Source organism: Arthrobacter sp. ES3-54 (assembly GCF_029504395.1).
Lineage (GTDB): Bacteria > Actinomycetota > Actinomycetes > Actinomycetales > Micrococcaceae > Arthrobacter.
Genome location: NZ_JAQFIF010000018.1, coordinates 1 through 55,846, shown reverse-complemented (window position 1 = coordinate 55,846; position 55,846 = coordinate 1). Strand labels below are relative to the sequence as shown.

Genomic DNA, 55,846 nt, shown 5'->3' with positions numbered 1-55,846 from the left:
CCGTTAGTTTGGATGAGGATGGTGTCGAAGGCCCGGGCGGCGTCGATCCCGCGGACCACAAGAGCCACGGCGATCACGGGCCTCAGCAGCGGCAGGATGATCCGGAACAGCAGCGACGGTGCCTTGGCGCCGTCGAGCCGCGCCGCCTCGATCAGGTCCCCGGGGATGTTCTGGAGGCCGGCGAAGAGCACCAGGCACATGAACGACGTCGTGAGCCAGATATCGGGAATCGCGACGGAGAAGAGGACGATCGAGGGATCTGACAGCCAGCCGATCTGGTTCGGGTCGGACAGGATTCCTGCCTGGTGCAGCAGGGTTCCCACGAGCCCGAAGTTATCGATCATGAGGAACTTCCACAGCAGGCCGGCCACAATCGGGGCGATCATGAGCGGATAGAGGAAGAAGGTCCGCCAGACCTGCGACTGCTTGCCCAGCATCGTGAACAGCAGGGCCATGCCCAGGCCGAGGGCGAATTCAAGGCTGACGACGATCAGTGTGTAGGCAAGGGTCCGCCATCCGGCGGACGTGAATGCCTCGGAGGAGAACGCCTCGGCATAGTTCGCGAGGCCGATGAATTCCCGGGAACCGCCCACGACAGGGGAAATCTTGAAGAAGCTGTCGGTGATGAGCCGGACCAGTGGGTAGGCGACAAACACGGCGAGGAACACGGCTGCCGGGGCCATCAGGAAAAGCGCGAAGCGGCGATCAGGGATACGCACGGGAGTCTCTTTTGTTCGGTGACACTTTGGTGGATCTTCGTGGCCGGCACCGCTCCAGGCGGGCGCCGGCCACGAAGGGCTTACTTGATCAGGTCCTGGACCTTTTTCTTGGCCTCGGCGAGCAGGGCGGCGGTGTCCCCACCGGCAACTGCCTTCTGCAGCGTCGGCACCAGTACGGTGTCAACGATCTGCTGCCACTTCGCGGTGGAGGGGCGCGTGGCCGTGGCGTCGGCGCTCAGGGTCTGGATCAGGGGCTTGAAGCTTTCGTAGCCGGGCTTGTCCTGGTACTTCTCGAAGGCCGACATGCGCGCCGCCAGGCCCAGGGTGGACTCGATCCCGAGGTCGTTGTGGTCGTAGGCGCACTTGATGAACTTCTTGGCATTCTCGGCGTTCTTGGTGGCCTTCGGGACGGAGAGATACCACGGACCGGGGACGCCGGCGACCCCGGCGGATCCGCCGATCATGGCCGCGGTGCCCACCTTCCCGAAGACAGGAGCATCCTTGGGGATCTGGCGGTAGGCATGGGCCCAGAACCGGGTCATGGCCGTCTTGCCCTGGTTGAACAGGTTCTGTGCCGCTGCCCAGTCCACCTGGGCCGCGCCTGTCGGGGCGGACTTGACCAGGCTGGTGTAGAAGTCGAGGGCTTCCTTGTGGGCGGCGTTATCGATGATGACGTTGTTGTTGGCATCGATAACCATCGGCGAGCCCGCCTGGAGCACGTGCGCCATCCATTCGGTCTCCACGGCGCCCTTGACGTCGGTGCCGTACATTCCGTCCTTCGTGAAGAATTCGGATATCTCTTGGTACTGCTTCCACGTGGTGGGCGCAGCGAGGTCGTACCCGTACTTGGCCTTGAAGTCCGCCTTGTTCTTGGCGTCCTCAAACAGGTCCTTGCGGTAGAGGATGATTTCGGAGTTGGTCCAGGCCGGCATGCCGATGAAGTGCCCGTCCACCTGGGCTTCCTTCACGAGGGCGGGAAAGATGTCTTTCTTGGCCTCGGCGGTGAACAGCTCGTCGATCGGCTGGACAGCATCTTTGAAGTTCGGCAGCCAGACGGAGTCCAGCGCTGCGACGTCAAAGGAGACTGTTCCGGACGAGAATTCGCTGGAAAGCCGGTTGAAGAGCCCGTCGTAGGGCAGTTCAACGAAGGTTGTTTCAAGGCCGGTTTCCGCCTTGCATTTGTCTGCCACTCCGGCGAGTTCGGCGTGGCCGCCGGCCTCGACGAGGACGGTGACGGCCGACGTGGCGTTGCCTGGGGCGGCTGCTGGACCCCCAGCCCCGCAACCGGTGGCGGCCAGCAGGACAGCCGCGGAAAGGCTGCCAATGCCGGCAAGCCTGGAGATCGTTTTTCGAGAGGACATCGCTGTCGGCTCCCTTTCTCTTGAACGGAAACTCAGAGATCGAATGGGGTTGAAAAATCGTTTTGCTAAAACGACTTGGCACACAGCGTAAGGAGTTCCGATTCAGTGTGTCAAGAGTCACGCCGAACAAGTCTTCCCTCCTGACGCCCCCGCTGGCAGCGGCCGCAATGTGAGGCCCAGCTGTTTGAAGAAAGGTTTTGGCATATTGTGGCGGATTTGAGAGGTTTTGGCGGCGATATTTCACGTCGTGGCCAGGACGCCCGCCGCTTGTCGGCGCCAGGGCCGGGGGAACACGGTCACGTCTGGGGCCGCGGCACTGCCGCGGCATACGCCTTGGTCCACAGCCCTAAAACGGGCCTCGTAATTTAGGATCTTTTCCATACTTTTGGCGATGGTGGCTGGATAGCATGAGGTGTCCGGACAAAGCAGTCCGGGCGGGTGCCGATGTCAGAAGGAAGCCCATGGCCGCAGCTACAGTGGACGACATCCTCGCGGATCTCCCCCTCGGTTTCGCCAGCCTGATGCTTCGGCCGTCCCGCACGGACGCGGCGATCGAACGCTTTCTAATAGTTGACGCCGACGACGAGACCGCGGACGGCGGGTCTGCGTTTGTCCTGCTGATCGGCGTGCGCGGACGCTCCGCCTTGCCGGCGGTGCGGCGCCTCTTGAAAAGCCCTCCCCTGGTCCTGGCGGTCAAGGGCAGCCACGAGGAACTGGCGGAAGCGGAAGAGCTGCTGCGCGCCGCCGGAACCGGGCTGCTGCTGGTGGACCCGGCGGCAGACTGGGACCGCTTGCTGTCCATCGCCAAGGACAGGATCCAACCGCCCAGCTACCAGAGCGAAGTACTGACCCTGCTCGAAGAAGACCTCTTCGCCATCGCCCAGACCACGGCCCGCCTGACCTCCAGCCACGTGGTGATCGAGGACGCCGCCAACAAGGTCCTGGCGTACTCCACGGTCACCAACGCCATTGACGAGCTGCGCAAAGCCTCGATTCTGGCCCGGCGCGGCCCGCGCAAGTACGAACTTCTGCTCAAGGACCTCGGGGCCTACCGTGAGCTGCACCGGACGCGCCTGCCGGTCCGGGTGCCCGCCCGGCCTCAGGACGGCCTGCGGGAGCGCGTCGCCGTCAGCCTGTTCGCCGGCGACCGCATCATGGGCTATATCTGGCTTCAGGAAACCGGCGGCGGCTTCGGCGACGACGTCGACTACGTGCTCACCGGCTCAGCCGCGCGGGCCTCCGCCGAGCTGATCCGGTACCGCAACCAGCAGTCCGTGCACATGCGCGAGGACCGGATCGTGCGCCTCCTCTCGGGTCCCGCCGAGGCTGCGGCGAGCGCACACAGCGAGAAAATCCCTGCGGACCGTCCCGCGGCCCTGATCCTGATTGGCCTCTCGGCGTCCGAAGCCCAGGAGAACGACGCCGCACTCAAACACGGCGAGCTGGCCAACCTCGCTTCAATCCATGCGGCCGCCTACAAGCCCTCAGCCATCGTGGGACAGTTTCGTGGCGACACCGCTGTGATCCTTCCCGGACTCCAGTCCGCCAACGCCGGCGCCGGGCTGCGGAGCCTGGCCGAGGCAATCGTCAAGGACGCCAACAAGCACCTCGGCATCAGCACCTTTGCCGCCGTCGGACCCACGGCCGCCGACCTGCTCTCCCTCCATTCCGTGACCGGAATATCCGAGGCCCTGCTGGGCTGCATGCGCCGGTCCGGCGAAGCCCCGGTGGCCGAGGTGGACGACTTCGAAGCCGAGATCCTCTTCCACGACGCCGTGGAGAACTTTACGACGGCGGCCTTTCGGCACCGCAGCCTCTGGGCCCTGCTCCGCGACGACGCGGAACTGGCCGTAACCCTGCGTGCATTCTTCGACGCGTCACTCGACGTGGCCGAGTGCGCCAAGCGGATGCAGCTGCATAAGAACACCGTCTACTACCGGATCGGCAAGGTCAGCCGGATCACCGACCTGGACTTCGGCAATCCCCGCCATTCGCTGGTCGCGCTGCTGCATGTGCAGGAATGGGCCGGCACGCAGAAGGAGCACTCGGGCCAGAAATGATGACAACACTTGATTCGCCGCCGCTTGGCTTGTTGCTGGCTGACATTGTCCGCGGCCACCGGCCCCGGACGGAAGCGGGGTCAGTTCCCGCAAACATTCCCCACCTGCAGTCCCCACCGTTCGACCGTTTCGGCATCGCGGTTGCCACGACGTCCGGGGAAGTATTCAGGTCCGGCGACGCCGATCTTCCGTTCTCCATCCAGAGCATCTCCAAGGTCTTCACCCTGGCGATGGCCCTCAGCGCCGATGACTCCGGCTCGTTGTGGTCCAGGGTCCTGCGCGAGCCGTCAGGGACCTCCTTCAACTCCCTGGTCCAGCTTGAAGTCGAGCACGGGATCCCGCGGAACCCCTTCATCAACTCCGGCGCCCTGGTGGTCACCGACCACCTGATGGAAAGATCTCCGGACGCCGCCGCTCAGGTCCTGCGTTTCCTCACCGGCCAGGTCGGTCAGCCGGGTCCTTTCATCGACGAGATCGCCGCAAGGAGCGAACTCTCCAGCAGCAGCCGCAACCTGGCCCTCGCCCACTTCCTGAAGGAATTCGGCAACCTGCGGCGGCCCGCGCAGGCAGTGGTCGAGAACTACGTCAGGCAGTGCTCAATCATGATGACCTGCGTGGAAGTCGCCAAGGCGGGCCTTTTCCTCGCACAGGATGGCCGCGGAGCGCAGGGCGCGGTGATCTCCAGGAGCGAGGCCAAGCGCATCGGCTCCATCATGCTGACCTGCGGCATGTATGACGCCGCCGGCGAGTTTGCCTACCGCGTGGGACTTCCGGGGAAAAGCGGTGTGGGCGGCGGCATCCTGGCGATCGTCCCCGGCGAGTGCGCCATCTGCGTCTGGAGCCCGCGGCTGGATTCCAAGGGAAATTCCCTGGCAGGCACGGCGGCTCTCGCTGACCTGTCCGACCGCACCGGGTGGTCGATCTTCTGATCTGACGCCTGGCTGTACCCCACAATCTCCCTCCAGAACCCATTTAGATCTCTGACAGATCGAAAGGAACACCCATGCCCAACAACCCCAACGACGAGGTTGGCTTGTACCAGGCTGATGGTGGCCACGCCCACGCTTCGGATGCCTTGATCCACGCGGAGGACTCGGGATACCACAAGAGCCTGAAGCCCCGGCAGATCCAGATGATCGCGATCGGCGGCGCCATCGGAACCGGCCTGTTCCTGGGCGCCGGCGGCCGGCTCAACGCGGCCGGCCCGTCACTGGTCATCGCCTACGCCGTCTGCGGCTTCTTCGCGTTCCTGATCCTGCGCGCCCTGGGAGAACTGGTGCTGCACCGGCCCTCGTCAGGATCGTTCGTGTCCTACGCCCGCGAATTCTACGGAGAGAAAGCCGCGTTCATCTCCGGCTGGTTCTATTGGATCAACTGGGCCACCACCACCATCGTGGACATCACCGCCGCGGCCCTCTACATGAACTTCTTCGGCAAATATATCCCCTGGATGGGGGCCGTACCGCAGTGGGCGTGGGCGCTGATCGCCCTCGTCGTGGTCCTCTGCCTCAACCTCGTCTCCGTCAAGGTGTTCGGCGAGCTCGAGTTCTGGTTCGCCCTGATCAAGGTCGCGGCCCTCGTCGCGTTCCTGTTGGTCGGCACCTACTTCGTCATGTTCGGCACCCCCGTGGAAGGCCAGGAAGTCGGATTCAGTCTCATCACCGACAATGGCGGCCTCTTCCCCAACGGCCTGCTGCCCATGATCATCCTCATGCAGGGCGTGCTGTTCGCCTACGCCTCGATCGAACTGATCGGTACCGCCGCCGGTGAAACCGAAAACCCCGAAAGGATCATGCCCAAGGCCATCAACTCCGTGGTCTTCCGGATCGCCGTCTTCTACGTCGGCTCGGTCATTCTGCTCGCCCTGCTGCTGCCCTACACCTCGTATGAAAAAGGCGTCAGCCCGTTTGTGACGTTCTTCGGATCCATCGGTATCCAGGGCGTGGACGTCATCATGAACCTCGTGGTCCTCACGGCCGCCCTGTCCTCGCTGAACGCCGGTCTATACTCCACCGGCCGCATCCTGCGTTCCATGTCAGTGGCCGGATCGGCCCCGAAGTTCGCCCAGCGGATGAACAAGGCCGGCGTCCCCTACGGCGGCATCGCCATCACCGCCGGCGTCTCCCTCCTTGGGGTCCCTCTGAACTACCTGGTCCCCGGCCAGGCGTTCGAGATCGTCCTGAACGTCGCCTCTGTAGGCATCGTCGTCACCTGGGCCACTATCGTGCTCTGCCAGATCCAGCTCCAACGGTGGGCGGCCAAGGGCTGGCTTGAGCGCCCCTCTTTCCGGATGTTCGGCGCCCCCTACACCGGGTACCTCTCCCTGGCATTCCTGCTCGGCGTGCTCGTCATGGTCTTCATCGACTCCCCGATCACGCTGCTGGTGACCCTGGTGGCCTGCGCGCTGATGGTAGCCGGCTGGTACGCCTGCCGGAAACAGATCCACGACATCGCCGAAACCCGCGACGGCTTCACGGGCGCCGCGCCCGTGCTGGCCAACCGGACTTCAATTCGCTAATCGAACATCCCGGTGCCGACTAGTCCCACAACCCGACACACAACGTGAAAGCCTCCATGAGGCCACGAAACCCGCTCAGTCCCGGCCGAACTAGCACTCTGCAGGAACTCGACCCGCCAGCCGCAAACACAGGCAAGCCGCCGGCGTCGAACGACAGTTGCGAAGACGGCTGCTTCTTCTGTACCGGACCGGAAACAGACTAGGCACCACCAACCGTTCCGCTGGATTCAGTGGACATGCCATGCCCGCAAACCCAACCCAAGAAGACAAGTAATGATGAAAACGGAGTCTGCATCCACCATGACCGCAACCGACACGCACCCAGTTGAAGGCGACACCACCAAACCCCTGCAGACGGCCCCAGCGGCCATCTTGGACAACTTTAACGGCAGCAGCGCCCTCAAGTCCGCCGGCCACGTGATTGTTGATTCGCTCATGGCGCACGGGGTGGAACGCACCTTTGTTGTTCCGGGGGAAAGCTTCCTGGACGTCCTCGACGGGCTGCACGGCTCGGACATCGAGACCGTGGTCTGCCGGCACGAGGGCGGCGCCGCGTACATGGCCGAGGCCGACGGCAAGCTGAACCAGCGTCCCGGCGTCGCCATGGTCACGCGGGGACCCGGGGCAGCGAACGCCCACGTGGGCCTGCACACCGCCTGGCAGGACTCCACTCCGATGCTGCTCTTTGTTGGACTGATTCCGTTTGCGCACCGGGACCGCGAGGCGTTCCAGGAGTTCGACATCAAGGCGTGGTTCGACACGGGCGCCAAACGTGTGATGGTCCTCGACCACCCAGAGCGGGCCTCCGAGATTGTCGCGGAGGCAATGTTCGCGGCCATGAGTGGCCGTCCCGGCCCAGTGGTAGTGGGCCTGCCGGAGGACATCATCCGCGCACAGATTGATCCGGCCCTGCACCCGCCCATCCCGGTGGCCGGGGGCGGGATGAGCAGGACGGACGCTGGCGCTCTCGCCGAAGCCCTGGCACAGGCCAGGAAGCCGCTCTTTGTCACCGGCGGGAACGACTGGACCCAGGAAGCAGCCGTGGAGCTCACCCGGTGGCTCGAGAAGCACCATATTCCGGCCGCGGCGGAATGGCGCACGCAGGGGACCGTCTCCTTCGACTCCCCCAGCTATGTGGGACCGATCGGCTACGGCCGGCCCCGCCCCACCTACGATCTCCTGGAGGAAACCGATCTGCTCGTTTTCGTCGGGACGTTCCCAGGGGACGTGATCACTGACGGCTTTGTCTGCCGGCAAGACTGGAACAAGAAGAACTTCCTGGTCAGCATCGATCCCTCGCTGCGTGGCCGCTCCGGCCCGGTCTCCCGCCAGATTCTGGCCAAACCGGAGGCTTTCGTCCGGGATCTGGTCGACATCGACTTGCCGATCAAGGAGGAATGGAAGGCGTGGACGGCCCGGATGCGCGCCGAGCAACAGTCCTTCGCCAGCCTGCCGCCGTCGACACCCGGCGACGGGCCCGCGAAGATGGACACCCTGATGGCGAACCTCGTCCCGCTGCTGCCCGAGGATGCCCTGGTGACGTTCGGGGCGGGCGAGCACACTAACTGGGCGCACCGGTACTTCCCCACCCGGCGCTACGCCTCGATGATCAGCGCCCGGAACGGCTCCATGGGGTACTCGGTGCCCTCGGCGATCGCCGCCTCGCTGGCCAGTCCGGAGCGGCGGGTGGTCACCATCGCCGGCGACGGGGAATTCTTGATGAACGGGCAGGAGCTCGCCACGGCCGCCCAGTACGGAGCCACGCCGCTCATCATCGTGATGGACAACCAGGAGTACGGCACCATCCGCACCCACCAGGAACGCCACTACCCGTCCCGGGTGTCGGGGACCCAGCTGAAGAACCCCGACTTCGGCATGATGGCCCGGGCGTTCGGCGGATTCGGCATCAAGGTCACCGAGGACAAGGACGTGCCGGCCGCCCTGGAGGATGCCCTGGCCGCCATTGACCAGGACGGTGTGTTCGCCCTCGTCCACCTCGTCGTCGAACAGCGGGTCAGGGCCTACTAGATTGCGCCTGACTAGATCGCGGCCGGGACCTAGTAATACCGGGTTGCGCTATCAGTCCTAGTCGCCATTCGGCGCCCAAAGTCAACTGGTGGGAGCAACGGGTGGTTGGCGGGGTGCTTAGACGGGCGACCACACGCCGTCGGACGTGAGGACCGCACCGGCAGCCGCAAGCGTCGACCCGTCCCGCGGCTACTCCCCCGTCTCGCCGCCTATTCCCCCGTCTCGCCGTCTAGGGCTTCGCGGAGGAGGTCGGCGTGGCCGTTGTGCCGGGCATACTCCTCGATCATGTGGCACAGGATCCAGCGCAGGCTCGGTGCCGAACCGTCTTGCCACGGGCGCCTGGCCAACTGGTCCAGGCCGCCGCCGGCCAGGGCTTCCGCGACGCGGATCTGGGACCGATCCACCGCGTCCTGCCACAGGGTGCGCAGCTGGTCCGGAGTGTCCCCGGCGGCGGAATGCCATTCCCAGTCCGGGTTGGCCTTCCAATCCACGGTGTCGAACGGGGCCTCCCGGTCCCTCGCGTGCAGGGAATGGGAAAACCAAGCGCTCTCCACGTAAGCCATGTGCTTCAGCAGCCCGCCCAGCGTCATCGATGAGGCAGCGGTAGTGGCCCCGAAGCCGGCGGCGTCCAGTCCGGCGCACTTCCACGCCAGCGTGGCCCGCTGAAAGTCCAGGAAGCCCAGGAGGGTCGCGGCTTCGTCGCCTGCAAGGGGAGGTTCCGGGCGGCCCTGCTCGTCAACAATTGTCATGCGCGTGAGTCTAGCGGCGCGGCATCCGGCGGCCTTGTGCCGCGCCGGTGCAGTCCGCCGGCCCCGCCGGCCCCCCAGCCTCGAACTCGCCGGAAACTCTCCGCTTCGCCGGAACATTACGGCGAGCCGGCACCCTTCCGGCGACTTCGACGGCGGGCGTGGGCGACGGCGGGCGTGCGTGGGCGACGGCCGGCGTGGGCGACTTCGACGGCGGCATCCTAGCCCGGCGTGACAGCACCCGTCGCGGCCGTCCGCCCGGAAGACCGCGGCACCCGCACCGACCACATGGCGCGACGGCGGATGACGTACTCGGCCACCGCAACGTTGATCGCCCAGGCCGCCCCCAGGAGCACTGCCCGGGTCGGCTCGTCGGGCGGCCCCACCAGCAGTATCCACGGCAGACCCGTCAGCGCCTGCGTTCCCGCGGCGACGCCGATCGCGTAGCCCCGTGTCATCCACGCGCCGTGCTGCACAAAGTCCCGGCGCACAATCGCGGCGACTCCCAGGACGATGCTCGCTGCCATGGCCGAGCCGAAGACGAGCCGCAGGACGAAAAGCGCGGGCCCGTCGCCGGGCGGCAGCGGATAAAAGAGGGTCATCCACAAACCGGACAGGGCGGCCAGCAGGCCTGCCGGCGCCAGGATGCGGCCAGCCACCCGGTGCCAGCCGCGGCGTCCCCGCAGTGCAGGGAGGAATTGGAACGCCCCGAGCAGGCTGTAGATGGTGACGCTGAGAATGTGCGTCACCACAGGGACGGGCGAGGCGAAGAATCGGGCGTTCTGGGCAGTGACGACGGCGCCTCCGGTCAGTTCCGTCAGCCGCGCCGCGCCCGCGATCACCGGGATGAGGCTGAGAAGGATCAATCCGGCGGGCACGGGCCACTGCGGGCGGCGGCGGACACGGGGCACGGGGGCGCTGCTGGCTTGAGTAGTCACGGCGGTCCTTGGCTGGGAAGATCTGACGGCGGTAGTACATGGGCCGTGGTGTACGGCGTACACCTGATGCGACCACGCTAGGTGTACGGCGTACACTTGTCAACAGGGAAGCCGTAAGGGAAAGGTGGTCGGATGACCCAGCAAGCGGAGCGCACTCGCCGGATCCCGTTGAGCCGTGACCGCGTCCTAACTGCCGCCGTCGCGCTGGCCGATGAGGTGGGGATCGAGGCGCTGAGCATGCGCCGGCTGGCGCAGGAACTCGGCGTCGTGCCGATGGCGCTCTACAAGCACGTGGCCAACAAGGAGGAACTCCTCGACGGCATGGTGGACGCCCTTGTCAGCGAGATCGATCCTCCCGTCCGCGATGTCGGCTGGAAGAACGCCGTCCGTCTGAGGGTGCTCTCGGCGCGGCGGGCACTCCTGATGCACCCGTGGGGCCGACAGGTATTGGAGTCGCGCACCAACAAGACACCGGCCGTCCTTGGCTACATGGACTCGTTCATCGGCATGTTCCTGGCCGGCGGCTTCTCCGTGGACCTGACCCACCACGTCATGCATGCCCTCGGCAGCCGCATGTGGGGGTTCACCCAGGAGCTGTTCGACGACTCCGCCGGCGGAGACGCGGAGGCGCCAGCGGCTCTTCCGCCCGAGGCGCAGGCCGCCATGTTCCGGGAGATGGCCGAGCGGTATCCGAACATCCTGAAAGTCGCCACCGCCTCCGCGCACAAAGACTCTGCGGTGGGACAGGGGTGCGATGACCAGTTCGAGTTCGAGTTCGCCCTCGATCTGCTCCTGGACGGCTTTGAGCGGCTTCACCGCCAGCACTGGACCTCTAATCCGTAAAAACCCCTGCCCGGCAAAGGCTCCGACGCCGGCACGGTCCTAGCTGCCGCTAGTCCTCCAGGAACCGCAGCAGGTACGGGACAGCGGTCCGCATGGCCCGCAGGTCGCCGCCGCTGGCGGCCTGCTCGCCGAGGTAGTCGCCGTGGCTGCCGGGCACGATCATCAGGCGCGCCCCTGGAATGACTTGGGACATGCGGACGGCGTGTTCCGCACTGACGACGTCGCGGTCTGCGCTCAGCACCAGGGTGCGGGCCGTGATGCGGCGCAGGTCGTCGTCCGGCCAGCCGGGGAAGGTCAGGATCCGCTGGCGGTCCAGCTCGAACATTCGCTCGAGGTGCCCGGGCTCCGGGCTGAGCCGGCGGTCGGCGTCCTTGTACGCCTCCGGCATGTCATCGAGCGTGGCCTTCGCCATCCCGTCCCAGAACCCGTCGGCCACAGCGTCGCGGCTGACAAAGGTGGAAGCGGCGATGAGGCACCGCACGTACGCCGGATGCCGCATGGCCAGCGCCAGCGCGGTGTGGCCTCCGGCGCTGAACCCGAGCACATCCACGGACTTTACGTTGAGCTCATCCAGTACGGCTTTGACGTCCTCGGCCGAGTCTTCGGCGGTGAGCGGCCGGCCGGTGGCCGCAGTCCGGCCGTGGCCTTCCTCGTCGACGGCGATCACCTGGCGGCTCTCGGCCAGCAGCGCCGGGATGAGCCCAGCGAAGCTGGTCTCGATGGTGGAGCCTCCACCGGGGATCAGGAGCAGCGGCGGCTGGTCGGCCAGCGCGTGGCCATGGACCTCGTAGTACATGCGGAGGTCGCCGTTCGCCGCGTAACCGTGAGTGAATGCCACAGGGCATGTTACCGCCGCGCGGGCCGGGCTGAACAGGGGCTTTGCGAACGACGGCGGGAGATTCCCGCCGTCGTCCGCTTGCGTCGCAGGTCAGGCGTTGACGGACTCGGCGAGGATCGCGTCGACCTGGCCCAGCGCCTCCTTCATGCCCTCTTCCATGCCCATGGCGACAATCTTCTCCATCTGTTCCTCCGCCTCGAAGGTGGACAAGATGGTCATTCGGGTGCGGTCGCCGATTGGCTCCAGAGTCACAACACCGTGGATGGTGCCCATGTCCGCCACGGGGTCGCCGTTGTCATCCGCGAAGCCGTCGTCGAACTCAAGGCGGTGCGGCGCGTCAATGGCCGTGAACCGCCACCAGCCCCGGGCTTTCTCCCCCTCGGGCCCCGTCATGAAGTAGCTGGCCGCGCCGCCGGGGACAAACTCGTGCTTCTCGAAGGTGGCCGGCCATGTGGGAGGCCCCCACCAGCGCTCGAGCAGGCGCGGGTCTTCCCAGATTTGCCAGACGCGCCCGACTCCGGCGTCGAACTCGGCGACCACGGTGAGGCTCAGCGCCTCAAGATTCTTGACTGAACTGATAACCGTCATGACGAACCCTTCCTATCCTTCAGTTTTTCCTTCAGTTTTGTTGCTTTGCGTGTTCCTGGTGTCCTTTTTGCCTGTCTCCGTCTTGTCAGGTTCTGTGGTGGCTGTTTCGGCGAGCAGGTCTGCGATCCGGTCGGCCCGCTGCCGCCAGATGACCTCGTACTCGTCGAGCAACCGGCGGGCCCGCTGCAGTCCGTCGTGATTGGCCCGCACAATCTGCTCCCTTCCCCGCCTCTCCTTGGAGACAAGGGAAGCGCGCTCCAGCACCGCCACATGCTTCTGGACGGCCGCGAAACTCATGGCGTAGAGGGCAGCGAGCCCGGAGACCGAGTACTCGCCGAGAGTCACGCGTCGCACGATGTCCCGGCGGGTCGTATCGGCGAGCGCCTGGAACAGGCGGTCAAGTTCTTCGTCGCTAAGCTGGGCCCGGAGCTGATCTACAACCATTTGGTTGTAGAATAGTCCGGCCGTTTGGGGGTGTCAATGGGTGTCTTGAGGCCCGCTGCGCCGGCGAGTTCGCCCCGCCGGCCCATGCGCGCCAGGGCCCACGGCTGAGTTCGCCGGAAAGTCGCCGGCTCGCCGGAAGGTTCCGGCGACCTCGCAGAGTTCCGGCGACTTCGCGGATGGTGGCGCACGCCGCCCGCGCCGCGCCACGCCATGCCCTTCGCCCCGCCGGCCCATGCGCGCCAGGGCCCACGGCTGAGTTCGCCGGAAGGTTCCGGCGACCTCGCGGGGTTCCGGCGACCTCGCAGGGTTCCGGCGACTTCGCGGCACGCCGCCGCGCCACGCCATGCCCTCGGCCCCGCCACCGCCGCCGGCCCGCGACCCTCGGGGTGCCCCGACCCGTCGATGAAGGATAGTTTTAGGGCATGATGGCAAGCTACAGGTACGACGTCGAGGTCCTGCACCTCCTCGTGTCCCCGGCACACGCGTACTTCGGCCGCGCACGCGATGGTGCAGCCCAAGTCCCCACCACAGACGCGGACCGGGTGGAGCTGGTGGCCGGCAAGGGAATCGTCGGCGACCGGTTCTTCGGCAAGGCCGCCCACATGGACGCCGCCGTCACCCTGCTCTCAATAGAGGCCCTTGAAGCGATGGCCGAGGAGCTGGGAGTCGGGCCCTTCGACGCGCTCCTGACCCGGCGCAATGTGGTCCTTAGAGGCGCGCACCTCGCTCCCCTGCTCGGCCAGGACTTCGCGCTCGAATCAAGGGGAGACGTGGTCCGGCTCCGGGCCGGACGGCCTGCCCATCCCTGCGCCTGGATGGACCGGATGCTGGCTCCTGGCGCGCACGCCGCCATGCGCGGACGGGGAGGCGTGCGCTGCCAGCCGCTCTCGGACGGCCTGCTGAGCCGCGGGCCGGCCGTGCTGGTCAGCCCCGTGCCGCTCGACCCGGGACAGGCAGGCATCCCCACACTGCTGCGCCCGTCGCGGCTGCCCTAGCCAACACCCGCTGCTGTGGCCGACACTCGCTGCAGCAGCCGACACGCGCGGCAGCAGTAGTCACCGGCGCCCGAACTGGCTATTCCCGCCCGGGCTATTCGAGCCTGGGCTATTCCCGCCCGGATTCTTCCCGCTCTGACTATTGCCGTTCGGCGATTGCTTTCACGCTCTTCACGAGGCTGTCCCACATGCCCTTCGAGTGCTCGACATCCTCGGCACTTGCATTGTTGTCCTGCGAGAGCGTGAAATCTGTCGTACCGGACTGGTCCTCGAGCGTCCAGGTGAGCGTGTGGTAGTTTTCGGGCACATCCTCCTGGCCGCTCAGCGGGCTGAAGTGCGTGACGACCAGCCGTCGGCCGGGTTCGACCTCCAGGACGCTGCCCCTGTCCTCGTACGTCTTGCCGTCCCAAACGCCGCGCCACACGATGGGGCCGCCGACGGTCCAGTCGGTCACGACATCGGTGCCGAACATGAACTCCTTGATGGCGGCAGGGTCGGTGAGTACGGACCATACGCGTCCTGCGGGCGCCTCGATGGTGATGGTCGACGTCGCTACATATTTCCCAGTCATAGCTTTCCCTTCTGCCAGAATCGGCTTCTCCCGGAATCGGTCAGCGCCGGCAGCGCCCGGCACCGAGACTACTCCGCTGACCGAAACGTCCGTAAGCCGGTCCCGCCGCCGCGATACCCATTGTGCCGCTCCCGGCCCGCTCCCCTGCCGCTGCTTACGCCGGGTAGATGGCGATGGCGGCGGCCTTGATGACGAAGTAGACGGTCATGCCGGGGGTGAGGCCAAGGTCGGCTGACGCGGCCGGGGTGATGTCAGCCGAGAGGCCGCCGGCATGGACGCGGATCTGGTCACCGTGCGGCTCGAGGTCCGTGATTCTCACCGGAAATGAGTTCCGCGGACTGCCGTGCTCTTCGGTGAGGAACACGGACACGGCCGAGGGCGGAAACACCGCCACGCCGTCCTGCCCTGGAGCGACGGTGCCGTCGTGGTGGCCCGCGACCACCATCCCCTGGTCGGTGGTGACGCCGGCGTCGCTGACCGTGCCGGCCACCAGGTTCAGCCCGGCGAGGCCCGCGGCGAACCGGCTGCGTGGCTTTTCGAGGACGTCGCGGGTGGGTCCTGCCTCGCTGATCCGGCCGTCCTCGAGGACGATCACCCGGTCCGCCAGCATCAGGGCGTCCAGGATGTCGTGGGTGATGATGATGGCCCTGCGGCCGGCGAGGACGCGCTTGAGGAGCCGGCGGAGCAGCGGGGCCGCATGGATGTCGAGGGCGGCCATGGGTTCGTCGAGCAGCAGCAGCTCGGGGTTGGCGGCGAGGGCGCGGGCCACGGCCACGCGCTGGGCCTGGCCGCCGGAGAGCTGCCCGGGACGCCGCGAGGCGAGGTCCCCGGCGTCGACTTCGGTGAGCCAGTGCATGCCCGTTTCGCGGGCCGCGGCGCTGGACGCGCCGGCGCTGCGGGGCCCGAACGCGACGTTGTCCAGGGCGCTGAGGTGGGGGAAGAGGAGGGCTTCCTGGGCCAGGAGCGCCGTGCCCCTGGTGTGCGGTGCCCGCCAAATGTTCTTGTCAGCCGCCAGGTCGAACAGGACCCTGCCGCCCAGCACGGCCTTGCCCGAATCGGGGCGCAGCAGCCCGGAGATGATCGAGAGCAGGGTCGATTTCCCGGCACCGTTCGGGCCGAGGATGGCGATGGTCTCGGCCGGCCCGAGGCTGAGGGAGACCTCGAAGCCCCGCGCCGCGAGCGTTGCGTCCAGCTCAAAGGTCACCGGAATACCCCTTCCGGTGCTGCTTCGACGCGCGGGCGCCGGTAGGAGAGTCCGACGACGGCGACCGCCACGGCGACCAGCAGGAGGGAGAGCGCGACGGCGGCGTCGGCGTCGGTTTCGCGTTGCAAATAGATCTCCAACGGGAGGGTGCGGGTGACGCCCTGCAGGCTGCCGGCGAAGGTCAGGGTTGCGCCAAATTCGCCCAGGCTGCGGGCGAATGACAACACGGCGCCGGAGGCCAGACCGGGCAGCACGAGCGGGATGGTCACACGGCGCAGCACAGTGCTCGGGCGTGCCCCGAGCGTCGCGGCGACCGCCTCGTATTTGTTGCCCGCGGTGCGCAGCGCGCCTTCGAGGCTGACCACCAGGAACGGCAGGGCGACGAACGTCTGGGCGAGGACGACGGCGGTGGTGGAGAAGGCGATCTGGATGCCGGCCAATTCGAGGCTTCTGCCCAGGAGTCCCTGGCGTCCGAAGGTGTAGAGCAGGGCGATGCCGCCCACCACGGGAGGCAGGACCAGGGGCAGCAGGACGAAGGCCCTCAGCAGCCGCTGGCCCGGGAACGGGCTCCGGGCAAGGACGAGTGCCAGCGGCACACCGAGGACGATGCAGGCGGCGGTGCTCGCTGCCGAGGTGCGCAGGCTCAGGCCGAGGGCAGTCAGTGAAGATTCGGAGGTGATCAGCGGGATGAACTGCGGCCAGTTGACCTTGGCCACCATGGCCACCAGCGGCAGCAGGACGAAGACTGCCCCTGCCGCCGCGATGGCGTAGATCCATGGCGGGATGCCGGTGTACCCGGTGCCGCTGCGTCGATTCATGCGGCCCTCTACGGGGTGCCGAAGCCGGCGTCGCTCAGGACTTTCTTGCCCTCGCTGCCGGTGACCGTGGCGATGAAGGCAGCGGCCAGCTCCTTGTTCTTGCTCGTGCCGACGGCGGCGATCGGGTAGGTGTTTACAGCCTGGTCCGACTCGGCGAAGGGAATGCCCTTAACCTTGTCGCCGGCGGTCTTGACGTCCGTGACATAGACCAGCCCGGCGTCGGCCTCACCGGAGGTGACCTTGCCTAGGACATCGGTGACCGAGGATTCCTCGCTGACCGGTGCCAAGGTGGTGCCGGTGGCATTTTCGACCGTTTCGGTCGCGGTGCCGCAGGGAACCTGGGGTGCGCAGACCACCACCTTCACGCCCGGCCTGGCCAGGTCCGCGAAGGTGCTGATCGACGCCGGGTTGGACGGCGGGACCGCGATCTCCAGGACGTTCGTGGCGAAGTTGGCCGGGGCACCGTGGGTCAGTTTCGCGTCGGTCAGCTTGTCCATGTTCTCGGCGTCGGCGGAGGCGAAGACGTCGGCCGGGGCGCCCTGGGTGATCTGGGTGACCAGGTCCGAGGACCCTGCGAAGTTCAGGGTGATCTTGGTGCCGGGGTGCTTGGCTTCGAAGTCGCTGGCCAGCTGGGTGAAGGTCGATTTCAGCGAGGCCGCGGCGAAGACGGTGATCGTTCGAGAAAGTTTGGGGGTCTCGCCGCCGGTCGAGGCGGTTCCTGTTGCGCCGGGCGCCCCGGAGGCGCAGCCTGCCAGGGCCGCGGTCAGGACGCCGGCGACCAGCAGCGCGGTGGCGAGTTTGCGGGGCGTGCTCATATGACGCTCTTTCCGTGGGGCGTTTCGATGATGACCGTGGTGGCCTTGACCACGGCGGTGGCGACAGATCCGAGTTCCAGGCCCAGTTCCCGGACGGCTTCGCTGCTCATCAAGGACACAACCCGGAAGGGACCGCACTGCAACTCAACCTGGGCCATGACTTTGTCCGCGGTGATGCCCGTGACCAGGCCGACGAACCGGTTGCGGGCCGAGGACCCCACCCGGGTGGGGTCCTCGGGAAGCTGGGCCTGGTCGCGGGCGAGATGGGCAAGCTCCAGACCGTCCACGGCCAGCCGCCCGGAGTCGTCCTTCACCGGGGTGAGGATCCCGTTCTCGGTCCAGCGCCGGACGGTGTCGTCACTGACCCCGAGAAAACGTGCTGCTTCTGATACGCGAATTTTCGGCATAGCTCCATAATCTCCTATTTGCGGAAAATATGGGCACTGTGATCCTCAAATCAGTAAACAAACTCCCCTCTGAGTGTCATCCGCGGTCTGGCGGGAGTCGCCCTGCCCTCGCTGAGGCGCTGCGTCTAGGCCAGGACCGTGTCGAGCTTGGTGAACGAGGTGCCCCAGCCGTCGCGCGTCATGTCCACAAATTCGGCGCTCCCGAAGGGGCCTTGGGTGAGGTGCAGCCGGGTCCGGCCGCCCAGGTCCTCGAACTCCAGCCGCATTTCGGTCCGGACGGGGATGCCGGCGTCGGGCTCCGCCCGCTGGGTGGCCACCAGGAGCGACGGCGGGTCGTAGACGGAGATCACGGCGTCGATTGGCCCCTCCTTGGCGACGCCGGCCTCCTCCCAGACCATGACCAGCTGCCACGCGCCCCCGACACGGGGCTCCACCACGATCCGGTCCCGGGGCGAGTCCACCCCTACGGGGCCGAACCAAGCGGCGAGCTGGTCCGGATCGGTAAAGGCGTCGAAGACCAGTTCGCAGGGAGCATCGAACTCCCTGGTCATAGTGAGGATGTGGGACTCATGGGTGTTCTGCTGCGTGCTCATTGCCTGGCTCCTGATTCTTGGGAACTTGCTGGATCTTCCGCAAATGCGCATCGAGACGACTGAAGCTGGCATCCCAGAAGCGCCTGTACTCTTCCATGTATTCGGCAACCTCGCGCAGCGGTGCGGCCTCGAGCTTCGAGGAGCGCCACTGCGCGTTCCGGCTCCGGGTGATCAACCCGGCGGCTTCCAGCACCTTGAGGTGGCGGGAGACCGCAGGGAGGCTGATGTCGAAGGGCTCGGCCAGCTCATTCACGGTGGCCTCGCCCTCAGCCAGCCGGGCCAGGATGGCCCTGCGGGTAGGGTCGGCGAGTGCCGAGAAGATCAGGCTGAGCCGATCCGTTGGCATCTGGGTTGCGCGCCCTTCGTATTTAACACTCCCGCTAATTAACCGATGTGTTAAATATGCTCCTGCGACCGCCCGCGCGTCAAGGGATTTCTGCTCCCGCCTTCATGCACACAGTCTCTCGATTTCGGCGCGGACCCGGCCCATAATCGGGGGTATCCAGTCAACGTTCTGCCGAGAGGAGCCGGCTGTGGCCACTACAACCTTGCTGGCAGGGATAAGGTATGCGGCCGCCGCTCTCTCGATAGGTGTGGTTCTTCTCGCTGGGGCCAGCTGCTCCTACGACAATCCAGCAGAAACCACGAAGATCACGCCGGCGACCAACGGGATCAATACGGTGGTCGGTGCGATGAAGCTGACGGACATGCTCATCCTTTCCCACGGCGCGGACCAGCCCGGCCGGATCATCGGAACCGTCTTCAACACGTCCTCAACGGACGCGATCGTCACCATAACAGGGGCAACAGGGCCGAAGGTATCGATTCCGGTCAAGGCCAACGGGTACACCTCCCTGGCCCAACCGCCGGCCATGATGCTGGACCCCACGGCGGGACCCCCCGGCTCCATGGTCACGGTCCGCGTCAGCGAAGACGCCACAGGCACGTCCGCCGATGTACAACTCCCGGTCCTCGACTCCACGCTGCCCGAATATCAGTCCTACATGCCCGCGGCGCCCGGCTCCCCATCAACCACACAACCCGGGAGCACAGCTTCGCCGGGCACACCCGAGACCAGTCCGTCCTCGTCCAGCCCCTCCGCCAGCCCCAGTCCCACCCACTGAGCCCGGTCCCAGCCCGCTGAATGCGCTCACAAACGCCGGGAGTATCCGTTGAACTGTGGATCCACAGTTCAACGGACACTCCCGGCCATGGCAGAGCGATCACTCTTCAGCGAGTTCCCGGAGGCCGTTAGGGAATGGCCGCGACGACGTCGATCTCGACCAGGAAGTCCCCCAGAAACGATCCCACCGTGGTTCGCGCAGGGTAGGGAGCCTCGATGAACGCTGCGTAGATGGCGTTGAACCCGTCAAAGTCCCGTCCCGGGTGGTGCAGATGCACGGTTGCCTTGATCACGTGGGAGAAGTCCAGGCCGTGCCCGCCAAGGACGGCGGCCAGGTTCTTCATGGTCTGCGCGGTCTGTTCTTCAATGGTGGTGCCGACGGTTTCGCCGGTGTCCGGGTGGTGCGGCGTCTGGCCGGCAGCGTAGAGGAACCCGTTGGCGGCGATGGCCTGGGAATAGGGGCCCGCCGGGCTGGGCGCGAGGTCGGTGCTGATCTGCTGTCGCGGCATGGAGCTGTGTCCTTTCAGGCGGCCGGCCTGCTGGCCGGCCCGAATTGCTGATGGTCGATGGCTGTTGTTCTAGAGGACCTTTGAGAGAAAGGCCTGTGTGCGTTCGTGCTGCGGGTTGCCCAGTACATCGGCCGGGGCCCCGCTTTCGACCACGACTCCCTGGTCCATGAAGACCACCTGGTCGCTGACCTGACGGGCGAAGCCGAGCTCGTGCGTCACCACCACCATGGTCATCCCGGCCTCGGCCAGGGACTTCATGACGTCGAGCACCTCGCCCACCAGCTCCGGATCGAGCGCCGATGTTGGTTCGTCGAAGAGCATGAGCCGGGGTTTCATGGCCAGTGCGCGCGCAATCGCGATCCGCTGCTGCTGCCCGCCGGAGAGCTCCTGGGGGTAGGAGTGCCCCCTGTCGCCGAGTCCGACGCGGTCCAGCAGGGTCTGTGCCTCGGCGGTGACCTCGCTCCGGGGACGGCCCAGGACATGAACGGGCGCTTCCACGATGTTCTCCAGCACGGTCATGTGCGGGAACAGGTTGAAGCGTTGGAACACCATTCCTGCGGTCCGTCGCGAGCGTGCCGTCTGCCGTTCTTTCATCTCGTAGAGCCGTCCGTTGCGCTCGGCGTAGCCGACCAGCTGTTCGTCCACGTACAGGCGTCCGGCGTCGACCTTTTCCAGGTGGTTGATGCAGCGCAGGAAGGTCGTTTTTCCGGAACCGGACGGGCCGATCAGGCAGGTCACCGAGCCGCGTTCGACCCTGAGATCAATGCCCTTGAGGATTTCCGTTGAGCCGAAGCTCTTGCGGACGCCCTGGGCTTCCACCATGGCGGTGTTCATCGTATTGTCCTTGTCTTTGACCGGGTCATTGAACGGGTCTTTGAACGGAAGTTCCGTCGCGGCGCTGCGTCGAAGCCGCGGCCATAGCGCCGTTCAAGTTTGGTTTGGAAGAAGCTCAGGATGGTTGTCATCAGCAGGTACCAGAGGCTGGCGACAATAAGCAGCGGGATGGTTTGGTAGTTGTTGGAGTAGATAATCTGGGCCGAATACAGCAGGTCCGAGATCGCCAGGACGCTGACCAGGGCCGTGCCCTTGAGCATGGAAATGACCTGGTTGCCGGTTGGCGGGAGGACCACACGCATCGCCTGGGGAAGAATGACCCGGCGCATGAGCTGGCTGCTGTTCATCCCCAGGCCCCGGGCGGCGTCGTACTGGCCCTTGTCCACCGAACCGATGCCGCCGCGGATGATCTCGGCCATGTAGGCGGCCTCGTTCAGGGACAGTCCCAGCAGCGCGGCGCCAAGGGGCGTGATGAGCACATTGGCCGATCCCAGGACCAGGGAGGGTCCGCCGAGGGGAAGACCGAATGCGATCACCGGATACAGGGCGGCAATGTTGAACCAAAAGATCAGCTGCACCAGCAGCGGTGTGCCGCGGAAGAACCAGATATAGCCCCGGCTGATGGTGCTCACGATCGGGTTTGCCGAGAGCCGCATGACCGCCAGGACCGTGCCCAGCGCGATGCCGACGCTCATGGACACCACGGTCAGGAGGACGGTCAGCCCGGCTCCGGCCATGATCTGCGGGGCGAAGAGATAGGAGACGACGACGTCCCAGTGGTACCGCTGGTTCACCGCCACGTCCCAGGCGGCGCTGAGCGCGACCAGGATGAGGACGACGGCGATCGCGAGCCGGAGCGGGTGCCGGAGCGGCACCACCGGGATGGATTCGCCCGGCGCCGCCGGCGTGACCTGGCGGGTGGCGGGGAGGGAATGTTGTTGCTGCACGGTTGTCACCTCCTATTGGGCGAAATTGACGCGGGCGTCGGCGATCGCGCTGGACTCAAGGCCGTACTTCCCGAGGACCTTGAGGTAGGAGTCAGTCTGGATGACTCCGGAGAGCGCAGCGGAGACGGCTTTGACCAGGCCGGAGTCCTTGGGCATGCCCACACCGACCGGTGTGAAGTCATATTTTGAGGCGATCTCGATCTGGGGGTTCTGGGTGGCGGCGAAGTTCAGGATCGGTGAATCCGCCAGTACGGCGTCCAGCCGCCCGCTGCTCAGGGCCGAAATGGCCTGCCGCGTGTCCTGGAACTCGCTTCTCTGGATCGTTTCCTTACCGCCCGCGGTGCAGGCTTTGTCGTACTCGGGGACGTTGACCGTGAGCTGGTAAGACCCGGTCAGGAGGCCCACCTTCTTCCCGCACAGGGCGTGCTGGTCGGCGATCCCCTGCGGGTTCCCCTGGGCCACGGCAATGGAGTTGCCCATTTGCATGTAGTCGACGAAGTCCAGGACCTCCATCCGCTTTTCCGTGGGGGTCATTGAGGAGACGGTTATGTCGTACCGGCCCGCGGCAATCCCCGGGATGATGGAGTCGAAATTGGCCACCTGGATCTCCACCTTCACGCCCAGGGCCTGGCCGAGGAGGCGGGCGATGTCCGGGTTGGTCCCGGTCATGTCCTGGGTTCCCGCACGGTAGAACTGTGTCGGGGGCTCGTTGGTGGGAATGGCGACGCGCAGTACCTTCGTGGATTTGATCGATTCCGGGAGCAACGCTGCCGCGGCATCGTTGACCGCGAGGGCAGGAACCCCGGCGCCGGACCCTGCGGAGTCTCCCGACGGCGTCGACTGTGTCGACTGTGAGGTGGCGGTGCTTGGCGCGCAGGCGGTGGCCGCCAGGAGTAGTCCCGCAGTGGCCATGACGGCGGGGATGCCGCGTTGAATGCGCTTCACGCAAGCGGGTGCTGCGGGGGTCTTCATCAGGGGGTCCTCAGATCGGAGTAGGCCAGCTGGGCCGGGGGAATTTCGGGGGGAAGGGTGCGGGCGAAAGCCTCGCTGCGGTGCCGAATCAGGTCCCGGCCCTCGTCGCGCAGCTCCTGGATGGTGGATACTCCGAGCAGCATCATGGTGCGCGTCATTTCCGCCGCCAGCAGCTTCAGGACATGGGCAACGCCTGCCTGGCTGGCGGCGGCAAGCCCATACAGGTAAGGGCGGCCGATCGAGCACGCGTCGGCGCCGAGGGCAAGGGCCTTGACGACGTCGGATCCGCGGCGAATGCCGCCGTCGACGATGATTTCAACCCGGCCGGCCGTCGCCTCGACGATTTCGGGCAGTACGTCCAGGGCCGAGGCCATGTGGTCCAGCTGCCGGCCACCGTGGTTGCTGACCTGGATGGCGTCGATGCCGATGTCGGCTGCCAGGACGGCGTCCCTGGGGTTGACCATACCTTTGAGAATGATGGGACCGTTCCACCGCTCCCTCAGATCCCGGATGTCGTCCCAATCCGTCGGCTCATAGGATCCCGCCAGCAGCGTCCGCCACATATCGGGGGTGCTGGAGAGCGGGCCGTCGGGAATTTCCGCGTCCAGGTTCGGGAAGGCGATCGCGTCGTTGGCCAGGAAGCCTAGGGCCCAGCGGGGGTGCAGCGCCCCTTCGATGACGGTCTTGGGCTTGATTGACGGCGGGGCCGTGAATCCATTGCGGTAGTCGCGTTCCCGGTGGCCAATGGCACGGCAGTCGACGTTGACCACAAGCGCCTCGTACCCGGCGTTCGAGACCCGGTCCAGAACAGCCTGCAGGAGGCCCTTGTCCGCCGTGGGCTCGAGGTTGAACCATCGCCGCAGCCCGGGGGCTGCGGCGCTGACGTGCTCCATGGTGGTGGTGCTCAGGTGTGCCAGCCCGTAGGGGACGCCGGCGTCGAGGGCCGCGCGGGCCACGGCCGTCTCGCCGTCGGGGTGGAACAACCTGGTGCCGCCGGTGGGGGACAGCGTCAGCGGCATCGCAACCCGGCCGCCCAGGATGGTGGAGCTGAGGTCCAGGTGCTCCACCGATCCCCACTTCGGAAGGAAGGTCCAGTCATCAAAGGACGACCGGTTGCGCTGCAGGGAAACCTCGTCCTCGCCGCCGCCCTCGATGTAGTCGAACACGCTGCCGGGAAGGCGCTTGGCAGCCAGTTTCCGCATGTCCTCAACGCTGTAGCACCTCCGCGACAGCCGCTCCGCCACTGTCCGGGCCGGCCCTTGGACCGCCGCCAGTGACTTGATGTCTTTGATTCTCATTTCGCGTCCTTTATGTCTTGCGTGTATGTCCTGCGTGGAATCTTCGGTCAACTGCGTCCCTCAATGGTGACGAAGATCTCATCCCGCCTACATGTTGATTCCTCCAAAAGAATCGACGTTGGCCTGTGATATCGTCCACATATGGATGCAGGGGAACAGGCTGTTTCTGAGCTCGACCAGAACGCCGCGGCGGTGCGGTTGTCGGACTGCATCCAGCTCATGCAGGCCGATCTGGTGCATGCCAATCCCGCGCCGGAGAATCTCGCGCATGCCGTCTCGGACGTCCTCATGTATGACCCGCTGGACGAATGGACGAGCATCGAGGACCGGATCATCCTGGCCGTCGGGCTGAGCTGCGGCTCGCCGGATTTTGACCAGCTGCTGCACCGGGCGTCCAACAGCAACGCGGCCGCAGTGATCGTCAAGGCGCACGGGGCGTCCCTGGAGCAGCTGCGGTCCGCCGCGGTCCGCCACAGCCTCGCGGTCCTGGTCGCACCGGACAACGCTGATTGGACGCGGCTGGTGGCACTGGCCCGGGCGTCCGTTATGGGCGCGGCCGTGGATTCCGTCTCAGGGGTCCGGCTCGGGGATCTCTACGCCTTCGCCAACGCTGCCGCGTCCATCACCAGCGGCGCGGCGAGCATCGTTGACCCGCTCGGACGGGTGCTTGGCTATTCGACCCTGCCGGGCCAGCCCATCGACGATTTGCGGCGCGTCACCACGCTTTCCCTGCAGGAGATCACACCGCCTGCCTTCGACGCGGATTTCAAGATCGTCTATGCGTCCGGGAGTGCGGTGCTGATCCCCGCAGCAGATGATGAGATGGCCCGCCTGGCCCTCGCCGTGAGGGCCGGCGGTGAACTGCTCGGCTCGATCTGGATCATCGATCCCGGCGACGACAAGCGGCAGACAGCCCTGGAGGCGCTCAACAGGATGGCGCCGCTGGCAGGGCTCCACATGCTCCATGCCCGTTCGGCGTCCGATTTTGGCGAACGCCGGAACGGGGACTTGATTCGAACGCTGATGGACGACACCGTCCACGCGTCCTTTGCCGCCGCCCAGCTCGGGCTCGAAGCCACCCCAGGGCTCGCGGTCGCGGCCTTTTCAATCAACCGCCCCGAATCCGGGAGCCTGGAGTCGGTGCGTGAAATTCACCGGCTGCTGCACCTGGTCACAACGGTTTGCAACATCCAGTTCAAGACGAGCCACACCGCCCTCATTGGCTCGGTGGTCTACGCCCTTCTGCCCTGCGGGGGAACCAGCCCCAGGGCCGTGCACCGGCGCGTAGCCCAGGAGATCGGGGCGTACGCCCACACGATCAGCTCCTACCCGATCATCGCCGCCGTCGGCGGCATCGCACCCCGCTTGGAAGACCTGCCCCGCTCCAGGGCTGAAGCGCTGCAAACGCAGCAGTATCTGCTCCACCGGCACACGGCAGTTCCGGGCGATACTGGCGGCTCTGCTGCCGGGCTTTTCGAGGACCACCGGATCCCGCTGAACCTCTTGAAAGTCGGGGCATTCATCGAGGACAACGGGCTTGCGGACTTCGACGACATCGCCAGGATCCAGGCCCGCGACGCCGACCAGCAGACCGACTATCTGGAGACCCTGCGGGCCTACCTGACGTCGAACGGAAATATTTCCGCGATGGCCGCACGACTCCACGTGCACAACAACACTGTCCGCTACCGGGTGGGGCGCCTGGCCAAGGACTTTGACCTCGATCTGGGCGACCCGCAGCAGAGGCTCTGGCTCTGGCTGCGCCTGACCACCATGGACCTGGCTCCCAAGGCTGCACCGACGGCGCCGGAGTAGGAAAAAGGACAGCGCCAGATAGAGAGCCAGGGCAGACGGGCGCCGGTGAACACCGGCCTCCGTCTGCCCTGCGGCCACTTTGGCTCTGGCTACGAGAATCGTCCCGGCCGGAAGGTGGCCAGCATCGGGTGCTTCGTGCCGGTCATGATCTCGCCCGCGAGAAGTTCGCCTGCGATGAGGCCGAGCGTGGCGCCCGAGTGTGTGAAGGCCACGAAGCAGCCGGGCACCTGGCCGAGTTCTCCGAGGACCGGCTCGCCGTCGCCAGGGATGGGCTTGTAGCCGATCTTCCAGGAGGCCGGCTTGACCTCGGGATTTCCGGCGATCAGCTTGGATGCTTCATCGGCGAGTTCCTGGACCACATCATCGGGGATGCTGAAGGAGCCATCGGCGTGTTCGGTAATGTGCCCTTCATACCAGTCGTGGTCCAGGGCCAGGGTGCCGCCGGGGTTGGGCCGGACGGCGGCCCGCGGGGTGTTCAGCACGGCCTTCAGCCCGTGGTCCACGGGTTTGGTCAGCACCAGCATGGAGACCGGGGAACCGTTTGGGATATCGACGCCGAGAGGTGCGACGACGGCGGGCGTTGCGGCACCGCAGGCCACAAGGACAGCATCTGCCTCGTAGGTTTCGCCTGCGGCCGTCTCAACGCCAGTTGCCCGGCCGCCGTCGACAGTAACGGACGCCTTGCCGGCGTTGAGTACGAGTTCGCCGCCCAAGGCGTGGAATTCCTCCATCAGGAAGTCCACCAAGTCGGGCAGGCTGACCCAGCCCTCACCGGGATTGAAGATGGCCTTCTCCGGCACGGCGCCCGGATCGATGCCGGGGGTCGTTCCGGAAATCCCTTCCGGTGCCAGGAGCTTGGAGTCGTAGCCGATTGATTTCTCATACTGGTGGCGGGCTTCGGTGGCTGAAGCTTCTCCGGCGGAGTTCCACATGAGGCCCCCGCCGAACTGCAGCCAATCCCTGCCCGGGTCGGCGGCAAAAAGGGTGCGGTAGCGGTCCACGCCCGCAACCCGCAGCTGGTGGTACGGGGTGGAGCGTTCTCCGGCGGAGTTCAGCCACGACAGGGACCGGCCGGTGGCTTCGCTGGCCAGGCCGCGTTCGGTCAGCAGCACAACCGAGGCGCCGTCGCGGAGCAGGTGAACGGCGGTGGAGACGCCGAGGATACCGCCGCCGATGACGGCGACGCGCTTGGCGGAAACAGCGGAGGACATATGAACTCTCTTTCTCAGGAATTGATGGGGCACGCGCGGAGCGGAATTCAGGCGAGGGCGTGGATTTCTTCGATGACCTTCAGGACGTCCAGGGACTCCGAGGCAGTTACCGGAAGCGGGCCCTCGCCACGGAGGGCAGTCGCGAGCTCGGCATAGAACAGCGGATAGGCACCGGGAACAGGTGCGATGGGCTGCTGGTCTCCGTCGATACCCAAGGTCCCCCAATGGGTTTGGGGATCGATGCCGTAGGCGGGATCCGACGGCGTCATGCCGGCGGCGAGGGCCGGTTCCTGGCCGTCCAGGCCCCACTTCGTGTAGCCGGCTTGGGAGCCGAGGACATGGAACCGGGCCCCGACCTGCGCTGCCTTGCCGTTCATCCACAACCGTGACCGGACCCCGGATTCGTGGAGCAGGGACACGAAAGCCTCAGTGTCGGCGCCGTCTGGATGTCCGTGGTTGGCGGTCTCCCCGTAGCTGTCCGCTACCGGGCCGAAGAGCTGGATGGCCTGGTCGATCAGGTGGGCGCCGAGGTCGTTGAGGATGCCGCCGCCGTCGGCCAGAGCGGCGGTGTCCCGCCAGTTCCCGAAGCCTTCCGGCCGCCACCATTCAAAGCGCGATTCGAAGCTGCGGACCTCGCCGAGCGCTCCTTCCCGGACAAGCTTCTGAAGCGTCAGGAAGTCGGCATCCCAGCGCCGGTTCTGGAAAACCGTGAGCTGCACGCCGGCGTCCGAGGCCCGGGAGATGAGCTCCTTGCCCTGTGCGGATGTGGTGACGAACGGCTTGTCCACCACCACGTGCAGGCCGTGGGCGATGGCTGTCGCCGCCAAGTCGAAATGCGTCGCCGGCGGCGTACCGAGGACCACGAGGTCCAGGTCCCCGGCGAGGGCGAACAGTGCCTCCGGCGTCGGGACGATCCGGGCGTGAGGGTAGAGCTTCGCCGCCTCGGCGAGGCGGTCCGGATCCGCCGTGACAATAACGTCCAGCGAGTAGTCGGGATCGGCCGCAATCAGCGGTGTATGGAAGACCTTGCCCGAGATCCCGAACCCGACGACGGCGGTGCGGATCGGTGCCGCTGCGGTGTTTCCCTTCAGGGTCTCCATCAGAGCACTTCCGAGAGGAAGCGCTGGAGGCGTTCGCTTTGAGGGTTGTCGAAGAGGTCTGCAGGCGTGCCGGACTCGACAACTTCGCCTTCGTCCATGAAGACCACCTGGTCGGCGACTCTGCGGGCGAATCCCATCTCATGGGTGACCACCAGCATGGTCATGCCGCGCCGACCCAGGCCTGCCATAAGGTTCAGCACGCCCTTGACCAGTTCCGGATCCAGTGCGCTGGTGGCCTCGTCGAAGAGCATGACCTCCGGTTCCATGGCCAGGGCACGGGCGATCGCCACGCGCTGCTGCTGTCCGCCGGAGAGATCCCTGGGCCGGTGGTCGGCGCGTTCGGCAAGGCCTACCTCGGCGAGGCGGCGCCGGGCGCGTTCCCTGGCTTCGGCCTTGGGCATTCCCTTGACGCTCCAGAGTGCCAGGGCCACGTTCTCGAGGGCCGTGTGGTCGGGAAAGAGGTTGAAGTGCTGGAACACCATGCCGATACGGCTGCGCAGGGTGTCCGGTTTGACCGCCAGTGCGCTCTCGCCGGCGAGGACCACATCCCCGCTCTTGGGTTCGTGTAGACGGTTGACGCCGCGAAGGAGGGTTGACTTGCCGGAGCCCGAGGGCCCGATGATGCAGGTGGTGGTGCCTGGGGCGACGCTGAGGCTGACATTGCGCAGCACCTCGATGTCGCCGTAGGCCATGGTCAGGTTTTTCAGTTCCAGGCTGGAGCCGTGGAAGGTCACGATGTCCGGAGCTGTGTTGTTGGTGTTGCTGGCGCTGGCGCTGGCGCTGGCGCTTGCGGTGTTGCTTGCGAGGCTCATGTGTTGCTCCCGGTGGTCAGCGGTGAGGCCGCGTCGAGTTCTTTGACTTCTTTTAGCCCGCTGCTGGGCGCCGCGGGGCGGCGCCGGCCGGTGCGGAAGCGGTTGTCGAAATAGTTGACCAGGTGGGTCAGGGGAACCGTGATCGCCAGGTAGAAGATGCCGGCCATGACCAGGGGCGAGAGGTTGCCGGAGAGGACTGCGGCGTCCTGGCCCACGCGGAAGAGTTCCCGTTCGCTGACCAGCAGGCCCAGGAAGTAGACCAGCGAGGAATCCTTGACGATCGCGATGAACTGGTTCACCAGCGCCGGCAGGACGCGGCGGACACCCTGCGGGACCACCACCAGCGCCATGGACTTGGCGTAACTCATGCCCAGTGCGCGGCAGGCCTCACCTTGGCCTTTGTCGACGCTCTGGATACCGGCGCGGAAGATTTCGCCGATGTAGGCGCTGGCGATCAGGCTCAGGGCGATGATCCCCAAGGGGTAGGGCGAGGGGCCGAAGATCGACTGGCTAAAGCGGGCGAAGCCCTGGCCAATCAGCAGGATGGTGAGGATGGCCGGGAGTCCTCGGAATAGGTCTGTGTAGATCCGGGCCGGGACGCGGAGCCATCGCGAAGGGGATATCCCCATCACCGCGACCACCATGCCGAGGGCAACGCCGATAATCGTTGCTGCAATGGAGATGATGAGGGTGTTGAGGAGACCGACTCCCAGAAGCTGGGGCAGGACCTCGGCCATTGCGCCGAAGTCGAAGAAAGTGCGGGTGATGGTGCTTAACCAGTCCATGGTTGCTCTCAGACGTAGGTAGCTTGTGGATCCCGGACGGGCCGCGCGGTGCGGCCCGCCCGGTCATGTGGCAGTCGGGCAGGTGCCGGACGTGTGCCTTACGGTGCTTGCGGGGCCGTTTACTTGCTGGGCGTCGGGCTTGCCGTCTGCTCGGCCTTCGGCAGGTACTGCTCGGGCATCGGGGATCCCGGGAACCACTTCTGGTACAGCTTCTTCCAGGTGCCGTCCTCCATGGCTGCGGCCAGGCCCTTGTTGAGGGCATCCTTGAAGGCGGTCTTCCCCTTTGCCAGGGCGAAGCCGGCGGGAGCATCGAATGACGGGATGTCCGCGGCGCTGACCAGTCCGAACTGGTCCTGATAGGCCTTCGCGGCCTCGTAGTCCAGGAAGTGAGCATCGACAGATCCGCTGTTCACCGCGGAGATTGCGGTGTTGTTGTCCGGGAAGCGCACCAGGTTCGCGGAGGTGAAGTTCTTGACAGCGTAGGCCTCCTGCAATGTTCCCTGCACGACGCCGAGGCGCTTCCCGCCGAGCCCGTCGGCGCTGGAGATGCCCGACGTCGGCTTGGTGATGACGGTCAGGTAACCGGCCAGGTAGCCGTCGGAGAAGTCAACAGTCTGCTTGCGCTTGTCGGTGATGCCGATCGCCGCAACACCGGCGTCGAACTGGCCGTTAGAGACGGCCGCGAGCAGGCCGGAGAAGTCCTGTCCGGTGAAGACGACCTTGTCGACTCCGGCGCGGTGGGCGACGTCTTTGAAGAGTTCGACGTCGAAGCCGGTGAAGTTGCCCTGGGCGTCGGCGAAGGTATAGGGCTTCGAATCACCCAGGCTGGCAACGCGGATGGTGCCGGCCTCGATCAGGCCGTAGGGGTTGTCCGCCGGCGCGGATGAGGCGGATGAGCTACCACCGCAGCCGGACAGTGCCAGCACCGCGGCAACAGCAGCGGCGATGAGCGCCGCGGGGCGCATTTTGTTTCCTGTGTTCACAGCGTTTCCAATCGTGGGAGTGAGGGGCGGGGCAGGCGGGCAGTGGGCCCCATTGATGCGGGACTTTGTCGATGGGTGTCTTGCTGAGTCCGGTCTCAGTGCCTAGGATTGAGACCGGACTCACATCGATTGCTAGAAATGTAATCGAAGCCACATGAGGCGTCAAGGGTCCGCTACGAAAGGCCGTAATGAATAGTGATGCTTCCCGGCGCCGCGATGTCACTGTCGCCGACGTCGCAAAAGCCGCCCAAGTTTCCAAGGCCCAGGCCGCCCGCGCCCTGGGCAACTACGGTGCCGTGAGCGACGACGTGCGTGAGCGGGTGCTGGCTGCCGCCGAAGAACTGGAGTACCGGCCCAACGAGCTCGCCCGCAGCATGAACACGGGGAAATCGCACACCATCGGGGTGGTGGTCGGTGACATCGAAAACCCCCATTTCGGCCTGGCCACACGGGGCATTACGGACACCGCCAAGCGCAGTGGCTTCAACGTCATCCTTATCAACACGGACGAGGACACCGAGGCTGAAATCGACGCCGTCAGGGTGCTCCTCGACAAGCGCGTTGACGGCCTGATCGTGGCGCCGGCGTCCTCCGTGGAAACGCAACATTTACGACGCGTTCACGAATCCGGCCGTCCACTGGTCCTTCTGGACCGCAAGGCGCAAGGGCTCGACGTCGATACCGTGGCGGTGGACATGGAGGACATCTCCCATGAATCCACCAGCTATTTACTCAAGACCGGCCACCGGAGGATCGCATTCGTCTCCACCCTCAAGACAGCCGGGCCGTACCACGACGGCATGCAGTTGGACTCGTCCCAGATTTCGGACCGCCGCGACGGCATGAAACGCGCGTTCGATGAGGCGGGGCTGGATCTGCCCGTCGATCTGATCCGCCTCAACGCCGGCGCCGACGAGTCAATCAAGAAGATCACCCGAGAGCTGGTGCAGCGCCCGGACCCGGCGACCGCGATCATCGCCTCCGACGGGTTAATCGGTCTCAGCGTGGTCGAAGCGATCCACGAGCTTGGCCTCTCGATTCCTGATGATGTTTCCTTCCTCATGTATGACGACTTCGCCTGGACGCGCCTGACCACTCCCCCGCTTACGGTCATCGCGCAGCCCGTGTACGACATGGGCGTCGCGGCCGCGTCGGCCCTGATCCGGCAGATCGAAGGCCGGAAGGCCCCTGCGGCCACACCGGTATTCACGGCCGAGCTGATCCGCCGCGGCTCGGTCGCGGCCCCGCGCGCGGTCAGCGAAGACACCTGATCCGCCCGCTGCCGTTCCCGGATGACGCTGCGAGCCGCCCTCGGTCACAGAACAGGGCTTAATTCTCTGGCGCGGTGCCGGGCCGAGGGGTTCAGTGAACTCATTCACTGAAGTGCACGGAACGTTAGTGCACGGAACGTAAGTGCAATATGGCGGAGGGAGCGTGGTCCCTGTGGGCGGACCGATCCGGCTGCTGGAATCGGGCAACCCTCATGGGGGGCCCATGGTAGCGAGCACAGATCCGTCATGGAACTGACGGTCGTCGTCTTTGTCACCGCCGCCCTGTTCGCGTGGGCGCTGGTTTCGGTGCGGCTGGAGCAAGCGGACCTGACCGCTCCTATAGTGTTCACCGCCCTCGGCGCGGCTCTGGCCTGGTTCGGGCTGGTCGACGGATCGTCTCCCCCGGCGAGTGTCACCCCGGTTGTCGAGGTCACCCTGGTGTGGGTGCTCTTCTCCGACGCCGCCCGCCTGCCCCTCCAGCAGCTGCGCCGGGACGTGGGCCGCTATGTGCGGCTCCTGGGAGTCGGCCTGCCTCTGACGATTGTGTTCGGGTGGGTCCTGGCCGCCTGGTTCTTTCCCCAGTTCGGACTGTGGCTGGCCCTCCTGGTCGGCGCTGCGCTGGCCCCTACCGACGCCGCACTCGGAATACCTGTGGTGACGAATCCGGCAGTGCCTTCGCGGATCCGCCAGCTGATCACCGTAGAGAGCGGCCTCAACGACGGCATCGCAACCCCCGTCGTCATGTTGGCGATCGCCGGCGCGGCTGCCGCAGCAGGCCTGGAGAGCGCCCCCGGTCCCGGCAGCGCGGCCGTCGAGCTGCTCATTGGCGCCGGCGTCGGCGCAGCGGCCGGCGCCGCGGGCGGCTGGCTGCTGCAGCTGGCCCGCCGGCGCGGGACCGCAACCGAGGACTTCGCCGGCATCGGAGTGCTTGCCCTGAGCCTGCTCGCCTACAGCTCCGCTCTCGCCGTGGGCGGCAACGGATTCGTCGCCGCGTTCTGCGCGGGGCTGGCGTTCGGCACCTGCGCCGGGGAACGGGCGCCGGCCGAACTGGCCTTCGTCGAGCAGATGAGTGGCCTGGTGTCACTGCTCGTGTGGCTGGCCTTCGGAGCCATCACCGTGCCGATCATGCTGGCGCAGTCCCTCCCACTGACCATCGCGTATGCCGTGCTCAGCCTCACGGTGGTACGTATGCTGCCGGTAGCGCTGGCCTCGATTGGTGCCGGCCTCGACCGGGCCACCATCCTCTTCGTGGGGTGGTTCGGTCCACGTGGCCTGGCTTCCCTCGTGTTCGCGCTGCTGGCGCTGGAAGCCCTTGGACCAGTGTCCGATCAGGCTGTGGCCGTCATCGCCGCCACCGTACTGCTCAGCGTCCTGGCCCACGGCTTCAGCGCCGCACCGTTGGCCGCCCGCTACGGACGGGCCGCTGCCGCAGCGGGACCGGAGCCCGGCGGGCCTGTGCCGGTCACTCCCCCTCCCGCCCGGGGCCTGAGCCGCATGCACACGCTCATGCCGCGCTTTCGGCCGAAGCGGGCCCGTCATTAGGCCGCACTGGACCGTCCGCGCTGCACTCGGGCGTCGGCGTCGCCGTTCGCGCGTCACGCCGCGCGACTGTGATGAGTCTCACGCGCAATTTTCGCCATCTGGCTTGAGCCGCCCGCAAGGCGCTGTGCACTATGGAAAGGCAGGGCGGGAACGAGGTTTCCCGCCGACGCAGCCCTGACGTTCCCTCCGACGCTACGCGTCCGCAGTGAACTTAGGGCACCCATCCTGGTGGACGCAATGAGGCCAAACCGGTGAGCTCAATGAGCTGCCCAAGGTCTCAGGCGTTCCTGGTTTGGCCCACGGCGGCTCCGCATCGGTGCGGCAGCCGGACCTCCGGATTCATGAATGGAAGCACTGAACAATGACGTTTGAAACTGCCAACTCTGTAACCCACAAGCTCTGGGACCGCTCCACCATGCACCACGAGCTGGACGCCCTGATCCACGAGCACTCCGAGCGCCACAACACCGCCAAGAGCAACATCGCGGTCCACGCCAGCGGCCCGAACACCTTCACGCTCAGCCTCAACCACGGGGCAGCAAACCTTGAGGCAGTTTCCGCCTAGCAAGCACAACGACGACGGCGGGAGCCACCTCCCGCCGTCGTCCCTGGTTAACAGCCCCGGTGGCGGTCACCGGCTACCGAGGCATCCGCTCCGCTTAGGGCGAGCGCAGACGTCCGCAGCTGAGGCAGCGAAACGCCCCCACGGTAAAGGTCACATCTGGTACGTCCCCACTCTTGCTGGCACACTGAGCCGATGAGTGATCCTCTCCCCCAGTCCAGGCGGCCTGGCATCCGCGCCGCGATGTTCGTCGACTTCGACAACGTCTATACAGGCTTGATGGCCTTGGACCCGGCGGCCGCCAAGAGGTTCGCCGAGGATCCCAAGCATTGGACGGAAGCGCTGGCCGCCGGCGGCGCGGGCGAGGAATCCCGGCGCTTCCTGATCCGCAACTGCTACCTCAACCCGGTGATCTACTCCAAGTACAGGCCCTACTGGACGCGCGCGGGCTTCCGCGTGATTGACTGCCCTTCCCTCACCCAGCGGGGCAAGTCCAGCACCGACATCAACCTGGTCCTAGACGCGATGGATGCCCTGTCCGGCACGGCACATATCGAGGAATTCTACGTCGCGTCGGCGGACGCGGACTTCACGTCGCTGGTCCAGCGGTTCCGGGCGGCTGACCGCATGACCACGGTGATCGCGGCCGGCGCCGTGGCATTTGCGTACCGGGAGATGGCCGACAGCGTGGTGGAGTCCCACGACTTCGTGGCGATCCTCAACGGGACCTCGGCCGGCGTCCCGCGCATGGTGCCGACCGCCAGACTTGGCGCCCCGCTCCGCACCGCACCAGGCGTTCCCGGCTCCGCGACGACCGCCGCCGACGAGGTCCGGGCCCTGGTGCAGGCCGCGCCGGGCCCGGTGACCGGAGCGGTTGCCGCGCACCGGGCCCTGACCGCGGACCCCTCGCTGAAGACCGATTGGGGCGGCCACGGCAAGTTCGGGGCCTGGATCGCCCAGATCGGCCAGGGCGTCCAATACTCGTCCACGCCGTCGCCTGGCTGGGTGTGGGACGCGAAACGGTTTTCGCCGGAGCTGTCCTCGCTGGCATCCGAGGACCGGCCGGCCATCGAGGAGCAGGTCACCCGGGTCACGGACGTCCCGGCACTGTCCTCCGAACAGTTCCGGCAGGTGTTCCTCTCGCTCGAGGCGAAGCTCCGCGAGCATCTGGGCAACCGCGGCGAGCTGGCACGATCCGTCCGGGACGACTGTGTTGCGGCCGGGCAGCCGGTGTCCCGCTCGGCCGTCAACTTCGTGATCCAGGGCGTGGTGTACGCCGGCGGGTCCCTCTCCGCGGAGATGGCAGCCAGGGACCTCGCCGTCGCGTGGACCAGAAATGTGGAAGAGCTGTGCCGGCTTGCCCTCATGGAGTTCGACGACGCCGAGAAGCTCGCGCTCAGGCGCTGGGCCGGCGGCGGGCTGCTGGAGTCCGGCCCAGGCGACTCCCGGTCCTAGCGCAGGGGCGGCGAGGCAGCTCCACGGTCCCATCGGATCAATCAAACCTCTTTGATCGATCTATCCAAATTGATATAATTCTCATGTGAGCCACACCACAGTCACAGAAGCTCAGGCGGCGGCCTCGGGCTTCCTCCGCCTGGCTGGACACCCCGCGCGGTGGCACCTGCTGGCCGAGCTGGCACGCAGCGACCGGCAGGTGCGCGAGCTAACCGCGCTGGTGGGGCAGAGGCAGAGCCTGACCTCCTACCATCTGGGCCAGCTGCGCGCCGCCGGGCTGGTGTCCATGCGGCGCAGCTCGGCTGACGGACGTGACACGTACTGCAGCCTCAACCTGGCGGTCTATCGCGAACGGCTGGCCGCATCCGGCGCGGCGCTGCACGCCGGCCTGCGGCTGGTCCCTGCTGGGCTGACGCAGCCGGCCGAGGGTGGCGGGCTGCCGGGCCAGTCACCAGCGCAGTCCCCCGTACGGGTGCTGCTCCTGTGCACGGGCAACAGCGCCCGGTCCCAGATGGCCGAGGCGATTTTGGGCTACCTGGGCGGTTCCCGGGTCGAAGCCGCCAGCGCCGGCAGCCACCCCAAAGACCTGCACCCCAACGCCGCGCGCGTGATGCGTGAGCGCGGCCTGGACATCAGCGGCGCCCGCTCCAAGCATCTGAGCGAGTTCGCCGAGCAGCGGTTCGACTATGTGATCAGCCTTTGTGACCGCGTACGGGAAGTGTGCCCGGAATTCCCGGGGGCACCGGCGATGGTGCATTGGAGCATCCCCGATCCGGCGGCCGAGGCAGCCAATCAGGACAGTTATCCGGCGTTTGTTCGCACAGCAGAGGAACTGAACACGCGGATCCAGTTCCTGCTTTACGCAATCGAGTACTCCCAAGAGAGTTCGGAGAGGAGCTAGAAATGCCCAACGATCTGTCGGAGCTGGTCAGCGTCCGGTACATGGTGGCCGACGTGGATGCGGCGATCGACTTCTATACAAAGCACCTCGGATTCACGCTCAGGATGAGCGCCGCACCGGCGTTCGCCGACGTCACCCGCGGCCGGCTGAGGCTCCTCCTCAGCGGGCCGAGCAGCTCGGCAGGGCGGCCCATGCCGGACGGCACGGTGCCCGCACCGGGCGGATGGAACCGCATCCACCTCATCGTGAGCGATATCGCGGCGGAAGTGAACCGACTGCGCGAGGCGGGCCTCACGTTCCGAAACGACATAGTCAAAGGTCCCGGTGGACAGCAGATCCTGCTGGAAGATCCGTCCGGCAACGTAGTCGAGTTGTTCCAACCCGCCGGCCAATAGGGCGTGATGGCCTCCGCTGCACCTGAGGATGCCTAGCCCGGCGGGGGGAGGGCGCCATGGGTATTTGGCACCGGGTGAGGATTGACCTGCCGGTCCTCGTCGGACGAGGAGCATTCTCTCGTGTCATAGCTGCGGGCCCTCACTTAGAAAGGGCCGCCCCGTTTTCGGAGCCGAAGAACGGCGTTAACCCCTCAGAGCGAGAGTTTGAAGCCCACGTGCGAGGGTTCGAAGCCAAGACGCTCATAAAACCGGTGCGCCGCAACCCTGGACCCGTCAGACGTGAGCTGGACCAGTTTTGCGCCTCGTCGGCGCCCTTCGGCGATCGCCCATGTGATCATCGCCCCTCCAAGGCCGTTGCTGCGAAGACTCGAACGGACGCGGACCGCTTCAATCTGCATTCGTGTGGCCCCGGCTCGGGCGAGTCCGGGAATAAATGTCAGTTGCATGGTCGCAACCACCTCATTTTCGGTGGTGACGACGGCGACAAGTAGCTGGGCAGGATCGGCGTCGATCGCCTGGAAGGCAAGTTCGTAGGGATGCCGGTCCTCGAACGCAATCGACTCGACAGAGGCTCTGAGCTGGTCGGCCGCCAGAAGCGCAACGATCGGCCCCACATCAGATGCGTCAGCCTGCCTTATGGTGAATGGGCCGCCAGGCAAATTCAATTCAGCGAGAGTCATTTCCCCAGTATTCCAGCCATCGGCAATACCTCCTGCCAGCGTCGGGCACCTGGTACCACGGGCCTGCCTCGCACCGAGACACCTTCCGAGCGCTCTCCCGCTATAGTCTGTCGACCAGCCGCTGAGGCGTCGGTGGAGTTGAACTGGACAGAGTTGTCTTCCTGACATAAATTCAACGTTGGCAGCCGGGCGGTGACCCGGCCGCAGAGTGTCGGCAGCGGAGCGTCCTAGCGATGCGAACGAGATATGGGAACGGATATGAGCGCGCATTTTGACCGGTTCCTCGCAGAGGCCTTGACCGATGACCGGGAAACCGACGGCGGGTTAGACCAGGAAGAGCTGTACGGCCTGTACACCAGCTGGTGCCTGATAAACCAGAGCCAGCCAGAGCCTGCCGAGGCCCTCTGGGCGGCCCTCGCAGGCCGCCGCATTAAGCCTGATGACAACACTCTTGCCATGTCCGGTCCCGCCGCATTGGACTACATCGTGAGCAGTTCGCCCGATCTGGCCTAACTCGCAGGACGAAGAGTTGGCAGAAGGCTAAGCGGATCACGGATCTTCGCGTTCCGCAATAGGTTGGCCGAATGAACTGATCTCCGTTTACAGAGCGTGAAGTCGGTGCGATGCTGAACGCACTCCGGCCGCTTGGGCTGTATTCGAACTGGGGAACGAAAATGCAATGGAGCGTCTGCTGCGACCAGGAACGGCACTGAGCACTACGGCAGGGCGCTAAGAGAAAACGCACTCTGGTCCCGCTAAGGGTTCGGCCCCGGGCACGCCAAAGTCGGCTGGTCGAATCCCTGGAACTGTGCTTTCGTTGGCATAGATACCACTCTGTTTGGGGTCATATGAGACCACCTTCGGATCTGAAGAATGCTCGCCAGATCATTGCCTTCTCCCTCACGATTGCAGCGGCCCTGGTGCTACTGCTGGTTCCCGTATACAGCGGAGTACAAGTGACGAACGACGGGCCAGAGCAGGTCACCACATCGACCCTGCTTGAGATCGTAGGGCCCTACGTCTTCGTACCGTTGCTGATCCCCGTCGCTCTGACCGGGTTACCTCTCCTGATGAGGGGCAGGGCACAGAAATACACAGCGGTCGCGACCACCGTCGCTCTCGCCATCTTCACCCTCATTGCCTCCGCAACAATTGGCTGGTTCTATGTGCCGGCCCTGGCGGCTGCGCTGACCTCCGTATGGGCCTCATCCACAAAACCGTTGAACACCAGCGGTCCGTCTTTTACGGTGGGTCAGCCGTGAACGAGGACCGGGGTTGTTCCTAACCGCTTTCGGTGTGGACTAACCGCGCGTTCCCAAATGGACCGATATCCAGGGACGAAGGTTGGCGCCGGGACGTTCATCCGCGGAAGGGATGGGCTACTGCTCGGAGATTCCCCGAGGTCAGCGAGGCAACGCGGAACGGCCCATGCTTCGTAGCCTTGGGCTTTGCCGATCATTTTCCGCAGGTTGTTGCCTTCCTGGGCAAGCAAGCCGTGAAAGAACGAAAACGCGGGCCCGACCACTCCCGTGAGGGAGTAACCGGGCCCGCGGGGTCCTCTAGGTTCGCTTAGACCTTGGCAGGCTGGGCGATCTGGATCTGCGAGGTCGGTACGGTGTCCACGAAGTTCGGGAGCGCGTTCAGGTACGCGACGACGTTCTTCAGCGGTTCGACATCGCCGAACTTCGCGTCAATATCGAAGAGGTTCCAGGCCACGACGCCCGGGACGCGGTCGCCCACGGCCTCGCGCACCACGATGGGGCGGAAGCCCTCCGCGATGGCGTCCTCCACCGTGTGGCGGACGCAGCCGGCGGCCGTGACGCCGGTGATGATGACGGTGTCGATCCGGTTCACGGTGAGGAACTGCTGCAGGTTGGTGCCCGGGAACGCGCTGGCGCGCTTCTTCGTGATGACCAACTCGCCAGGCTGGGGCGCGATGCGGTCGTCGATCTTGACGGCGTCGCTGGAGGGGTCGAGGACCTCGACCGGAATCTTCTGCGACCACAGACCCATGTCCGAGGGCAGGCTCACGTCCGTGATGTCGTACGCGGTGGTCGTGTAGATGACCGGCACGCCCTTGGCGCGGGCAGCCTCGTTGAGGTCCTGGCAGGCCGGGATGATGGTGTCCATGTTCTTGCAGGAGAACTGGTGGCCCGGTCGGGTCCAGGCGTTCGCCATGTCGATGTGGATCACGGCCGGACGGGTGCCATAGCCAACGCGGCGTTTGAAGCCGCGTTCCTTGTACTCCTCCGCGCCGACCGCAAAGGCCTTCTCCAGAAGTTCGTTCAGCTGGGTCTCGATGTCCTGGCTCATGGCAATTCTCCTTCGGTTTGGCCTAGGGCGGGGTGCCCTTGGACTGTTAGCTGTTGCTGTATGTCGAATGTAGTTGCTGGCCACGCAACATGGCAAGAGCCTGCCCAAACTATTTTCCGATCCCTCAATGCGAGGGGTTGCCGCCACGACCCCGCACTCGCGCCCAGGCGCCCGCATTCCTGATCAACGAATGTCCATGCAGCGCCCCTCATTTTCCGGACCCCCTCGGATTCCGGCCCCTCTCGGAGCTGCCGGCTCCTATGCCGGAAATACGGTTATGTTGACCCCGAGGGCCCTCGAGTCTTCTTTCCGATGCGCCTTGGCGGCGAGGGATACTGACGCCTCGAACCCTTGGCCAGTTGCTGTAAGGGCGCTTAGGTTGCTGAAGTATCAACAGCGGTCAGGATCACTGAAATGAGTCTCCTACCCATCAATCGGGGGAAACAAAGCCCCATGCGGTCTCGGCGCCAGCCCTTGATCGGAGACAACATGGAATGTCCGGATCCACGGCCGCAATCGGGCTCATCCCAAGCCACGAGACGATCGGCATCTGGGCCGCCGTCCTACTGGTGCTTGCCCGGGGTTTGCAGGGTTTCTCCGCCGGTGGCGAATACGCGGGCGCCACCATCTACGTTGTCGAGCACAGCCCCGACAGGCACAGGCCCGCTACTCGTCCGCCTGTCCGCGGCGACGTTCTCCTCGTTCGCCCTCGCGGCTCGGCTCGGAGCGCTGCTCAGCTTCATCCTGCCCGACGAGGCCATGGGCGATTGGGGCTGGCGCATCCTCTTCCTACCGTCCGTGCCGATGGGCCTGATCGCCTTCTACATCCGCGCCAAACTCCGCGAATCCCCCGAGTTCCAAGCCATGATCTACGACTCCGCTTCCCTGCCTGCCCCGATCTGGGCGCCGTCGAGCCTGACCCCGCTGACCCCACATATCACAGCAGTGGCCGGCCCGCCGTCTGGACCCACAGGGTCCGGATGACAGGCCGGCCATCTCTGCTTCAGTCGCGGGCGCCGCCCAGCCGGTCGGTGACCTTCTCCGCGGCCAGCCGCACGGCGTTACCGAGATCCTCGTGCTGGTCCGGCGAGATGCGGCCGCGCGGTGCGGAGAGCGTAATGCACCCGACAGCTCCCCCGCGGTAGTCACGGACCGGTGCCGAGACGCCGAACTCCTGGGGATCCGTGTAACCGTCGTTGAACGCCAGGCCGTGTGCGCGGACCTCCGCGAGGTGCGCCACGACGTCGCTGCCGAGGCCGGATGCGGCGGACCGGCCGATCTGGTCCGTCTCCAACAGTTGGGACACTGCTGCCTCCGGCAGGAACGACAGGAAGATCCGGACGGACGAGCTCTCGTAGCGGTCGTAGCGCGTACCGATGGAGGCGGAGTGCTTGACGAACTGCGGGCTGGAGACCTGCTCCACGACCACCGCCCCGGTCCCGTTCCACACCGCGAGGGCGCTGGTCTCGCGGGTCTGCAGCGTCAGGGACTCCAGAACGGGCTGCGCCAGGCGGCGCACGTCGAGCTCGGCCAGGAGCGGCCCGGCAAGGCCGATAACGCCGAGGCCCAGGCGGTACCGCCCGCTTTCCGCGTCCCGCTCCACGTATCCCGCCTCGGCCAGACCTGACAGGATCCGCGAAACGGTGCTCTTGTGCAGGTCGACCCGCTGCGCGACCTCGGTGACTCCGAGCGTTGGGGTTCCCGCGCGGAACGCCTCCAGGACCCTGAGTCCGTTGAGCAACGAAGCCGCCGCCCCCTGGGACGCGTCGTTCCGGTCTTTCGGTGCTAACGGCACGAAATCTCCTCGATGATGGTAGGGCCGAAGGCCGGCCCCCGCAGCGGGACGCCGTCCTTAGGTAAACACTATCGGAGCCGCACGTGCGGGGGCCGGGCGGCGCGGCAGCGCGCGACACCCGGCCCCAGGTGGATCAGTGGTCAGTCCAGACGCACCGTAGCTGGGTCGCGGTGGGGAGCGGCAAGGACCACCAGGCCGGAGACGAGGATGGGGATGCAGCCGACCAACAGCGCGGTCGTGTTCCAGGTCAGGCCCGAGGCCAGGCTCGCCGTAACCAGGACGCCGCCTATGATGGCACCCACCTGGCCCGAGGCGTTGATCAGGCTTCCAGCGGTGGCTCGGGTGGTGGCCGGGAAGCTCTCGCCGTTGAAGAACAGCAGCGCAGAGAAGGGGCCAATGAGGAAGAATAGTCCCAGGCTATAGAGCGCCACTGTCGCCCCGAACGAGGCCACTGGCAGCAGCAGCATGCCGGTGAACGACAGCGCGGACAGGATCCAGCCGATGGAGATGGTGTTGCGGCGGCCAATGCGGTCGCCCAACCAGCCGTGGAACAGGTAGCCCAGGAACGAGCTGCCGTTGGAAACGATGAGGATCAGCAGAGCGTTGGTGAAGGGAACGGCGCGACCGGTGTCGGCGGTCAGCAAGGACGTGCCCAGAATGGCGAACACCAACACCCCGATCCAGTTCATCAGGAACGCGAATCCGATGGTGACGACGGGCCTGAGCGACTCGCCGCGGAATGTGTCCCGGATCGGCGTGCGGACGCCGGTGTGTTCCTCGATGTGGAACTCTGCGGCCAGCCGGGCGGCCTCCTCGTGCCGCCCGGACTGATTGAGCTTGATCACCTCGGTGCGGGCACTGAACTGCGGGCTTTCCTTAAGCCAGCGCGCGGCGAACCCAATGAACAGCGCCGGCACGGCCGCCACGATGAAGCAGAGCCCCCATCCGCCGATCGGCAGCAACACCGCGGTCGACGCCGCTGCGAGCACCGAGCCGAGCGGCCAGCCCGACTGGACGAGCGAGTACACCAGCCCCCGCCGGCGCAGCTGTGCGGTCGTCGCACCGGAGGACGAATACACCTCGTTGAGGTAGACGGCGTTGATGGCCTGCTCGGCGTACCCGAGGCCGGCCAGCGAGCGGATGAGCACCAGGGCCACCAGGCCGAGTCCGCCCAGCAGTCCCACCACCCAGCCGACGGTGGCCGTCAGGAGCGACGCGACGGCGGCACCCACCACAGCGAGGATGATGCCCTTGCGGCGGCCGAACCTGTCAACCACGGGGCCGATGCCGAACGCGACAAGGGCTGTGCCGGCGGTGATCCAGGTGTTGAGTCCCGTCGCCCCGGCGTCGCTCAGACCCAGGTCCGCGGCCATGACCGGAAGCAGATTGCCGAACAGGACAAAGTCGTAGACCGCGACGGTCCATGCAAAGAAGCAGATCCAGCTGGCGGTCTTTACGTCGCGGGGCGTGAAGGTGTGAATGGCCGGCCGAACCGGTATGGAGCCTGAGAGAGTCATGGTCGTGTCCTTAGGATGGTGGCGGGACAAGCTGCCGTCATGGTGGTGGGAAGGATCCGCGGAGTGTTCCCGGACCCTTGCGGAAGGGTGCGCCACCCGGTCGTCGCCGGAGTGGATCTCACGAGTTGCGCCCCTAGAGACGGTGTTACTTCCACAGAAACAACTTTGTATATCGGGCATGTTACGTTCCAATGACTTTCTGCGATACCCCCCGCAGCCTTTCGTCGCAAGTACAGCCCGCCTGACAGCAACAAATTGACGATTCGGCACAATCGTCACATTCGGGTGGAAATGATGATTTAGCATCCACACCCCTTGCGCTTTGCGTTGCTGAGAGAGAAGTATGGTTGCTTGAAAAGCAACCATACTGTGGGTGATGTTGCCCACACCACCGAAGGAGCAACGCCATGAAGCGAATCGGAGTCGACGTCGGGGGCACATTCACCGACCTTTACTACTCGAACGACGCCACGGGACAGGTGATCGTCGAAAAGGTTCCCTCCACTCCACACGACTCGTCGGAGGGGGTGCTCAACGGCCTGCGCAAGCTCTGCACCAAGGCCGGCATCTCGATGGCGGAGGTCGACATGCTGGTACACGGCACCACAGTCGCCACGAACATCGCCCTGACCCACACCGGCGCATCCGTCGGCATGATCACCACGCACGGCTTCCGCGATATCCTCCACATCGCCCGCCACAAGAAGCCGCACAACTTCTCCCTCCAGCAGGAACTGCCGTGGCAGACCCGCCCGCTGGTCAAGCGCCGCCACCGGTTGACCGTGCACGAGCGGATCACCGCACCGCGCGGCGACGTCCTGGTGCCGCTGGACGAGGAGGAGGTCCGCGACCGCGTCCGCCAGCTCAAGGCCGAGGGCGTCCAGTCCGTCGCTGTCTGCCTGCTGCACAGCTACCTCAACCCGGCACACGAGCAACGCATCGGCGAGATCGTCAGCGAGGAATTCCCCGAGGCGTACCTGTCCCTTTCCAGTGACGTCGTCCCTCTCTACCGTGAGTTCGAGCGCTTTTCCACCACCGCCCTCAATGCCTATGTAGGCCCGAGGGTCTCCCTCTACCTCGACCGCCTGGCCACCGCCGTCGCCTCCATGGGCTACCGCCGCGAGATCTTGCTGATGCAGTCCTCCGGCGGAATGATCGGCGTCGGACAGGCCGCCAAGCGGCCCGTGTCGCTGATGATGTCCGGCCCGGTCGGCGGCCTCATCGGCGGCATCTGGGCCGGAAAGCAGTCCGGCTTCGACAACGTCGTCACTCTTGACATCGGAGGCACCTCCGCGGACATCGGCGTCGCGCCCGGCGGCGAGCTGCGCATGCGCCACCTCCTGGACACTAAGGTCGGCGACTACCAGGCCATGGTCCCGATGGTGGACATCGACACGATCGGCGCCGGCGGTGGATCGATCGCCTACGTCGACGAGGGCGGGGTCTTCCGCACAGGCCCGCAGTCCGCCGGCGCAGTCCCCGGGCCCGCGTGCTACCAGCGCGGCGGAACGGAACCGACGTCGACCGACGCGCAACTGATCCTGGGCCGGATGCGCGCGGACCGCTCCCTCGCGGGCAGCGATCTGCAGCTCGACCCCGAGCTGGCGCGGACCGCCATGGCAAAGGTCGCCGACAAGCTCGATATGGGTCTCGAGGAGGCCGCACTGGGCGCCCTGCAGATCCAGAAGTTCGGCATGAGCCAGGCCATCGAGCAGAACTCGGTGCGCCGCGGCTACGACCCGCGCGACTTCACCCTCGTGGCCGGAGGCGGCGCGGGCGCCCTGTTCGCCTGCGAAATCGCCGAGGAGCTCGAGATCCCTCACGTGCTCATCCCAGCGCACCCGGGCATCCTGGCCGCAACGGGCCTCCTGGCCACCGACGAGAAGTTTGAGTTCGTGGGTACGGCGCGGTTCAGGCTGGCCTCCGCGGACACCTGGCAGCTCCAGACCTCCTACAGCGCCCTCGAGGCGGACGCGCTGCAGCAGTTCCTGGCCGACGACATCGCCGAGGACCGGCGCGTCGTACGCCGTCTGGCCGATGCCCGCTACGAGGGCCAGGGCTACGAAATCCGCTTCGCCGTCCCCGACGGCGAGATCACCCCCGAGTGGCTCGCCGAGACGGAGGCGCTCTTCCACGCGGCGCACGAGGCGGAGTACGGCCACCGCTTCAAGGACAGCGAGGTCGAGCTGGTGAACATCCGCGTGCAGGCCATCGGCAAGGTGGACGAACTCGCCCCACCACTCGCCCCGAAGGGCAACGACGACCTTGCCGCCGCCGTCATCGCGCGGCGTCCCGTGGTCTTCAGCAGCGGCGGAAAGCCCACGAGCTTCGACACGGCCTTCTACGACCGCGAGAAGATGGGCGCCGGCCTGGCGTTCGAGGGCCCTGCCATCGTCGAACAGTACGACTCCACCGTCGTGGTGCCGCCGGGCTTCAAGGGACGGATCGACCATGTGGGAAACATGGTCATCGACTGCCCCGCCAAGGACACCTCGGCCGAGCAGCTGGCCACGCCGATCCTGATGCGCGTGATCGGCGGCGCCCTGTCCTCGGCTGCGAAGGAAATGGCCTCGGTGCTGTTCCGGATGTCCTACTCCTCGATCATCCGGGAGTCGGAGGACCTCGGCGCGGGCCTGTTCGACAAGGACGGCAACGTGCTGGCCGAGTCGGACTCCACCCCGATGTTCATGGGCGCCATGCCCAAGATCGTCCGCGGCGTCATGTCAGTGCTCGGCGACGACATCCACGACGGCGACATCATCCTCCACAACGACCCCTACCTGGGCGCCACCCACTCCCCCGACGTCGCGGTCATCACGCCGATCTTCCACGCCGGGGAGCTCGTCGGATTCGCCGGCGCATCGGGCCAGCTCATCGACAACGGCGGCGCGTTCTCCGGGCTCATGGTGGACATCCAGGACGTACAGTCCGAAGGCACGATCTTCCGTGCCGTGAAGATCCAGGAGAAGGGCGTCCGGCAGGAGGGCCTGCTCAAGCACATCTTCGCCAACACCCGCACACCCACCAGCAATAAGGGCGACATCGAAGCCATGATCGCGGCGTGCGCCCTCGCCACCAGGCGGTACACGGTCCTGATCGAGAAGTACGGACTCGATGCCGTGCGGAACTCCGGTCAGGCCTGGATCGACTACTCCGAGCGCATGCTCCGCCAGGAGATCGCCAAGATCCCGGACGGTGAGTACGAGACCGAACTGGGCTACCTGGACGACGACGGGCGAAACTACGGCAAGAAGCTGCCGATCGCGGTGAAGGTCATCGTGAAGGGCGACGAGATCACCTACGACCTCACAGGCTCGAGCGAACAGGTCCCCACGGCCTACAACTGCGCCTTCGAGGGCACCACGGTCTCGGCGTTCACGTTCATCACGCGCATGATCTTCCTCGACGAGGTCGCCTTCCCGGTCTTCGTCCCGCAGAACGAGGGCATGCTCAAGCCACTCAAGGTCATTGCGCCGGAGGGGACGATCTTCAACCCCGCCTATCCCGCCGCGACCTTCTCCCGGTTCTCCCAGGTCCAGCGGGCCGTGGACCTGGCGCTGCGGGCCCTGGCACCGGTCATGCCGGAGCGCGTCACGGCCGGCAACTCGGCACACATCCACTTCATGTCCTACTCGGGCTGGGACGAGAAGTCGGGCGAGTACTGGGTCTACCTGGAGGTCAACGAGGGCTCCTACGGCGGGCGCGCCACCAGCGACGGTCCGGACTCGGTGGACAACCTGATCGCGAACACGCGCAACAACCCGATCGAGGAGCTCGAGTGGCGGTTCCCGATGCGCACGGACCGCTACGAACTGCGCGAGGAGCCCGCGGCCGCCGGGGAGTTCCGCGGCGGCATCGGGATCGTCCGCGAAAACACGTTCCTGACGGACACGATCATCACCTGCGAAGGGGAACGCCACGAGTCCGATGTCCCATGGGGCGCGTTCGGCGGCCACAACGGCCTCAACGCCTCCCTAGTCAAGAACCCGGGCCGGGACGGCGAGGAACAGTGGCCGTCCAAGGTCACCGGCAGGCAAATCCTGGCCGGGGACTCGATCCAGATCACCGTGCCCAGCAGCGGCGGGTTCGGGGATCCACGCAACCGCGATCCGCAGAAGGTTCTGGAGGACGTCCTCGACGGCTTCACCACCGCGGAGGCGGCCCGGCGGGACTACGGCGTGGAGTTGGTCGAGGTCGACGGCAAGCTGCGGGTCGACGCCGACGTGACCACCCGACTGCGGGCGGACATGGCACGGGTGTAGCTGGCCACGCCTAGCCAAGGAGAAGGCCCCGGGGGCGGAGACGGTCGCGAGACCGGTCCCGCCACCGGGGCCTTCTCCATGTAGAGGCAGGAACTTCGGCAACGATTTCACGCAAAGAGTGGGACCACCTGTTTGAACTGCACTCCGAAAGTTGGATTCGAATTTGAGAATCTGACTTTCGGAGTGCAGTTCAATCTGGGTTCGGGTCCCTTCCGTCAGCCCCTACAACCCCGCAAAGAGGATCTTTTGTCGGCCCGTCCGGTTACACTGAATGAATCGAACATATATTCGAATAAAGGTGTGTTGTGGGCGTTGTTGTCGGTCCCCGCGTGATAGATGCGGGCATGTCGTTGGTATCCGTGCTGATCTCTCCGGTCCCAGTCGCGGCGGGGTACCCGTCGCCGGCGCAGGACTACTTTGACGGCCGGATTGACCTGAATGAGCACCTGATCAAGGACATCACCAGCACCTACGTCGTGCGGGTGTCCGGGGACTCGATGGAAGGCGCCGGCATCAGCGACGGCGACGAACTGATCGTGAACCGCGCTCTGGAACCCAAAGACGGGTCCGTGGTCATCGCCGTCCTGGACGGGGAGCTGACCATCAAGCGGCTGCGGGTCACGGGAACAGGGGTGGTGCTGCAGGCGGAGAACCCGGCGTACCCGGACATCCGGGTCCCGTCGGTTTCGGATCTGGTCATCTGGGGCGTCGCGACCCGGTGCCTGCACCATGTGTGAGGCCAGCCATGTCTAAGCCGGCCACGATGCGGCGGATGCCGCAGATCGCGCACGTGGATGTGAACTGCTTCTACGCCTCGGCGGAGCGGGCGTTCGACCCGTCCCTGGAGGGCCGGCCCGTCGTCGTCCTGTCCAACAACGACGGCTGCGCCGTCACCCGGTCCGCGGAAGCCAAGGCCCTCGGCATCGCCCTGGGCGAGCCCTGGTTCAAACTCGCCCCGCGGGCCAAGGAATGGGGACTCGTTGCCCTCTCCAGCAACTACGAGCTCTACGGGGACATCAGCGCCCGGGTGATGGAACTGTTGGGCCGGTACTCGGCCTGGCTGGAGGTCAACAGCATCGACGAGGCCTTCCTCGGCGTCAAAGGCACCCCGGACCAACTCCTGGCCCTGGGCCGGACCATGAAGACAGCCGTGCGGCGCAATGTCGGGGTACCGGTCTGCGTCGGGATCGCCCCCACCAAGACCCTGGCGAAACTGGCCAACAAATGGGCCAAGCACAACCCGGCCTTCGACGGGGTCTGCCACTGGGACTCCGTGGCCGCCGACGACCGGGAATCACTGATGCGCCGCCTGTCCGTCATTGAGATCTGGGGTGTCGCCACCCGGCTGACCAAACGACTCAACGCCCTCGGCATCCAGTCCATCCTTGACCTGTCCCGGGCCGATCCGGTCATGATCCGGGACCGCTTCTCCGTGGTCATGATGCGCACCGTCCTGGAACTGCAGGGCACCCAGTGCATCCCGATGGAGGAAGAACGGATCGGCCGCGACCAGCTCATCTTCTCCCGCTCCTTCGCCACCCCCATCACCACCGCGGCAGCGATGCGGCAGGTCCTCTCCGTCTACGGCCAGCAAGCCTCGGCACGGCTCGCCAAACACGGACTGCAGGCCAAGCTCCTCACCGCGTTCGCCGGCACCTCACACTTCAACTCGAAAGACACCTCCTACCCCTCGGTCTGCGTGCCACTCCCGATGCCCACCGCGGACCCGGTCCTGCTCACAAGGGCTGCCCACGCACTCCTCCCCCACATCCACGGGGGCATCAGGTACGCCAGGGCCGGCATCATGGTCACCGACCTGCGGCCCACCGGCAACCAGGCACCGCTGGCCCTGTTCGAAAACCCGCATGAGGAACGCCGCGTCGGCACGCTCCTGGAAGACGTGACCCGCCGGTACGGCCGCGGCTCCATCGGCCTCGGCCACGCCGGAATCCGGGGCGGGCCGGACTGGACCATGAAACGGGACATGCTCTCCCCCCGCTACACCACCCACTGGGACGAACTCCCGCTCGTCAAAGCCGCCTAACCCAGCACACGCCCCGCACCGCCGCACCATGAAAGAAACTCCCCCATGACCCTTGCGCCCGAAGCCCCCACCCAGACCCACGACCTGCAGGTCCGGACCGACGCGGAAGGCAAACCCCTTGCCATCCGGCACGACGGACGGATCTGGGTTGTCGATCCCGACACGGAATCCCAGCACTGGTCCGGAAGTGACGCCCACTGGGACAGCCGGCGCACTCCCTTCGTGGGCCACGGCGGCCAGGTCAGCACCGAATACTGGCGCGTCCAGGTCAGACTCGGCTCGACGTCGGCGCTGCGGACCTTTACGCTGCGCCGTGAACCGCTCTCTCCCTTGTGGTTCCTGGAACACGTCAGTGACAGCGACTAGGCAACAGTGCCAGCGAACCGTCAGCCCATCAGCGATCAAACATGGGAGGGGATCAGAAAAGAATTCACGCTGCCGCCCCTGGAACAGGTCCACCGCCGCCTCTCCGAGCTCATGGAAGACCCGGAACCGGTGATGCAGCAGCTCGTCCGGGTCTTCATCGACGACGGCACCTTCTGCCCCGGATTCCAGTTCCTCCCCGGCGGACAACTCCGCCCGCCGGTAGTTGAGCTCTTTGAACGTGCGCTGGAGCTGCAGATCCCGCACAACTACTTCACGGTCTGGATGGTCACTCCGTCTCGGGACCTTGCCGGCTCCCGCCCCGTTGACCTCCTGAAAGCCGGCACCACTCCCCTGCTTCGCGCGCTGGAATCCTACCGCTGGCGCTAAAACTTGCTCCTGACCGCGCCGGCGGGCTGCGTGGCGCTGGAGGCCCCGCAGTGACGCGCTGCGTTGGACAGATCAGGGGCGATCGATCTTGCTGGCGCCGCTCTGGGGAGTGCTCCGGTCCCGCCGTTTCAGCTGTTCCTCGTCGGCGTCGCCCTGCTGTTCACGCAGTTCCCGGCCGCGGCGGATATCTTCCTCTTCGTTTGCCTGCAATTTGTCGCTCTTCTCGGTGTCCCGGGGCGGCAGCTGGAGGGTCTCTTCGGCCTCGATGCCGGCCTGGAGCTGGCGGCCGCGTTCCATCTCGGCGTCGAACTCGGCACCGAACAGCAGCGACATGTTCAGGATCCAGAGCCACAGCAGTGAAACGATGACGCCGCCGATCGCACCATAGGTCTTCTCGTAGCTGCTGAAGTTGGCAACGTACAACGCGAAGCCGAGCGAGGCCAGCAGAAAGATGACCAGCGCGATGAAAGACCCCAGGCTCATCCAGCGGAACTTGGGCTGCTTCACGTTCGGGGTGGCGTAGTAAAGAATGGCGATCGCCAGCACGACAAGCACCGCCATGATCGGCCACTTGAGGATGTTCCATATGGCCAGGAAGGCGCCGCCCAGCCCGATCGCGTTGCCAACGGACTCAGCCACCGGCCCTGTGAGGACCAGCATGGCGGCCAGCACGACGACGATCAGCAGGTTGACGATGGTGACGCCGAGTACGGTGCCCCGGAGCTTGATAAACGGCCGGCCCTCATCGACTTCGTAGATCCGGTTCATGGCCCGGGCAAACGCCCCGACATAGCCGGAGGCGGACCAGAGGGCGGTGAGGATGCCGATCACCAGGGTGAGTCCGGCGGCGGAGGAGCTGCTGAGCTGCTCGACTGGCTGGCGGATGGCATCCACAGTGTCACCGGGCGCGAAACCCTGGACGATCTCCAGGAGCGCCGAGGTGGTCTTCTCGGCCTGTCCGAAAATGCCCAGCAACGACACGAGGGCCAACAGCGCCGGGAAAATTGAGAGCACCGAGTAGTAAGTCAGGGCCGCGGCGAGATCCGGGCACTGATCCTTCGTGAATTCACGCAGGGTCTTCTTGGCGATGTACTTCCAGGAGGGCTTGGTGACATCGGCGGGGCTGTCCGGTTTGCGGGAGTCGTCCGGGGCGGGCGCCGAGCGGGCCTTAGCGGTGCTGCTCTCATCGGTTTCCGCGTTGGTCGGGGCGTGCTCTGCGGCGTCGGTCTTTGCCATGGAGGGCCATCCTTTTAGGGGTTCCGGTGCAGCGGCCGGCCGCCCCTCACGTCAGCGAGAGGCGGCCGGCCGGATTCAGATGCGGCCTCAGGCCTGCTGGACGTTGTCCTTGGCCTCGGCGGCCTTGTAATTCACATCGGACACGGCGCCCTGGCCTTCGGTCTTGACGTGATCTGCGGCGTCGGCGGCGGTGGCCTTGACGTTCTCCATCGCCTCTTGGGCGGGCTCCTTGAGTCCCTCGGCCACGTGCTTCGCCGCCTCCGTCAGCTCCGTCGTGAGCGGCTCGGCGGCCGATTTGAGGGCATCAGCGGCTTCACGCTCCTTCTGGCTGGCCGGAATCAGGGAGGACACCAGGAGGCCGGCGCCGAACGCGATCAGCCCTGCTGCCAGCGGGTTCCCCTGGGTCTTGCTCTTGACCTGCGCGGGGGCGTCTCCGATCGCCGCGCCGGCGTCGCCGAGGTGCGACCCGGCGCTGTCCTTGGCCGAGTGCACATTTTCGGCGGTGTGGTCCGCTGCCCCCATGACTTTCTCCTTCACTCCAAAGACGGCGTCCTTGACCTTGTCGGTCTGCCGCTGGACGATATGCGACGGCGTGACCTTGTCCGCGACGGCGTCCACGTTGGTGCCCAGCCGCGCACGGGTTGCTTCAATATCTGCTCGGATGACATCCGGGTTTTCACTCATACTGTTTCCTCCGCTGGATCTAAGAATTGGGCTTAAGCGTGGGCGGGATTTCCTGCAGGGTCTCGGCGGTCTGGGGCAGGCCCTTGATCGCTTTGAGTTCCTTCCGGCCCCTGGAGGCAAGGACGGCTGCAACTATGCCCCAGATGACGGCGACGACAACGGCAGACCAGCCGAGGCCCATCAGGTCTCCGAGCGCCCACCAAAGCGCCACGGAGAGGAACACCAACACGAAGTGGCCAGCAACACCGGCGCCGGCCAGCATGCCGCTGCCTTTACCGGCCCGGGTGGCGGACTGTTTCAGCTCGACTTTGGCCAGTTCGACTTCCTGGCGCATCAGGGTGGACATGTCCCGCGTCACGTCCCCGAGGAGGTCCCCCAGGGACGAGGTTTCGGCCTTCGCGTGCGCGGCGGTGGGAGGTGCCTCCGGTAGTTGGTGGCTCATAGCTGGCCACCGTCTCGGCCCGGGAAGGGAACATTGTCCCGAAGGGTGGTATCGGCTGCAGTGCCGGCCGGCAATGTTTGGGTCGAAACTGGACCCGCCGTGCCGGGAAGGCCCGGCTCATCGAAGAACCGGTCGCCGGAGCCGGCGGCGATAACCGTCTCCTGGTGGGCCGGGGCTGCTGCCGGGGAAGACAGGTGCGCGGGGGTCGATGGCGCCTGCTGCGTGTCCGGGGCTCCGGCTTGCAGGCTTCGTCCAAGTCGGCCGGCAAGCATGCCGGCGCCGGCTGCGGCCAGGAGGAACGTCCCCGGGCGTTGACGCGCGAAGGACTTCACTTCCTCCAGCAGAGATCCCGGATCCCGGTTTTCAAGCCAGGAAGCCACGGACTGGGAGCGTTCCGCGGCCTGGCGGATAAGGTCAGCTGCGACGCCGGGCTGGTCGGATGCGTCGGCCATGGTGTGCAGCTGCGAAGAGATGGTGCGGATCCCCTCAGCGGCCTTCTGCTGCTGCGTGCCTGCCTGATCCGTCAGGTCGGCTTTTGCCTGGTGCAGCAGGTCGCGTGTGCTGGTCTTTACCTCCGAGGCAACGTTTGCAGCCTCCGCCTTGGCGGTTTGAGCGACGTTCTTCGCTTCCCCAGCGGCGTGCCCTGCCACTGCTGCGGCTTCGTCTTTCACTGCTTCTTTCGTGGATCCGGAGCTCGCCGCACCGCCGGAGGGCACTGCCCCGGCGCTCAGGTACTCGTCCGGGGATGCCGACGGAGTCGTCTGGGGCCATTGGTTTTCTGTCATCGTTGCTCTCTTTCAGGAAGGGTCCGCAGGTGAATCGTGAACCAGCGGTGCCGGTGAATTAGTAAGCACGGTTACTAGTTAGATACTAAGCATACTTTCTGTTTATTCCGCAAGGCGCGCGTTATTCCGCAAGGCGCGCGCCGCTGCGGCGGATTGAAGAAAAATAGTAAGCAGGCTTGCCAAATGATTACTAAGCATGCTTATGGTAGGTCCTGCAACGTTCACACGGAGTTGTTGCAACCCCAAACCGCATCACAGATCCAAGGAGACACCATGCTCGCCAAGGAACATATCGATGACCTGCTTCAGCGCAACGGAAACGTCATGTCCACCGATGGGGACAAGATCGGATCCATCAGCCAGGTCTACGCGGACGACGACAACGGCCAGCCCACATGGGTTACGGCCAGGACCGGACTGTTCGGCACCTCGGAATCCTTCGTTCCGCTGGAAGGGGCGCGCGCCGAAGGGGACGACATCGTGGTCCCGTACACCAAGGACCAGGTCAAGGACGCCCCGCGGGTGGACACCGACGGGCACCTCGAGCCCGCCGAAGAGGAACGGCTCTACGCCCACTACGGCCTGGTGCGCGGAAGCCAGACCTACACCGATGCGACAGCCGGCCGGGACGCGGACTACCGCGAAGCAGACTACACAGATACCGATAGCGGCACCGTAGGACGCGACACCTCAGGCCCCACGACCGATGATGCCATGACCCGCTCGGAGGAGCGCCTGAACGTCGGCACCGAGAGGGAAGCCACCGGTCGGGTGCGGCTGCGCAAATACGTCACCACCGAAAATGTCACCCAGACCGTTCCGGTGCAGCGTGAAGAGGTCCGGCTCGAACGTGAACCCATCACGGACGCAAACCGCGGGGCGGCGTTGTCCGGCCCGGGCATCAGCGAGGAAGAACATGAAGTCGTCCTCCACGAGGAGCGCCCCGTGGTTGAGAAGGAAACGGTCCCGGTCGAACGCGTCCGTCTCGACAAGGACACCGTGACCGAGGAAGTCACCGTCAATGAGGAAGTCCGCAAGGAACGCATCGAAACCGACGGCGACGACGCCGCCCGCCGATAGCGCTCGGGGCGGGTCAGGGTGACGGTTAGCGCCGGCCCCTGGCCCGCCCTCCCTGTTTGACCTTAGTTCCGCTCAAGGAAGGCCGCCATCCGTGCCCCTCGACCCCGAGACCCCCGCCCGGGACGGCTACCTGCTTCTCACCACAGCGGCTCGCTTGGTTCAGCGCCGCTGGGATGAGGCACTCGCACCCCTGGGCCTGACCCGGGCCGCCGTCATTGCCCTCAAAGGCGTGGCACCCCGCCCCATGAATCAGGAACAGCTCGCCGCTGTGGTCCACGTTCAAAGCCAGACCCTGGGCCGCGTCCTGGCGCGGTTGGAGGCAGGCGGCCTGGTCACGAGGAAACGAAATCCGCAGGACCGCCGTCAGTTCCACGTTGAGATAACCGACGCCGGGAAAGCGGCCCTCGGCGCAGCCCGCGAGGCTGAGAGCGCCGCCGTTTCCGCTGACTTCGACGGATGGGAAATCCTTCGGGACCAACTCTCCCGGTTTGTGAATTCCTTCCAAAATTCCCGACAAGCAGGGGGTTCAAGCAACGCGGTGCCCTAGGGCTTCCGCTCCGAAGACCTTGCGGCCCTGCCTCCTGATGGTCTCAGGCCTGGGGCGCGGCGGAGGGGACGCGTGCGTCGGGGTCCGCCCCGCTCTTACGCTGCGCACCCACGGACGGCACCGGCTCGTCATCCGCCCGCCGAAAAGAGAGCCAGGCCGCGACTCCCGCGGACACCGCGACGGCCACAGCCCCGGCAATCAACCATGCTTTCCCGGACGCCGTCCGCCGCGACTTAGCCGGGCCGGGCGCCGGAGGTGCCGTAACAAGTTTCGGTGCAACCCGCTTCAGGCCCTCTTGAACACGGGGAGCCAGAATTTCCACTTCACCGGCGAGCTCGTCAGCGAGCCGCCGTAGGCCGGCCTGGATCCTCGGGGACGCAGATTCAATCCCGGCATCGAACCCGGCCACCATTCTTTTCAATGCGGCTTCGACCCCGGGAGTGGCCCACTCCCTCCCTTGGGTGAGCTGAGACATGAGATTCTCTGAAAGATGGCGGACCTGATCGGCCTGCGCCGTGGGTGTTGCCGTGCGCATGAGTGCCTCCTCGACGTGGTGGATTCCATAGCCTACGGCGGCCAGCGCCGTAGAAACAGGCCCCTCCCGGCGCAGCCAACAAGAACTGTGAGGATTGGTGTGGCTGGTCTGGGACTGGCTGGCAGAGTAGGTGCTGGCCGTTCCGCCCTGTGGTCGTGACTCAAACAAAAAC

Annotated in this window: 57 protein-coding genes (1 of these 57 cut by a window edge); 24 read left to right on the top strand and 33 right to left on the bottom strand. The window is 65.9% G+C overall.

Annotated features, from left to right (window positions below):
* Positions 1-719 carry the 5' portion of a sugar ABC transporter permease gene (locus tag M2428_RS20085; protein ID WP_277527734.1) on the bottom strand. 169 nt of this gene lie to the left of the window's left edge, so 719 of the gene's 888 nt are visible here — the first part of the coding sequence; its start codon is at positions 717-719; the stop codon falls past the left edge of the window.
* Positions 720-799: 80 nt separating this feature from the next.
* Positions 800-2,080, bottom strand: coding sequence for an extracellular solute-binding protein (locus M2428_RS20080; protein ID WP_277527733.1), 1,281 nt, complete (start codon positions 2,078-2,080; stop codon positions 800-802).
* A gap of 461 nt (positions 2,081-2,541) precedes the next feature.
* Between M2428_RS20080 and M2428_RS20075 the strand changes: the two genes are divergently transcribed.
* The 4 genes from M2428_RS20075 (at position 2,542) to M2428_RS20060 (ending at position 8,686) form a co-directional block, all read left to right on the top strand.
* Positions 2,542-4,140 carry a helix-turn-helix domain-containing protein gene (locus M2428_RS20075; RefSeq protein WP_277527732.1) on the top strand — a complete coding sequence of 533 codons (1,599 nt, stop codon included), beginning with the start codon at positions 2,542-2,544 and terminating at the stop codon, positions 4,138-4,140.
* Positions 4,137-5,069, top strand: a complete 933-nt coding sequence (locus tag M2428_RS20070; RefSeq protein WP_277527731.1) for a glutaminase — start codon at positions 4,137-4,139, stop codon at positions 5,067-5,069. Before M2428_RS20075 ends, M2428_RS20070 begins: the two co-directional genes overlap by 4 nt.
* Before the next feature lie 74 nt (positions 5,070-5,143).
* Positions 5,144-6,658, top strand: coding sequence for an amino acid permease (locus M2428_RS20065; protein ID WP_277527730.1), 1,515 nt, complete (start codon positions 5,144-5,146; stop codon positions 6,656-6,658).
* A gap of 300 nt (positions 6,659-6,958) precedes the next feature.
* Positions 6,959-8,686, top strand: a complete 1,728-nt coding sequence (locus tag M2428_RS20060; RefSeq protein WP_277527729.1) for a thiamine pyrophosphate-dependent enzyme — start codon at positions 6,959-6,961, stop codon at positions 8,684-8,686.
* Positions 8,687-8,895: 209 nt separating this feature from the next.
* Here the strand turns inward: M2428_RS20060 and M2428_RS20055 are convergent, their stop codons facing one another.
* Entirely contained in the window at positions 8,896-9,435 is a 540-nt protein-coding gene (locus M2428_RS20055; protein ID WP_277527728.1) for a DinB family protein, read from the bottom strand.
* A 218-nt stretch (positions 9,436-9,653) separates the two neighbouring features.
* Positions 9,654-10,370, bottom strand: a complete 717-nt coding sequence (locus M2428_RS20050) for a DUF2306 domain-containing protein (protein ID WP_277527727.1) — start codon at positions 10,368-10,370, stop codon at positions 9,654-9,656.
* 132 nt (positions 10,371-10,502) lie between these two features.
* Here M2428_RS20050 and M2428_RS20045 point away from each other — a divergent pair, with 132 nt between their 5' ends.
* The gene (locus M2428_RS20045) at positions 10,503-11,213 is read left to right on the top strand and encodes a TetR/AcrR family transcriptional regulator C-terminal domain-containing protein (protein ID WP_277527726.1); all 711 of its coding nucleotides are present in this window, start codon (positions 10,503-10,505) and stop codon (positions 11,211-11,213) included.
* Between the two features lie 49 nt (positions 11,214-11,262).
* Here the strand turns inward: M2428_RS20045 and M2428_RS20040 are convergent, their stop codons facing one another.
* From M2428_RS20040 to M2428_RS20030, 3 genes are all read right to left on the bottom strand, one after another.
* On the bottom strand, positions 11,263-12,051 hold the full coding sequence (locus M2428_RS20040; protein ID WP_277527725.1) for an alpha/beta fold hydrolase: 789 nt from the start codon (positions 12,049-12,051) through the stop codon (positions 11,263-11,265).
* Between the two features lie 90 nt (positions 12,052-12,141).
* Complete coding sequence (locus tag M2428_RS20035) at positions 12,142-12,639, bottom strand: SRPBCC domain-containing protein (protein WP_277527724.1); 498 nt, start codon at positions 12,637-12,639, stop codon at positions 12,142-12,144.
* Between the two features lie 12 nt (positions 12,640-12,651).
* The gene (locus M2428_RS20030; protein ID WP_277527723.1) at positions 12,652-13,083 is read right to left on the bottom strand and encodes a metalloregulator ArsR/SmtB family transcription factor; all 432 of its coding nucleotides are present in this window, start codon (positions 13,081-13,083) and stop codon (positions 12,652-12,654) included.
* 422 nt (positions 13,084-13,505) lie between these two features.
* Between M2428_RS20030 and M2428_RS20025 the strand changes: the two genes are divergently transcribed.
* Complete coding sequence (locus tag M2428_RS20025; RefSeq protein WP_277527722.1) at positions 13,506-14,078, top strand: MOSC domain-containing protein; 573 nt, start codon at positions 13,506-13,508, stop codon at positions 14,076-14,078.
* A gap of 139 nt (positions 14,079-14,217) precedes the next feature.
* Here M2428_RS20025 and M2428_RS20020 read toward each other — a convergent pair whose 3' ends face one another.
* From M2428_RS20020 to M2428_RS19990, 7 genes are all read right to left on the bottom strand, one after another.
* Positions 14,218-14,649 carry an SRPBCC family protein gene (locus M2428_RS20020; protein ID WP_277527721.1) on the bottom strand — a complete coding sequence of 144 codons (432 nt, stop codon included), beginning with the start codon at positions 14,647-14,649 and terminating at the stop codon, positions 14,218-14,220.
* 154 nt (positions 14,650-14,803) lie between these two features.
* Complete coding sequence (locus tag M2428_RS20015; protein WP_277527720.1) at positions 14,804-15,853, bottom strand: ABC transporter ATP-binding protein; 1,050 nt, start codon at positions 15,851-15,853, stop codon at positions 14,804-14,806.
* Positions 15,850-16,671: an ABC transporter permease gene (locus M2428_RS20010; RefSeq protein WP_277527719.1), complete on the bottom strand. Its 822-nt coding sequence runs from the start codon at positions 16,669-16,671 to the stop codon at positions 15,850-15,852. The genes M2428_RS20015 and M2428_RS20010 overlap by 4 nt, the downstream gene beginning before the upstream one ends.
* Before the next feature lie 8 nt (positions 16,672-16,679).
* Positions 16,680-17,486, bottom strand: coding sequence for a molybdate ABC transporter substrate-binding protein (modA, locus tag M2428_RS20005; RefSeq protein ID WP_277527718.1), 807 nt, complete (start codon positions 17,484-17,486; stop codon positions 16,680-16,682).
* Complete coding sequence (locus M2428_RS20000) at positions 17,483-17,893, bottom strand: TOBE domain-containing protein (protein ID WP_090583966.1); 411 nt, start codon at positions 17,891-17,893, stop codon at positions 17,483-17,485. Before M2428_RS20000 ends, modA begins: the two co-directional genes overlap by 4 nt.
* A gap of 125 nt (positions 17,894-18,018) precedes the next feature.
* A complete protein-coding gene (locus tag M2428_RS19995; RefSeq protein WP_277527717.1) occupies positions 18,019-18,486 on the bottom strand; it encodes an SRPBCC domain-containing protein in 468 nt (155 codons plus the stop codon).
* Complete coding sequence (locus tag M2428_RS19990) at positions 18,461-18,832, bottom strand: metalloregulator ArsR/SmtB family transcription factor (RefSeq protein WP_277527716.1); 372 nt, start codon at positions 18,830-18,832, stop codon at positions 18,461-18,463. Before M2428_RS19990 ends, M2428_RS19995 begins: the two co-directional genes overlap by 26 nt.
* Positions 18,833-19,019: 187 nt before the next feature.
* On the opposite strand from M2428_RS19990, the gene M2428_RS19985 reads away from it, so the two are divergent.
* Positions 19,020-19,610, top strand: coding sequence for a hypothetical protein (locus tag M2428_RS19985; RefSeq protein ID WP_277527715.1), 591 nt, complete (start codon positions 19,020-19,022; stop codon positions 19,608-19,610).
* Between the two features lie 127 nt (positions 19,611-19,737).
* Here the strand turns inward: M2428_RS19985 and M2428_RS19980 are convergent, their stop codons facing one another.
* The 5 genes from M2428_RS19980 to M2428_RS19960 form a co-directional block, all read right to left on the bottom strand.
* A complete protein-coding gene (locus M2428_RS19980; RefSeq protein ID WP_277527714.1) occupies positions 19,738-20,118 on the bottom strand; it encodes a Rid family detoxifying hydrolase in 381 nt (126 codons plus the stop codon).
* Between the two features lie 69 nt (positions 20,119-20,187).
* Positions 20,188-20,952: an amino acid ABC transporter ATP-binding protein gene (locus M2428_RS19975; protein ID WP_277527713.1), complete on the bottom strand. Its 765-nt coding sequence runs from the start codon at positions 20,950-20,952 to the stop codon at positions 20,188-20,190.
* Complete coding sequence (locus M2428_RS19970; protein ID WP_277527712.1) at positions 20,949-21,899, bottom strand: amino acid ABC transporter permease; 951 nt, start codon at positions 21,897-21,899, stop codon at positions 20,949-20,951. The genes M2428_RS19975 and M2428_RS19970 overlap by 4 nt, the downstream gene beginning before the upstream one ends.
* Before the next feature lie 12 nt (positions 21,900-21,911).
* Positions 21,912-22,871 carry an ABC transporter substrate-binding protein gene (locus M2428_RS19965; protein WP_277527711.1) on the bottom strand — a complete coding sequence of 320 codons (960 nt, stop codon included), beginning with the start codon at positions 22,869-22,871 and terminating at the stop codon, positions 21,912-21,914.
* Positions 22,871-24,169, bottom strand: a complete 1,299-nt coding sequence (locus M2428_RS19960; protein WP_277527710.1) for an alpha-hydroxy acid oxidase — start codon at positions 24,167-24,169, stop codon at positions 22,871-22,873. The genes M2428_RS19965 and M2428_RS19960 overlap by 1 nt, the downstream gene beginning before the upstream one ends.
* Positions 24,170-24,310: 141 nt before the next feature.
* Here M2428_RS19960 and M2428_RS19955 point away from each other — a divergent pair, with 141 nt between their 5' ends.
* The gene (locus tag M2428_RS19955) at positions 24,311-25,984 is read left to right on the top strand and encodes a helix-turn-helix domain-containing protein (protein WP_277527709.1); all 1,674 of its coding nucleotides are present in this window, start codon (positions 24,311-24,313) and stop codon (positions 25,982-25,984) included.
* An 89-nt stretch (positions 25,985-26,073) separates the two neighbouring features.
* Here M2428_RS19955 and M2428_RS19950 read toward each other — a convergent pair whose 3' ends face one another.
* The 5 genes from M2428_RS19950 to M2428_RS19930 form a co-directional block, all read right to left on the bottom strand.
* Positions 26,074-27,195, bottom strand: coding sequence for an FAD-binding oxidoreductase (locus tag M2428_RS19950; protein WP_277527708.1), 1,122 nt, complete (start codon positions 27,193-27,195; stop codon positions 26,074-26,076).
* Between the two features lie 47 nt (positions 27,196-27,242).
* A complete protein-coding gene (locus tag M2428_RS19945; protein WP_277527707.1) occupies positions 27,243-28,295 on the bottom strand; it encodes a Gfo/Idh/MocA family oxidoreductase in 1,053 nt (350 codons plus the stop codon).
* The gene (locus M2428_RS19940) at positions 28,295-29,107 is read right to left on the bottom strand and encodes an amino acid ABC transporter ATP-binding protein (RefSeq protein ID WP_277527706.1); all 813 of its coding nucleotides are present in this window, start codon (positions 29,105-29,107) and stop codon (positions 28,295-28,297) included. The genes M2428_RS19945 and M2428_RS19940 overlap by 1 nt, the downstream gene beginning before the upstream one ends.
* Positions 29,104-29,892: an amino acid ABC transporter permease gene (locus M2428_RS19935; protein WP_277527705.1), complete on the bottom strand. Its 789-nt coding sequence runs from the start codon at positions 29,890-29,892 to the stop codon at positions 29,104-29,106. The genes M2428_RS19940 and M2428_RS19935 overlap by 4 nt, the downstream gene beginning before the upstream one ends.
* 119 nt (positions 29,893-30,011) lie before the next feature.
* The gene (locus M2428_RS19930; RefSeq protein ID WP_277527740.1) at positions 30,012-30,857 is read right to left on the bottom strand and encodes an ABC transporter substrate-binding protein; all 846 of its coding nucleotides are present in this window, start codon (positions 30,855-30,857) and stop codon (positions 30,012-30,014) included.
* A 206-nt stretch (positions 30,858-31,063) separates the two neighbouring features.
* Between M2428_RS19930 and M2428_RS19925 the strand changes: the two genes are divergently transcribed.
* The 6 genes from M2428_RS19925 to M2428_RS19900 all read left to right on the top strand — a co-directional run bounded on the left by M2428_RS19925 (position 31,064) and on the right by M2428_RS19900 (position 37,001).
* Positions 31,064-32,146: a LacI family DNA-binding transcriptional regulator gene (locus M2428_RS19925; protein ID WP_277527704.1), complete on the top strand. Its 1,083-nt coding sequence runs from the start codon at positions 31,064-31,066 to the stop codon at positions 32,144-32,146.
* Between the two features lie 246 nt (positions 32,147-32,392).
* Entirely contained in the window at positions 32,393-33,688 is a 1,296-nt protein-coding gene (locus M2428_RS19920) for a cation:proton antiporter (protein ID WP_277527703.1), read from the top strand.
* 361 nt (positions 33,689-34,049) lie between these two features.
* A complete protein-coding gene (locus tag M2428_RS19915) occupies positions 34,050-34,253 on the top strand; it encodes a hypothetical protein (RefSeq protein WP_277527702.1) in 204 nt (67 codons plus the stop codon).
* Positions 34,254-34,445: 192 nt separating this feature from the next.
* Positions 34,446-35,705, top strand: a complete 1,260-nt coding sequence (locus tag M2428_RS19910) for an NYN domain-containing protein (protein WP_277527701.1) — start codon at positions 34,446-34,448, stop codon at positions 35,703-35,705.
* 85 nt (positions 35,706-35,790) lie between these two features.
* The gene (locus M2428_RS19905) at positions 35,791-36,606 is read left to right on the top strand and encodes an ArsR family transcriptional regulator (RefSeq protein WP_277527700.1); all 816 of its coding nucleotides are present in this window, start codon (positions 35,791-35,793) and stop codon (positions 36,604-36,606) included.
* A gap of 2 nt (positions 36,607-36,608) precedes the next feature.
* Entirely contained in the window at positions 36,609-37,001 is a 393-nt protein-coding gene (locus M2428_RS19900; RefSeq protein ID WP_277527699.1) for a VOC family protein, read from the top strand.
* Between the two features lie 191 nt (positions 37,002-37,192).
* Here M2428_RS19900 and M2428_RS19895 read toward each other — a convergent pair whose 3' ends face one another.
* On the bottom strand, positions 37,193-37,681 hold the full coding sequence (locus M2428_RS19895; protein WP_277527698.1) for a GNAT family N-acetyltransferase: 489 nt from the start codon (positions 37,679-37,681) through the stop codon (positions 37,193-37,195).
* Positions 37,682-37,939: 258 nt separating this feature from the next.
* Here M2428_RS19895 and M2428_RS19890 point away from each other — a divergent pair, with 258 nt between their 5' ends.
* Together M2428_RS19890 and M2428_RS19885 are read left to right on the top strand one after the other, a co-directional pair.
* On the top strand, positions 37,940-38,194 hold the full coding sequence (locus tag M2428_RS19890; RefSeq protein WP_277527697.1) for a hypothetical protein: 255 nt from the start codon (positions 37,940-37,942) through the stop codon (positions 38,192-38,194).
* Between the two features lie 335 nt (positions 38,195-38,529).
* Positions 38,530-38,943 carry a hypothetical protein gene (locus M2428_RS19885; RefSeq protein WP_277527696.1) on the top strand — a complete coding sequence of 138 codons (414 nt, stop codon included), beginning with the start codon at positions 38,530-38,532 and terminating at the stop codon, positions 38,941-38,943.
* Between the two features lie 307 nt (positions 38,944-39,250).
* On the opposite strand, the gene M2428_RS19880 is transcribed toward M2428_RS19885, so the two are convergent.
* Entirely contained in the window at positions 39,251-39,994 is a 744-nt protein-coding gene (locus M2428_RS19880; protein WP_277527695.1) for an isochorismatase family protein, read from the bottom strand.
* Between the two features lie 633 nt (positions 39,995-40,627).
* Between M2428_RS19880 and M2428_RS19875 the strand changes: the two genes are divergently transcribed.
* Positions 40,628-40,978, top strand: a complete 351-nt coding sequence (locus tag M2428_RS19875; protein WP_277527693.1) for a hypothetical protein — start codon at positions 40,628-40,630, stop codon at positions 40,976-40,978.
* A 19-nt stretch (positions 40,979-40,997) separates the two neighbouring features.
* On the opposite strand, the gene M2428_RS19870 is transcribed toward M2428_RS19875, so the two are convergent.
* Positions 40,998-41,789: an IclR family transcriptional regulator gene (locus tag M2428_RS19870; RefSeq protein ID WP_277527692.1), complete on the bottom strand. Its 792-nt coding sequence runs from the start codon at positions 41,787-41,789 to the stop codon at positions 40,998-41,000.
* Positions 41,790-41,929: 140 nt separating this feature from the next.
* Positions 41,930-43,306 (bottom strand): MFS transporter, encoded by a 1,377-nt coding sequence (locus M2428_RS19865; protein ID WP_277527691.1) that lies wholly within the window; start codon positions 43,304-43,306, stop codon positions 41,930-41,932.
* Between the two features lie 407 nt (positions 43,307-43,713).
* Between M2428_RS19865 and M2428_RS19860 the strand changes: the two genes are divergently transcribed.
* The 5 genes from M2428_RS19860 (at position 43,714) to M2428_RS19840 (ending at position 50,365) form a co-directional block, all read left to right on the top strand.
* Positions 43,714-47,568, top strand: coding sequence for a hydantoinase B/oxoprolinase family protein (locus M2428_RS19860; protein ID WP_277527690.1), 3,855 nt, complete (start codon positions 43,714-43,716; stop codon positions 47,566-47,568).
* A gap of 305 nt (positions 47,569-47,873) precedes the next feature.
* Entirely contained in the window at positions 47,874-48,305 is a 432-nt protein-coding gene (gene umuD, locus M2428_RS19855; RefSeq protein WP_277527689.1) for a translesion error-prone DNA polymerase V autoproteolytic subunit, read from the top strand.
* An 8-nt stretch (positions 48,306-48,313) separates the two neighbouring features.
* A complete protein-coding gene (locus tag M2428_RS19850) occupies positions 48,314-49,612 on the top strand; it encodes a Y-family DNA polymerase (protein ID WP_277527688.1) in 1,299 nt (432 codons plus the stop codon).
* A gap of 45 nt (positions 49,613-49,657) precedes the next feature.
* Positions 49,658-49,978, top strand: a complete 321-nt coding sequence (locus M2428_RS19845; RefSeq protein WP_277527687.1) for a hypothetical protein — start codon at positions 49,658-49,660, stop codon at positions 49,976-49,978.
* 6 nt (positions 49,979-49,984) lie between these two features.
* Positions 49,985-50,365, top strand: coding sequence for a hypothetical protein (locus M2428_RS19840; RefSeq protein ID WP_277527686.1), 381 nt, complete (start codon positions 49,985-49,987; stop codon positions 50,363-50,365).
* A 72-nt stretch (positions 50,366-50,437) separates the two neighbouring features.
* On the opposite strand, the gene M2428_RS19835 is transcribed toward M2428_RS19840, so the two are convergent.
* The 4 genes from M2428_RS19835 to M2428_RS19820 form a co-directional block, all read right to left on the bottom strand.
* Positions 50,438-51,601, bottom strand: a complete 1,164-nt coding sequence (locus tag M2428_RS19835) for a YihY/virulence factor BrkB family protein (protein WP_277527685.1) — start codon at positions 51,599-51,601, stop codon at positions 50,438-50,440.
* 87 nt (positions 51,602-51,688) lie between these two features.
* A complete protein-coding gene (locus tag M2428_RS19830) occupies positions 51,689-52,285 on the bottom strand; it encodes a DUF3618 domain-containing protein (RefSeq protein WP_277527684.1) in 597 nt (198 codons plus the stop codon).
* A gap of 19 nt (positions 52,286-52,304) precedes the next feature.
* A complete protein-coding gene (locus M2428_RS19825) occupies positions 52,305-52,727 on the bottom strand; it encodes a phage holin family protein (RefSeq protein ID WP_277527683.1) in 423 nt (140 codons plus the stop codon).
* Positions 52,724-53,512 (bottom strand): hypothetical protein, encoded by a 789-nt coding sequence (locus tag M2428_RS19820; RefSeq protein ID WP_277527682.1) that lies wholly within the window; start codon positions 53,510-53,512, stop codon positions 52,724-52,726. The genes M2428_RS19825 and M2428_RS19820 overlap by 4 nt, the downstream gene beginning before the upstream one ends.
* Positions 53,513-53,785: 273 nt before the next feature.
* Here M2428_RS19820 and M2428_RS19815 point away from each other — a divergent pair, with 273 nt between their 5' ends.
* Both M2428_RS19815 and M2428_RS19810 read left to right on the top strand, forming a co-directional pair.
* Positions 53,786-54,592: a PRC and DUF2382 domain-containing protein gene (locus M2428_RS19815; RefSeq protein ID WP_277527681.1), complete on the top strand. Its 807-nt coding sequence runs from the start codon at positions 53,786-53,788 to the stop codon at positions 54,590-54,592.
* Between the two features lie 91 nt (positions 54,593-54,683).
* The gene (locus tag M2428_RS19810; protein ID WP_277527680.1) at positions 54,684-55,139 is read left to right on the top strand and encodes a MarR family transcriptional regulator; all 456 of its coding nucleotides are present in this window, start codon (positions 54,684-54,686) and stop codon (positions 55,137-55,139) included.
* 43 nt (positions 55,140-55,182) lie between these two features.
* On the opposite strand, the gene M2428_RS19805 is transcribed toward M2428_RS19810, so the two are convergent.
* Positions 55,183-55,674 carry a hypothetical protein gene (locus M2428_RS19805; RefSeq protein ID WP_277527679.1) on the bottom strand — a complete coding sequence of 164 codons (492 nt, stop codon included), beginning with the start codon at positions 55,672-55,674 and terminating at the stop codon, positions 55,183-55,185.
* Positions 55,675-55,846: the final 172 nt, after the last annotated feature.

Coding starts and splice junctions, on each gene's coding strand:
- M2428_RS20080 (WP_277527733.1), bottom strand. CDS start 2,080: ATGTCCTCTCGAAAAACGATCTCCAGGCTTGCCGGCATTGGCAGCCTT.
- M2428_RS20075 (WP_277527732.1), top strand. CDS start 2,542: ATGGCCGCAGCTACAGTGGACGACATCCTCGCGGATCTCCCCCTCGGT.
- M2428_RS20070 (WP_277527731.1), top strand. CDS start 4,137: ATGATGACAACACTTGATTCGCCGCCGCTTGGCTTGTTGCTGGCTGAC.
- M2428_RS20065 (WP_277527730.1), top strand. CDS start 5,144: ATGCCCAACAACCCCAACGACGAGGTTGGCTTGTACCAGGCTGATGGT.
- M2428_RS20060 (WP_277527729.1), top strand. CDS start 6,959: ATGACCGCAACCGACACGCACCCAGTTGAAGGCGACACCACCAAACCC.
- M2428_RS20055 (WP_277527728.1), bottom strand. CDS start 9,435: ATGACAATTGTTGACGAGCAGGGCCGCCCGGAACCTCCCCTTGCAGGC.
- M2428_RS20045 (WP_277527726.1), top strand. CDS start 10,503: ATGACCCAGCAAGCGGAGCGCACTCGCCGGATCCCGTTGAGCCGTGAC.
- M2428_RS20035 (WP_277527724.1), bottom strand. CDS start 12,639: ATGACGGTTATCAGTTCAGTCAAGAATCTTGAGGCGCTGAGCCTCACC.
- M2428_RS20030 (WP_277527723.1), bottom strand. CDS start 13,083: ATGGTTGTAGATCAGCTCCGGGCCCAGCTTAGCGACGAAGAACTTGAC.
- M2428_RS20025 (WP_277527722.1), top strand. CDS start 13,506: ATGATGGCAAGCTACAGGTACGACGTCGAGGTCCTGCACCTCCTCGTG.
- M2428_RS20020 (WP_277527721.1), bottom strand. CDS start 14,649: ATGACTGGGAAATATGTAGCGACGTCGACCATCACCATCGAGGCGCCC.
- M2428_RS20010 (WP_277527719.1), bottom strand. CDS start 16,671: ATGAATCGACGCAGCGGCACCGGGTACACCGGCATCCCGCCATGGATC.
- modA (WP_277527718.1), bottom strand. CDS start 17,486: ATGAGCACGCCCCGCAAACTCGCCACCGCGCTGCTGGTCGCCGGCGTC.
- M2428_RS20000 (WP_090583966.1), bottom strand. CDS start 17,893: ATGCCGAAAATTCGCGTATCAGAAGCAGCACGTTTTCTCGGGGTCAGT.
- M2428_RS19995 (WP_277527717.1), bottom strand. CDS start 18,486: ATGAGCACGCAGCAGAACACCCATGAGTCCCACATCCTCACTATGACC.
- M2428_RS19990 (WP_277527716.1), bottom strand. CDS start 18,832: ATGCCAACGGATCGGCTCAGCCTGATCTTCTCGGCACTCGCCGACCCT.
- M2428_RS19980 (WP_277527714.1), bottom strand. CDS start 20,118: ATGCCGCGACAGCAGATCAGCACCGACCTCGCGCCCAGCCCGGCGGGC.
- M2428_RS19975 (WP_277527713.1), bottom strand. CDS start 20,952: ATGAACACCGCCATGGTGGAAGCCCAGGGCGTCCGCAAGAGCTTCGGC.
- M2428_RS19965 (WP_277527711.1), bottom strand. CDS start 22,871: ATGAAGACCCCCGCAGCACCCGCTTGCGTGAAGCGCATTCAACGCGGC.
- M2428_RS19960 (WP_277527710.1), bottom strand. CDS start 24,169: ATGAGAATCAAAGACATCAAGTCACTGGCGGCGGTCCAAGGGCCGGCC.
- M2428_RS19955 (WP_277527709.1), top strand. CDS start 24,311: ATGGATGCAGGGGAACAGGCTGTTTCTGAGCTCGACCAGAACGCCGCG.
- M2428_RS19950 (WP_277527708.1), bottom strand. CDS start 27,195: ATGTCCTCCGCTGTTTCCGCCAAGCGCGTCGCCGTCATCGGCGGCGGT.
- M2428_RS19945 (WP_277527707.1), bottom strand. CDS start 28,295: ATGGAGACCCTGAAGGGAAACACCGCAGCGGCACCGATCCGCACCGCC.
- M2428_RS19940 (WP_277527706.1), bottom strand. CDS start 29,107: ATGAGCCTCGCAAGCAACACCGCAAGCGCCAGCGCCAGCGCCAGCGCC.
- M2428_RS19935 (WP_277527705.1), bottom strand. CDS start 29,892: ATGGACTGGTTAAGCACCATCACCCGCACTTTCTTCGACTTCGGCGCA.
- M2428_RS19930 (WP_277527740.1), bottom strand. CDS start 30,857: ATGCGCCCCGCGGCGCTCATCGCCGCTGCTGTTGCCGCGGTGCTGGCA.
- M2428_RS19925 (WP_277527704.1), top strand. CDS start 31,064: ATGAATAGTGATGCTTCCCGGCGCCGCGATGTCACTGTCGCCGACGTC.
- M2428_RS19920 (WP_277527703.1), top strand. CDS start 32,393: ATGGAACTGACGGTCGTCGTCTTTGTCACCGCCGCCCTGTTCGCGTGG.
- M2428_RS19915 (WP_277527702.1), top strand. CDS start 34,050: ATGACGTTTGAAACTGCCAACTCTGTAACCCACAAGCTCTGGGACCGC.
- M2428_RS19910 (WP_277527701.1), top strand. CDS start 34,446: ATGAGTGATCCTCTCCCCCAGTCCAGGCGGCCTGGCATCCGCGCCGCG.
- M2428_RS19900 (WP_277527699.1), top strand. CDS start 36,609: ATGCCCAACGATCTGTCGGAGCTGGTCAGCGTCCGGTACATGGTGGCC.
- M2428_RS19895 (WP_277527698.1), bottom strand. CDS start 37,681: ATGACTCTCGCTGAATTGAATTTGCCTGGCGGCCCATTCACCATAAGG.
- M2428_RS19890 (WP_277527697.1), top strand. CDS start 37,940: ATGAGCGCGCATTTTGACCGGTTCCTCGCAGAGGCCTTGACCGATGAC.
- M2428_RS19885 (WP_277527696.1), top strand. CDS start 38,530: ATGAGACCACCTTCGGATCTGAAGAATGCTCGCCAGATCATTGCCTTC.
- M2428_RS19880 (WP_277527695.1), bottom strand. CDS start 39,994: ATGAGCCAGGACATCGAGACCCAGCTGAACGAACTTCTGGAGAAGGCC.
- M2428_RS19865 (WP_277527691.1), bottom strand. CDS start 43,306: ATGACTCTCTCAGGCTCCATACCGGTTCGGCCGGCCATTCACACCTTC.
- M2428_RS19860 (WP_277527690.1), top strand. CDS start 43,714: ATGAAGCGAATCGGAGTCGACGTCGGGGGCACATTCACCGACCTTTAC.
- M2428_RS19850 (WP_277527688.1), top strand. CDS start 48,314: ATGTCTAAGCCGGCCACGATGCGGCGGATGCCGCAGATCGCGCACGTG.
- M2428_RS19845 (WP_277527687.1), top strand. CDS start 49,658: ATGACCCTTGCGCCCGAAGCCCCCACCCAGACCCACGACCTGCAGGTC.
- M2428_RS19835 (WP_277527685.1), bottom strand. CDS start 51,601: ATGGCAAAGACCGACGCCGCAGAGCACGCCCCGACCAACGCGGAAACC.
- M2428_RS19830 (WP_277527684.1), bottom strand. CDS start 52,285: ATGAGTGAAAACCCGGATGTCATCCGAGCAGATATTGAAGCAACCCGT.
- M2428_RS19825 (WP_277527683.1), bottom strand. CDS start 52,727: ATGAGCCACCAACTACCGGAGGCACCTCCCACCGCCGCGCACGCGAAG.
- M2428_RS19820 (WP_277527682.1), bottom strand. CDS start 53,512: ATGACAGAAAACCAATGGCCCCAGACGACTCCGTCGGCATCCCCGGAC.
- M2428_RS19815 (WP_277527681.1), top strand. CDS start 53,786: ATGCTCGCCAAGGAACATATCGATGACCTGCTTCAGCGCAACGGAAAC.
- M2428_RS19805 (WP_277527679.1), bottom strand. CDS start 55,674: ATGCGCACGGCAACACCCACGGCGCAGGCCGATCAGGTCCGCCATCTT.